General features: G+C 35.9%; 51 protein-coding genes (1 of these 51 only partly in view). 25 read left to right on the top strand and 26 right to left on the bottom strand.

Annotated features, from left to right (window positions below; genetic code table 11):
- The 8 genes from guaA to proC all read left to right on the top strand — a co-directional run.
- Window positions 1-471: the 3' portion of a glutamine-hydrolyzing GMP synthase gene (gene guaA / locus ACS8MM_RS08435; RefSeq protein ID WP_379715228.1), read on the top strand. Its footprint begins 1059 nt before the window's first position; only the last 471 of its 1530 coding nucleotides appear in the window; its start codon lies beyond the left edge, outside the window; it ends in the stop codon at window positions 469-471.
- Between the two features lie 111 nt (window positions 472-582).
- The gene (locus ACS8MM_RS08430; RefSeq protein WP_379715226.1) at window positions 583-2493 is read left to right on the top strand and encodes a LysM peptidoglycan-binding domain-containing protein; all 1911 of its coding nucleotides are present in this window, start codon (window positions 583-585) and stop codon (window positions 2491-2493) included.
- 42 nt (window positions 2494-2535) lie between these two features.
- Window positions 2536-4509 (top strand): LysM peptidoglycan-binding domain-containing protein, encoded by a 1974-nt coding sequence (locus ACS8MM_RS08425; RefSeq protein ID WP_379715224.1) that lies wholly within the window; start codon window positions 2536-2538, stop codon window positions 4507-4509.
- Window positions 4509-4913, top strand: a complete 405-nt coding sequence (locus ACS8MM_RS08420; protein WP_379715222.1) for an OsmC family protein — start codon at window positions 4509-4511, stop codon at window positions 4911-4913. Before ACS8MM_RS08425 ends, ACS8MM_RS08420 begins: the two co-directional genes overlap by 1 nt.
- A 55-nt stretch (window positions 4914-4968) precedes the next feature.
- Window positions 4969-5196, top strand: coding sequence for a DUF3820 family protein (locus tag ACS8MM_RS08415; RefSeq protein ID WP_379715220.1), 228 nt, complete (start codon window positions 4969-4971; stop codon window positions 5194-5196).
- 171 nt (window positions 5197-5367) lie between these two features.
- On the top strand, window positions 5368-6984 hold the full coding sequence (locus ACS8MM_RS08410; protein ID WP_379715218.1) for a CTP synthase: 1617 nt from the start codon (window positions 5368-5370) through the stop codon (window positions 6982-6984).
- 135 nt (window positions 6985-7119) lie between these two features.
- Complete coding sequence (yidC, locus tag ACS8MM_RS08405) at window positions 7120-9000, top strand: membrane protein insertase YidC (protein ID WP_379715216.1); 1881 nt, start codon at window positions 7120-7122, stop codon at window positions 8998-9000.
- A 100-nt stretch (window positions 9001-9100) separates the two neighbouring features.
- Complete coding sequence (gene proC / locus ACS8MM_RS08400; protein WP_379715214.1) at window positions 9101-9904, top strand: pyrroline-5-carboxylate reductase; 804 nt, start codon at window positions 9101-9103, stop codon at window positions 9902-9904.
- Between the two features lie 77 nt (window positions 9905-9981).
- Here proC and ACS8MM_RS08395 read toward each other — a convergent pair whose 3' ends face one another.
- Entirely contained in the window at window positions 9982-10935 is a 954-nt protein-coding gene (locus ACS8MM_RS08395) for a fasciclin domain-containing protein (protein ID WP_379715212.1), read from the bottom strand.
- Between the two features lie 135 nt (window positions 10936-11070).
- Window positions 11071-13401: a TonB-dependent receptor domain-containing protein gene (locus ACS8MM_RS08390; RefSeq protein ID WP_379715210.1), complete on the bottom strand. Its 2331-nt coding sequence runs from the start codon at window positions 13399-13401 to the stop codon at window positions 11071-11073.
- Between the two features lie 217 nt (window positions 13402-13618).
- On the opposite strand from ACS8MM_RS08390, the gene ACS8MM_RS08385 reads away from it, so the two are divergent.
- The 8 genes from ACS8MM_RS08385 to pafA all read left to right on the top strand — a co-directional run bounded on the left by ACS8MM_RS08385 (window position 13619) and on the right by pafA (window position 22338).
- Entirely contained in the window at window positions 13619-14689 is a 1071-nt protein-coding gene (locus ACS8MM_RS08385; protein WP_379715208.1) for a sensor histidine kinase, read from the top strand.
- Window positions 14679-15392 carry a LytR/AlgR family response regulator transcription factor gene (locus tag ACS8MM_RS08380; protein ID WP_379715206.1) on the top strand — a complete coding sequence of 238 codons (714 nt, stop codon included), beginning with the start codon at window positions 14679-14681 and terminating at the stop codon, window positions 15390-15392. The genes ACS8MM_RS08385 and ACS8MM_RS08380 overlap by 11 nt, the downstream gene beginning before the upstream one ends.
- Before the next feature lie 188 nt (window positions 15393-15580).
- Window positions 15581-16294, top strand: a complete 714-nt coding sequence (locus tag ACS8MM_RS08375; RefSeq protein WP_379715204.1) for a toxin-antitoxin system YwqK family antitoxin — start codon at window positions 15581-15583, stop codon at window positions 16292-16294.
- Window positions 16295-16485: 191 nt separating this feature from the next.
- Window positions 16486-17673 carry a tRNA 2-thiouridine(34) synthase MnmA gene (gene mnmA / locus ACS8MM_RS08370; protein WP_379715202.1) on the top strand — a complete coding sequence of 396 codons (1188 nt, stop codon included), beginning with the start codon at window positions 16486-16488 and terminating at the stop codon, window positions 17671-17673.
- A gap of 57 nt (window positions 17674-17730) precedes the next feature.
- On the top strand, window positions 17731-19344 hold the full coding sequence (locus tag ACS8MM_RS08365; protein ID WP_379715200.1) for a S8 family serine peptidase: 1614 nt from the start codon (window positions 17731-17733) through the stop codon (window positions 19342-19344).
- A gap of 3 nt (window positions 19345-19347) precedes the next feature.
- Complete coding sequence (locus ACS8MM_RS08360; RefSeq protein ID WP_379715198.1) at window positions 19348-20286, top strand: NAD(P)H-dependent flavin oxidoreductase; 939 nt, start codon at window positions 19348-19350, stop codon at window positions 20284-20286.
- A gap of 7 nt (window positions 20287-20293) precedes the next feature.
- A complete protein-coding gene (locus tag ACS8MM_RS08355) occupies window positions 20294-20698 on the top strand; it encodes a hypothetical protein (protein WP_379715196.1) in 405 nt (134 codons plus the stop codon).
- Window positions 20698-22338 (top strand): alkaline phosphatase PafA, encoded by a 1641-nt coding sequence (gene pafA / locus ACS8MM_RS08350; protein ID WP_379718966.1) that lies wholly within the window; start codon window positions 20698-20700, stop codon window positions 22336-22338. Before ACS8MM_RS08355 ends, pafA begins: the two co-directional genes overlap by 1 nt.
- Before the next feature lie 44 nt (window positions 22339-22382).
- Here the strand turns inward: pafA and ACS8MM_RS08345 are convergent, their stop codons facing one another.
- The 4 genes from ACS8MM_RS08345 to ACS8MM_RS08330 all read right to left on the bottom strand — a co-directional run bounded on the left by ACS8MM_RS08345 (window position 22383) and on the right by ACS8MM_RS08330 (window position 35852).
- Window positions 22383-26504, bottom strand: coding sequence for a T9SS type A sorting domain-containing protein (locus ACS8MM_RS08345; RefSeq protein WP_379715194.1), 4122 nt, complete (start codon window positions 26502-26504; stop codon window positions 22383-22385).
- A gap of 54 nt (window positions 26505-26558) precedes the next feature.
- The gene (locus ACS8MM_RS08340) at window positions 26559-33911 is read right to left on the bottom strand and encodes a T9SS type B sorting domain-containing protein (protein WP_379715192.1); all 7353 of its coding nucleotides are present in this window, start codon (window positions 33909-33911) and stop codon (window positions 26559-26561) included.
- 232 nt (window positions 33912-34143) lie between these two features.
- Window positions 34144-35349 carry a diaminopimelate decarboxylase gene (lysA, locus tag ACS8MM_RS08335; RefSeq protein ID WP_379715190.1) on the bottom strand — a complete coding sequence of 402 codons (1206 nt, stop codon included), beginning with the start codon at window positions 35347-35349 and terminating at the stop codon, window positions 34144-34146.
- A 98-nt stretch (window positions 35350-35447) separates the two neighbouring features.
- Complete coding sequence (locus tag ACS8MM_RS08330) at window positions 35448-35852, bottom strand: hypothetical protein (RefSeq protein WP_379715188.1); 405 nt, start codon at window positions 35850-35852, stop codon at window positions 35448-35450.
- A gap of 169 nt (window positions 35853-36021) precedes the next feature.
- On the opposite strand from ACS8MM_RS08330, the gene sucC reads away from it, so the two are divergent.
- Together sucC and ACS8MM_RS08320 are read left to right on the top strand one after the other, a co-directional pair.
- Entirely contained in the window at window positions 36022-37215 is a 1194-nt protein-coding gene (gene sucC, locus ACS8MM_RS08325) for an ADP-forming succinate--CoA ligase subunit beta (protein WP_379715186.1), read from the top strand.
- 318 nt (window positions 37216-37533) lie between these two features.
- On the top strand, window positions 37534-37869 hold the full coding sequence (locus tag ACS8MM_RS08320) for a hypothetical protein (protein WP_379715184.1): 336 nt from the start codon (window positions 37534-37536) through the stop codon (window positions 37867-37869).
- Between the two features lie 57 nt (window positions 37870-37926).
- On the opposite strand, the gene nhaA is transcribed toward ACS8MM_RS08320, so the two are convergent.
- Window positions 37927-39069, bottom strand: a complete 1143-nt coding sequence (nhaA, locus tag ACS8MM_RS08315; protein ID WP_379715182.1) for a Na+/H+ antiporter NhaA — start codon at window positions 39067-39069, stop codon at window positions 37927-37929.
- Between the two features lie 57 nt (window positions 39070-39126).
- Here nhaA and ACS8MM_RS08310 point away from each other — a divergent pair, with 57 nt between their 5' ends.
- Window positions 39127-40077 (top strand): ion channel, encoded by a 951-nt coding sequence (locus ACS8MM_RS08310; RefSeq protein ID WP_379715180.1) that lies wholly within the window; start codon window positions 39127-39129, stop codon window positions 40075-40077.
- 2 nt (window positions 40078-40079) lie between these two features.
- On the opposite strand, the gene ACS8MM_RS08305 is transcribed toward ACS8MM_RS08310, so the two are convergent.
- Together ACS8MM_RS08305 and ACS8MM_RS08300 are read right to left on the bottom strand one after the other, a co-directional pair.
- Window positions 40080-40628 carry a YceI family protein gene (locus ACS8MM_RS08305; protein ID WP_379715178.1) on the bottom strand — a complete coding sequence of 183 codons (549 nt, stop codon included), beginning with the start codon at window positions 40626-40628 and terminating at the stop codon, window positions 40080-40082.
- A gap of 25 nt (window positions 40629-40653) precedes the next feature.
- Entirely contained in the window at window positions 40654-40827 is a 174-nt protein-coding gene (locus ACS8MM_RS08300) for a hypothetical protein (protein ID WP_379715176.1), read from the bottom strand.
- A 273-nt stretch (window positions 40828-41100) separates the two neighbouring features.
- Between ACS8MM_RS08300 and ACS8MM_RS08295 the strand changes: the two genes are divergently transcribed.
- The 3 genes from ACS8MM_RS08295 to ACS8MM_RS08285 are packed head-to-tail and all read left to right on the top strand — an operon-like array spanning window position 41101 to window position 43237.
- A complete protein-coding gene (locus ACS8MM_RS08295) occupies window positions 41101-41631 on the top strand; it encodes an ankyrin repeat domain-containing protein (protein ID WP_379715174.1) in 531 nt (176 codons plus the stop codon).
- Window position 41632: 1 nt separating this feature from the next.
- A complete protein-coding gene (locus ACS8MM_RS08290) occupies window positions 41633-42388 on the top strand; it encodes a T9SS type A sorting domain-containing protein (protein WP_379715172.1) in 756 nt (251 codons plus the stop codon).
- Between the two features lie 51 nt (window positions 42389-42439).
- Window positions 42440-43237: a DUF5777 family beta-barrel protein gene (locus ACS8MM_RS08285; protein ID WP_379715170.1), complete on the top strand. Its 798-nt coding sequence runs from the start codon at window positions 42440-42442 to the stop codon at window positions 43235-43237.
- Here ACS8MM_RS08285 and ACS8MM_RS08280 read toward each other — a convergent pair.
- The 5 genes from ACS8MM_RS08280 to ACS8MM_RS08260 all read right to left on the bottom strand — a co-directional run bounded on the left by ACS8MM_RS08280 (window position 43234) and on the right by ACS8MM_RS08260 (window position 46474).
- Window positions 43234-43584, bottom strand: a complete 351-nt coding sequence (locus ACS8MM_RS08280) for a cation transporter (protein ID WP_379715168.1) — start codon at window positions 43582-43584, stop codon at window positions 43234-43236. The two genes, ACS8MM_RS08285 and ACS8MM_RS08280, sit on opposite strands and share 4 nt — an antisense overlap.
- Before the next feature lie 34 nt (window positions 43585-43618).
- Window positions 43619-44167 (bottom strand): acyl-CoA thioesterase, encoded by a 549-nt coding sequence (locus ACS8MM_RS08275; protein WP_379715166.1) that lies wholly within the window; start codon window positions 44165-44167, stop codon window positions 43619-43621.
- 78 nt (window positions 44168-44245) lie between these two features.
- Entirely contained in the window at window positions 44246-44617 is a 372-nt protein-coding gene (locus tag ACS8MM_RS08270) for a 6-phosphogluconate dehydrogenase (protein WP_379715164.1), read from the bottom strand.
- 1 nt (window position 44618) lies between these two features.
- Window positions 44619-45989, bottom strand: a complete 1371-nt coding sequence (gene rmuC, locus ACS8MM_RS08265) for a DNA recombination protein RmuC (RefSeq protein WP_379715162.1) — start codon at window positions 45987-45989, stop codon at window positions 44619-44621.
- 71 nt (window positions 45990-46060) lie between these two features.
- Window positions 46061-46474, bottom strand: coding sequence for a hypothetical protein (locus ACS8MM_RS08260; RefSeq protein WP_379715160.1), 414 nt, complete (start codon window positions 46472-46474; stop codon window positions 46061-46063).
- 68 nt (window positions 46475-46542) lie between these two features.
- Here ACS8MM_RS08260 and ACS8MM_RS08255 point away from each other — a divergent pair, with 68 nt between their 5' ends.
- The 3 genes from ACS8MM_RS08255 to ACS8MM_RS08245 all read left to right on the top strand — a co-directional run bounded on the left by ACS8MM_RS08255 (window position 46543) and on the right by ACS8MM_RS08245 (window position 48128).
- Window positions 46543-47112, top strand: coding sequence for a pseudouridine synthase (locus ACS8MM_RS08255; RefSeq protein WP_379715158.1), 570 nt, complete (start codon window positions 46543-46545; stop codon window positions 47110-47112).
- A gap of 62 nt (window positions 47113-47174) precedes the next feature.
- On the top strand, window positions 47175-47627 hold the full coding sequence (locus ACS8MM_RS08250) for a tRNA (cytidine(34)-2'-O)-methyltransferase (protein ID WP_379715156.1): 453 nt from the start codon (window positions 47175-47177) through the stop codon (window positions 47625-47627).
- Window positions 47628-47663: 36 nt separating this feature from the next.
- Entirely contained in the window at window positions 47664-48128 is a 465-nt protein-coding gene (locus tag ACS8MM_RS08245; RefSeq protein WP_379715154.1) for a hypothetical protein, read from the top strand.
- Window positions 48129-48171: 43 nt separating this feature from the next.
- On the opposite strand, the gene ACS8MM_RS08240 is transcribed toward ACS8MM_RS08245, so the two are convergent.
- The 12 genes from ACS8MM_RS08240 to ACS8MM_RS08185 all read right to left on the bottom strand — a co-directional run bounded on the left by ACS8MM_RS08240 (window position 48172) and on the right by ACS8MM_RS08185 (window position 57660).
- Window positions 48172-48933: a hypothetical protein gene (locus ACS8MM_RS08240; RefSeq protein WP_379715152.1), complete on the bottom strand. Its 762-nt coding sequence runs from the start codon at window positions 48931-48933 to the stop codon at window positions 48172-48174.
- A gap of 65 nt (window positions 48934-48998) precedes the next feature.
- A complete protein-coding gene (locus tag ACS8MM_RS08235; protein WP_379715150.1) occupies window positions 48999-49181 on the bottom strand; it encodes a hypothetical protein in 183 nt (60 codons plus the stop codon).
- Window positions 49182-49309: 128 nt separating this feature from the next.
- Entirely contained in the window at window positions 49310-50059 is a 750-nt protein-coding gene (locus ACS8MM_RS08230) for a hypothetical protein (protein WP_379715148.1), read from the bottom strand.
- Window positions 50060-50068: 9 nt separating this feature from the next.
- A complete protein-coding gene (locus tag ACS8MM_RS08225) occupies window positions 50069-50518 on the bottom strand; it encodes a hypothetical protein (RefSeq protein ID WP_379715147.1) in 450 nt (149 codons plus the stop codon).
- A gap of 97 nt (window positions 50519-50615) precedes the next feature.
- Window positions 50616-51125 (bottom strand): DUF6438 domain-containing protein, encoded by a 510-nt coding sequence (locus tag ACS8MM_RS08220; protein ID WP_379715145.1) that lies wholly within the window; start codon window positions 51123-51125, stop codon window positions 50616-50618.
- A gap of 124 nt (window positions 51126-51249) precedes the next feature.
- Complete coding sequence (locus tag ACS8MM_RS08215) at window positions 51250-52179, bottom strand: alpha/beta hydrolase (RefSeq protein ID WP_379715143.1); 930 nt, start codon at window positions 52177-52179, stop codon at window positions 51250-51252.
- 181 nt (window positions 52180-52360) lie between these two features.
- Window positions 52361-52837, bottom strand: a complete 477-nt coding sequence (locus ACS8MM_RS08210) for a hypothetical protein (RefSeq protein ID WP_379715141.1) — start codon at window positions 52835-52837, stop codon at window positions 52361-52363.
- A 192-nt stretch (window positions 52838-53029) separates the two neighbouring features.
- On the bottom strand, window positions 53030-53611 hold the full coding sequence (locus ACS8MM_RS08205; RefSeq protein WP_379715139.1) for a hypothetical protein: 582 nt from the start codon (window positions 53609-53611) through the stop codon (window positions 53030-53032).
- Window positions 53612-53811: 200 nt separating this feature from the next.
- Entirely contained in the window at window positions 53812-54615 is an 804-nt protein-coding gene (locus ACS8MM_RS08200; protein WP_379715137.1) for a hypothetical protein, read from the bottom strand.
- Between the two features lie 174 nt (window positions 54616-54789).
- Complete coding sequence (locus ACS8MM_RS08195; RefSeq protein WP_379715135.1) at window positions 54790-55674, bottom strand: hypothetical protein; 885 nt, start codon at window positions 55672-55674, stop codon at window positions 54790-54792.
- 203 nt (window positions 55675-55877) lie between these two features.
- Entirely contained in the window at window positions 55878-56930 is a 1053-nt protein-coding gene (locus tag ACS8MM_RS08190) for a restriction endonuclease (protein WP_379715133.1), read from the bottom strand.
- Window positions 56931-57309: 379 nt separating this feature from the next.
- The gene (locus tag ACS8MM_RS08185) at window positions 57310-57660 is read right to left on the bottom strand and encodes a hypothetical protein (RefSeq protein ID WP_379715131.1); all 351 of its coding nucleotides are present in this window, start codon (window positions 57658-57660) and stop codon (window positions 57310-57312) included.
- Window positions 57661-57671 lie beyond the last annotated feature (11 nt).

Raw genomic sequence — 57671 nt, 5'->3', positions numbered from 1 at the left:
CTGAAAATAGTGGAGCCACTACGCATGCTCTTCAAAGATGAGGTACGCCGAGTAGGAAAGACGTTAGGTATCGATGACGAATTACTTGGACGTCACCCGTTCCCAGGACCCGGATTATCGATTCGTATCTTAGGAGATATCACTCCGGAGAAAGTGCAAATCCTTCAAGATGTCGATGCAATCTTCATCAACGGATTGAAAGAGCATGGTTTATACGATAAAGTATGGCAGGCTGGTGCCATCTTATTACCGGTGAACAGTGTGGGTGTAATGGGGGATGAACGTACTTACGAAAAGGTAGTTGCCCTTCGTGCCGTAGAATCTACCGATGGTATGACAGCAGATTGGGTACATCTTCCGTACGATTTCCTTATGAAAATATCGAATGAAATCATCAATAAAGTCAAAGGGGTAAACCGTGTGGTGTATGACATTAGTTCGAAACCACCTGCAACTATTGAGTGGGAATAAATAAAACATAATAAAATGTTAAAAAAGTCGTTACAGTAGATATATTTGTAACGGCTTTTTTGTTGATAATGAGTTCGGGCCAAATTAAAAAAACCAAAAACAAACTAAAACATGAAACACTTTTTACTCTTCTTTTTAGGGATGTCTCAGCTTGTGCTTGCCCAGCAGGAAAAAGCATTCAAGCATAATGTGTCTTCTAACGAAACAATCACAGAGATCGCTAAAAAATACAATGTATCCGAAAAAGAAATCTTAAGACTTAATCCCGGTGCCGAAAACGGACTAAAAGAGAACACGCAGTTGTTAATTCCTAACAACAATTCAATCTCGTATTTGCTAAAGAAAAATGATGTTAAAGCTGAAGCTTATGTTGCGCATCAGGTGCAGCCTAAAGAAACGCTTTATGGTATTTCACGTCAACACAATACTACTATTGAAGCTATTCAATTGGCCAACCCGGAAATTCTAAAAGAAGGATTGAAAGTGGGGCAAACTTTAAATATTCCTAGTGTAAAAGTAGCCACAACTCCAACTCCAAAAGCAGTTCCCATGGTTACAGGTAACGTGCACGAAGTACAACCTAAAGAAACGCTTTTTAGTATCGCTCGTTTATACAATGTGTCTGTGAAGGACTTGGATGCACTCAATACCGAAGTCTTGAAAGAAGGTTTAAAGATTGGAATGAAAATTACAATACCGAATAAAAAGAAAACAATCAGCGGACAGGCTCGTATTATCAATAATGAAACGGTTTTCCATGTCGTACAACCAAAAGAAACAAAATATTCGATTTCTAAAAAGTATGGCATAACTATTGAACAGTTGGAATTACAAAATCCTGAAATCATTAATGGATTGACCGAAGGAAATAAATTGGCAATTAATAAGTCGATGTTGAAAGCCAAGAATGAAAACGAAGAGTTAATGATTGCCTTGGCAGAAAAACAGGCGGTAGTTGAAAAGTCAAAAGCACAAAATGCTAAGATTGAAGATCTGGAAGACCGCTTGACGGTTCAAAAGGAACTGAATAAAAAAATGATAACACTGAATAAGCTGAACATTAATTTGAATGCCATAGATGAAACCAAAACAGGTTCGGTTGAAAAGTTACGACTGGTTTTGGATGCCAACAAGAAAATTCAGGATGTGTTAATCGGAAAGTTGGATTCCTTAGCATCGACTATGGAACGTGATTTGGCCGATTTGAAAAACAGGGATGTGGAGACGTTAGAGGAGTCTAAGAAACTAGAAAAGGAATCGTATCAAAATATCATCGAAACCGATAATTTAATACTAGGACTGAAAAGAGATTTAGCAGAAAACCGTAAAATTTACACAGGTATCATGCAGAAGGTTCACCGCATCACTGTACAGGAAAATCAAGAGTATAAAAAGAAAGTGAAAGCGAATTTGTCGGATAAGGATTTGGCTTCTATCGATGAGATTAATAAGCTAAGTGAAGATCAATTGGCGAATGAGAAAAAGAACGATGCATTATTGGCAAAAGTAGCGTCTATCGATGCAGAGAAAAAAGACGAATTAAAACGCAAAATATCAAAAGCAACGTTTTATAGCTCAGAGGCAAGAGAGTATGATGATAAACTGGCACAAGTAAAATTACAGCGTTATCAGAAAACTGCAGAAGAAAATCAGAAAGATGTAGCGACAACCACAACACTTCCTGAAGCTGCTGAGATTAGAAAACAGTTGAATAAGAATATCGTAGATGAGAAACATCCAACCAAGATGGAAATCATCCGCAATTTGAAAGATTTAGAAGATGGATTTTACATGGTGGCACAGGTAACAGATGATACAGCAAAGCGTGACGCTTATGCAATTCAGCTTACCGATGCAGGAGAAACAAAATCGAGTTTCTTCTACAATGTGAACACGTTATCTTATTATGTGTATACTAAAATCTTCAAAACTGCCGATGAAGCAATCTACGAATACAAAACAAAAATAAATGATCCGTTATTTAGTGGATTATTTATTGTACAAATCGCCAAGGAACAATAAATTTGTTTCCGCGAAAAAGCAGATTTAAAAAAAAGAAGAGCAATGAAGAAATTAGTTTGGTTAGTAGTGTTGGGTATGCAATTTTCCTTTGCACAAAATGTAGTAAAACATAAAGTGACCAAAGGAGAAACTATCATACAGATTGCCAAAAAATACAAGATAACTCCAAGTGAAATCTATAAACTCAATCCAGATGCACAAAAAGGTGTAGATGAAAATACCATGCTGGTAATTGCATTACCGGGTAAATCTGTTGCGGAATCAAAGAAGAAAGAAGAGAAAAAATCGGAGAAAAAGACAGATAAGGAAGCAACTGTAGTTGTAAAACACGAAGTGCAACCGAAAGAAACTTTATATACGCTGTCAAAACAATACGGAACTACTGTAGAAGAAATCGAAAAGAGCAATCCGGAAGTAAAAAACGGATTGGGTATTGGTCAGGTGCTTACTATTACCGCTAAAAAAGGCGTAGCAAAAAAACAGGAGCCTAAAAAACAAGAACCTGTATACCACACAGTGGAAACGAAAGAGACCAAATACGGTATTGCCAAAAAGTATGGTCTAACGGTTGAAGAACTGGAGAAGAAAAACCCTGAAATCGTAAACGGATTGCAAGTGGGGCAAGTGTTATTGATTAAAGGAGAAAGACCTAAACCAGTAGAAATTGTTAAAACTGAAACCCCTAAAGAAGAACCTCCAGTTGCTCCCAAAGCTCCAAATCAAGGAATTGCAGTTGTCGAAAAAACATTATCAACGATAGGTTATACAATTCAACCGAAAGAAACTTTATACAGTTTATCCAGACAATTTAATATTACGCAGGAGGAATTGATTAAAATGAATCCAGAACTGAAAGACGGTGTGAAGGAAGGGATGCTGATTGATGTGCCTGTGAAACCAGAGTTGAAAACAGTGGTGAAAAAGGAACTAACGAATTTAACCGAAAGTATTCAGGTGAACGGCAAAAAGAAACTGGCACTACTTTTACCATTCAATATTGCGAAATTAGATCAGGATACCATCAATTCTACGAAGTCTAGATTGAAAAAAGATAAATTCCTGAATATGACACTTGATTTCTACGCGGGTGCTTTGATTGCGGTTGATTCTGCAAAAGCTATGGGATTGAATGTAGATGTACTGATTTTAGATTCGGATGAAACGAAATCAACGTCGAATGTGGTGAATTTAATTCAGGATAATAACTTGAAAAATATGAATGCCATTATTGGTCCGTTTTATCAAAATAATGCAGAAAAAGCAGCTTCTCTTTTAGGAAATGTACCGGTGATTTCACCACTTTCTAAAGATTATGATAAGAAATTCCCTAATTTGATTCAAGCGACTACAATGCCGGATGATATCAAACAAGCCATGTTTGACTTCATGCGTAACAAAGGAGGAAATATAGTTGCAGTTGTCGATCCTAAAAAAGGTTCGGTGAAACAATATATTGAGTCCAATCATAAAGATGTCCAATTTGCTGCTTTCAATGCAAAAGGTGGATTGGATGTGGCTCAGTTGAAAACGCTTTTGGTAAAGGATAAAATGAATTATGTAATCATGGAAACCGAAAAAACGAACTTGATATTGAGTACTACAAGTGCTCTTACCACTTGGTTGAAAGAATATCAAATCAATCTAGTTATTCTTGGTGAAAATGAAGCGTTGGATTTTGAAGAGATTCCAATGAGTCGTCTTACAAAATTAAAAATGCACTATCCTTCAGTTTCTAGACCGAATAAATCAGAAGAAGCTGAAATTTTTGAAAACAACTTCAAAAAGAAAAATAAAGTGTTCCCTAACCAATTTGCTACTCGTGGATTCGATGTGACATTGGATGTTCTACTACGCTTGAATCAAGAGAAATCGTTCATGGAAACATTTGATGAAATAGCTTCCGAACAAGTAGAAAGCGAATTCAACTATGTACAAAATCCTGACGGTGGTTATATGAATAAGGGAGTTCATATTTTGTATTACGATACCGATTTAACAATTAAAGAAGCAAAATAATGGCTACTTCAAAAGTAACTTATGTGGGCGACTTACGTACGTCTTCTATACATATCAATTCTGGATCGGAAATCATTTCAGATGCACCGCTTGACAATAACGGAAAAGGAGAAGCTTTTTCACCAACAGATACTGTTGCTAACGCTTTGGCTTCTTGTATGTTCACTGTTATGGGAATCAAAGCCAATGAAATGAACCTAGATTTTTCTGGCTCTACGGCTGAGGTAACTAAAGTTATGGCGGCAGAACCTAGAAGAATTTCAGAAATCCACATTGTGTTTCATATGAATTTGGAAACCGATGAGAAAACCAAAACGATTTTAGAACGTACAGCGATGACTTGTCCGGTGCATTACAGCTTGCATCCGGATATTAAAAAGGAAATCGTTTTTTACTGGAAATAAAAACACTGCAAGAAACAGAGAATAGAATTCTTTTCTATTCTCTTTCTTTTTTATCATGACAAATCAGGAACAGTTAGTCAAACTCGCTCATACCAAAATGCCTTTCGGAAAATACGAAGGTCGTTACCTTATTGATCTACCCGAACATTACTTGGTTTGGTACCAAGGGAAAGGCTTTCCTAAAGGGCAGTTGGGAGAACAGCTTAAACTGGTTTATGAACTACAACTTAACGGATTGGAAGAGCTCGTGCGCAACATTCGCAGGAACTTTCCTAAACCATAATTTCTTAACGAATAATTGTCAATCAGGCATTGTTTATTATCAATTAATAATTGTATTTTTGCGCGTTTTTAATTGATATTATAATCAAGACTAAAATATATTCTCCCTGAGCATTGTAAAAGGGGTAATACAAACAAATAACACAACAACACAATACAACAACACAACACAATGAATCAAACAAAGTATATTTTTGTTACCGGAGGTGTAACTTCTTCTTTAGGGAAAGGAATTATCGCAGCTTCGTTAGCAAAATTATTGCAAGCAAGAGGTTACCGAACGACTATTCAAAAATTTGACCCGTACATCAATGTGGATCCGGGTACATTAAACCCCTATGAACATGGGGAATGTTATGTAACAGATGATGGAGCAGAAACTGATTTGGATTTAGGTCACTATGAGCGCTTTTTGAATGTGCCTACTTCTCAAGCGAATAATGTAACTACAGGTAGAGTCTATCTGTCTGTAATCGAGAAGGAGAGAAGAGGTGAGTTTCTTGGGAAAACGGTTCAGGTCGTGCCGCACATCACTAACGAAATCAAGGAACGCATGCAGTTACTTGGACAAAGTGGTGATTATGATATTGTCATTACCGAAATTGGTGGAACTGTTGGTGATATCGAATCACTTCCGTATATCGAGTCTGTACGTCAATTGGTTTGGGAATTGGGTGAAAATAATAGTATTGTAATTCATTTAACATTAGTTCCTTTCTTGGCTGCAGCTGGAGAATTGAAAACAAAACCAACACAACACTCGGTAAAAACCTTGATGGAAAGCGGTATTAAAGCTGATATTTTGGTTTGTCGTACCGAACACGAATTGTCGCAAGACTTACGTCAGAAATTAGCGTTGTTTTGTAATGTGAAAAAAGAAGCAGTAATCCAATCGATTGATGCGTCAACAATATATGATGTTCCTAATTTAATGTTGGAAGAAGGCTTGGATAAAGTAGCTTTGAAGAAGTTGGATTTACCGGAAAAGGCGTCTCCCGATTTAAAGCAATGGAACGAGTTCTTGCACAGATTGAAAAACCCGAAACACGAAGTTAACATCGGTTTGATAGGGAAGTATGTAGAATTGCAGGATTCGTACAAGTCTATTTTGGAAGCATTTATTCATGCAGGTGCTGCCAATGAGACAAAAGTGAATGTGATCTCAATTCATTCGGAACACTTGGATGCCAAAACGGCAGAAAACCAATTGAAAGGTTTGGATGGTATACTTGTTGCACCGGGATTCGGCGAAAGAGGAATCGAGGGGAAAATTGAAACTGTGCGTTATGCTCGTGAAAGCAAAATCCCTTTCTTCGGGATCTGTTTAGGTATGCAGATGGCAGTTATTGAATATTCTCGTAATGTTTTAGGTCATTCAGATGCGAATTCAACCGAAATGAATCAAAATACTCCACATCCGGTGATTAACCTGATGGAGGAACAAAAAAATATTACCGACAAAGGAGGAACCATGCGTTTAGGTGCTTGGAAATGCCACTTGGAGGAAAATACATTGGCGCACAAAATTTATGGGAAATCTGATATTTTGGAACGCCATCGCCACCGTTACGAATTCAACGGTGACTATTTACAAGCGCTGCAAAATGCAGGTTTGAAAGCGTCAGGTGTAAATCCTGATACAGGATTGGTAGAAGTGGTTGAATTGGAAAATCATCCGTTTTTTATCGGTGTACAATACCATCCTGAATACAAAAGTACCGTAGCGAATCCACATCCGATTTTTGTAAAATTTGTGGAAGCTGCTGTGAAGCACAAAATTAATCAATAGCGAAGAGCTCAGGCTTTCAGTAGATATGATTCCTGTAGTCGTTATTGTTTTTTACTGATTAGTAACAAAAACTAAAATAAAAGACTAATATAAGCTTATCGCTTGAAGCCTAATGCTTAGAGCAAAATTTGAAAAATGGAACAGAAAAAATTTGATCTTAATTCAATTATTGGATTTACGTTAATTTTCGGTATTATGATGTACATGATGTACACAAATCAGCCTACAGAAGCTGAAATTAAAGCCGAAAAAGCCAAAAAAGAACAAGCTGCAAAAGCAAACGAACCGACTCAAAAAAACGCTGTGGCAGCAACTGCTGTTTCCACGGATTCTACTAAAGTTTCCGCAGCTTTACAAGCCTCTTTAGGTAATTTTGCCTATTCTGCCGCTTTGCCTTCGGCTAAAAACGATGTGACTACATTAGAAAATGATTTGGTGGTATTGAAAATCGCAAACAAAGGTGGTTATATCACAGAAGCGACTTTAAAAAAATACAAATCAATTGATAAAAATGGTAAACTGGTTCAGTTAATCAAAGACAATAACGCCGGTTTAAATATTGCTTTGCAAACTAAAGACGGTAAAACGATCAATACAAAAGACGTTTTCTTTGAGCCTACCTTGACTAAAGTTGATGGTAATCAAGTGCTTTCAATGAAATTGAAATCGGGAGAAAATCAGTTCCTTGAGTACAAATATGTATTGAAAGCTAACGACTATATGTTGGATTTTGATGTACGTTCTCAAGGATTGGCTGGTGTTTTAAATACTACGAAACCGGCAAGTTTAGACTGGAATCTTAAAACGTACCGCAATGAAAAAAGTGTGGCTTATGAAAATACGCTAACAGAAGCGGTTTACGAATATGAAGAAGGGAAAGACGATTACCTTGGACAGTCAAAAGAAGAGGTATCGGTTGAAGGACTTACTTATATTGCATACAAGCAACATTTCTTTACGTCAATCCTATTAACTGGAGCACCAATTAATGAGGCAAAACTTAGTTCGGATAATTTAATTGCTGATGCTGCAAAAGATACCATCTTCACAAAATCGTTCAAGGCTGAATTACCATTGGCATTCAAAAATGGTGAATTGGATTATAAAATGAACTGGTATTATGGTCCAGCTGATTATAAAACATTAAATGCTTACGAAAAAAACCTAGATGAAATTATTCCTTTCGGTTGGGGAATTTTCGGATGGATTAACAAATTCATCTTCGTGCCTCTATTCGGATTCTTGAGTAATTTCTTGGCCTATGGTATTGCAATTATTTTGTTTACAGTACTTATTAAATTGGCTATGGCGCCAATTACTTACAAATCGTTCTTGTCTCAGGCAAAAATGAAAGTATTACGTCCTGAATTGAATGAAATCAATGACAAATTCAAAGATCCAGTAAAACGTCAGCAGGAAACAATGAAGCTATACAACAAAGCAGGAGTAAATCCGATGGCAGGTTGTATTCCAGCTTTGATTCAAATGCCATTTATGTTTGCATCATTCAAATATTTCCCATCGGCATTCGAATTAAGACAACAAGGTTTCTTATGGGCAAAAGATTTATCGTCGTACGACGCTATTGTTAAGTTACCATTCAATATTCCTTTGTATGGAGATCACATCAGTTTATTTCCAATTTTAGCTTCTATTGCGATCTTCTTTTACATGAAGTATACAACTGGTGATCAACAAATGTCGGCTCCACAACAAGAAGGAATGCCAGACATGAGCAAAATCATGAAAATGATGATTTACATTTCACCGGTAATGATGTTGATTTTCTTCAACAACTACGGATCAGGTTTGAGTTTATACAACTTGTTCTCTAATATCATGACATTAGGTATCATGTTCTACATTAAAAATTATGTAGTGGATGAGAAGAAAATTCATGCGCAAATTCAAGAGAATAAATTAAAAGAGCCTAAGAAACCCAGCAAGTTCCAGCAAAAATTACAAGAAGCTATGGAACAGGCTGAGGCGCAGAAAAACGCCAAAGGAAAAAAATAAGTAAATACAATTCCTAAAAATACAATCCCTGTTTTGATTCTTGTAAAAGAATTGAACAGGGATTTTTCTTTGATACAACTCTAAACAACTCTTTCTTATTATGAAAATTGCAATCATCGGTTTCGGAAATCTTGGTAAAACATTTGCCAGCAGCTTCATCAAATCTCGTTTTATTAAAAATGACGACATTCATGTTATCACTAGAACGTTGCCTAAACAGGAAATGACCTTTGGTATTCCAATGGAAAATTTTCAGGAAACTCCAACGACGAAAATTAAAGAAGTTGATATTGTAATATTGGCTACCAAACCTCAGGACTTTAATCAGGTGGTGTTTTCATTGAACGGATTACTTTCTGAAGACCAAATGATTTTATCGGTAATGGCCGGTGTTTCGATTGAAAAGATCAGAGAGCAATTGAAAGTGAAGAAAGTGGTTCGCTCAATGCCGAATTTAGGGACGCAAATTGGATTAGGTATGACGGTTTTTTCAGCTTCAGCAGAAACAGACCGCAAAGATTTATTCATCATTCAGAATCTTATCAATACCACAGGGAAATCCATTTATGTGGAAGACGAATCGCTAATCAATCCGGCAACAGCGGTTTCGGGTAGCGGACCGGCTTATGTGTTTTATTTTATGAATGCGATGGTAAAAGCTGCCAAAGAATTAGGTTTTTCCTCTTCAGAAGCAGAAGTTTTAGTACATCAAACCTTTTTAGGCGCGGTCAATCTGCAAAGTATGAGTAATTTGTCTAATGAAGAATTAATTGTCAAAGTGGCATCCAAAGGTGGAACCACGGAGCAAGCATTGCATGTTTTTGAGACATATAAACTTGATATTATTTTGTATGAAGCAATTCAAAAAGCAAATAATAGAGCTAAAGAATTAGGCGATACTTAATTAAAAAAACCTCCTTTTGGGAGGTTTTAGTCTTTGGATTAAATGGAGTAAACATGTAAATAAATTTATTATGGAATCTATTCAAAACTTGGTAGTAAAACTTTATCTAATACATGAATTATACCGTTACTACACTGAACATCCACTGCAGTTATGTTACTAACTCTTGCGTTTGCATCGGTAATTCTTGCTGGCGTTAAATTAACCGTGAATGTTTGATTTACATATGTGTTAACGACTTGTCCGTTTGTTAAGGAACTTGAAATAACATTTGCTCCATTCACAACATGATACTTTAATACTTTTGTTAAATTTCCACTTGATACTCCCGCTATCCCACTTGGTGCTAATTCACTGTCTAAACTAGTGAATGCGTCATTCGTTGGAGCAAAAACAGTAAAAGTTTCATTACTAGAAAGTATGTTGACAAAATCAGGCTGCCCTTCAGCGGTTAATGCATTTACAAGTGAACTGAAATTTGGATTGGCTGTAGCATGCGTCACTATAGTTGGTAATCCTATCACTTTGTCAACTATATGTATTATGCCGTTGTTGGCTATGATATTGGCAGTAGTTACAGTAGCAATACCATTAATTTTTACACCAGAACTTGTATTAATAAACATACTTAAAGTGTTAGTGGTTGAAGCGCTTCCTTTGGCTAAAGTTTTTACATAACCTGTTGTTAAAGACGAAGATTGGAAACTTCCAGAGATTACATGATTTAAAAGAATTTCTTTAAGAGCATTAACAGGTACAGCATCTAAATTAGCATAGCCATTTTCAGATAAGAAAGTTGCAAATGCAGCGTTAGTAGGTGCAAAAACGGTAAAGCTTCCTGATTCACTTAGAGTAGTTGTTAATCCAGTTTTGTTTAAAGCTGTAACTAGTGAACTTAGTTCACTGTTATTACTTGCTATTCCCGCAATTGAATTGTCTGAAGCGGAGTTGTCGTTATTGTCACAAGAAAACAATGAAATTGCTGTGACAAATAATAATACCAATCGTTTAATTTTAATTAAATTGTCCATAGTTTTTTTGTTTAAAGATTATGTAAATTTATTAAACAAAAATTTAAATTGTTTTAGAAAAATAAAAAAAAGTTAAACAAAATAATAAGTTTAACTTTTCGATAACATTTGCTCTTTTTTATTCTTAAATATTTGTTAATCAGGCAGTCTGTCTCTGTCGCTTTTTTTGCGATTGAATTTATAAGTGAACGTTATTGATGCTCTCGTGCCCGTAAAACGTCTTTCGGTAGCAATAGTGTAATTGTTACCTTTTATATCATCTTTGCTAATGCGACTATCAAAAATGTTGTCGACTTTAAATGTCACCGTTGCTTTTTCTTTCCAAAATTCTTTAGCAACTGCCATATCGGCCCAAAGTTGTTTCTGGGATTCGATTTGACCACTTTTTCTTGCACCAATGATGTTGAAATTATTCTGAATCGTCCATGTTTTAAGTTTAATACGGGAATTTAATTTGGAAGTCCATGTTTGATCTGATACCGTAAATAATCCTTTTTGGTCGAATCGGTAAAAATTGAAATCACTTGATAAAAACCACCATTTGTAAGGCGTATACGTTGCGTTTACTTCAAAACCATAGCGATTTTCGGTACCCAGATTCACTGGTTTTTCAATTAAGTAATCGTCAGCATTTCTAGTCACTGTAATGTCAAACAGGTTGATTGAATGCTGATGGTAGAACGATGGGTTTATCGTGAATTTTTCCCACTTATATAAAGTTCCCAGTTCATACGAATCGATGTACATCGGATTCAAATCAGGATTACCAATTCGGATATTTCTTCTGTCGGCAATCCCGCCAAACGGATTCAATTGATAGAAGGTCGGACGATCAATTCTTCGGCTGTAACTTAGCTGTACGTTGAAGTTGTTTTTAAATTCATACGTCAAATGCAACGTTGGAAACAATCGGGTGTAATTTTTATCGGTTTTGAATTCATCCTTCAAATCACTGCTTCCTGTATTGAAATGTTCGGCACGCAATCCTATTTGGTACTGAAACTTTTTGTATCCGTTGGAATATTGCGAATACAATCCAAATATACGTTCGTCATAGTGTAATAAATTGGTCAGCGTATCCACTTGTACGGCATCGTCCCAAACCTCATAATCACTGTTGATTCTTCTGATTTCTCCTTTGATACCCACATCAAATTTTGATTTTTCAGATAGCGGGAAGGAGATATCCGACTGGAATACGATGTCTTTACTGCTCTCTATGTCGCGGCTTTTTAATGTTTTTAGTGTTGGACTGGGAATTTCTGTCGTTTCGGTGATGAATTCGTTTTCATCATCGTTCCAAAAATCATATTGAATGTTTGCCGTTAACTTCTTCCCTTTTTTATCAAATGTTTTTACATAATTCAATTCAATCTGATTCGATTTTTGTGGCTCTTTGTATTTTTCACGTGCATTCACTGATTGAGTTAAATTTTTATTGGCATCCAAATAATCAAATTGATAATTCACATCATTTTTAGTGGTGCTATTACGATAATAATAACTTAAAGTTAGTATGTTGTATTGATTGATGTAGTAATCGCTTCCCAAGTACAAGTTGAAACGATTGAAGTTGCGGTTGCGATCTGTGTTTTGATCAATAAATCCGGTTACGGCATCATTTTCATAAGAAGTGCGGAATAATTTATCATCTCCTTCAATAGAAACTCTTCCATAACGGATATCGGTAAATAGATTGAATTTTTCTTTTTTGTAATTCATGTTCACACCTAGCGAATTGTTATTTGGAATTCCAACTGTTGATGTAATAGAACTTCCAAAACCGTTGACTTTGTTCTTTTTGAGAATAATGTTGATAATACCCGAAGCTCCTTGTGCATCGTACTGAGCTGAAGGGTTGGTAATTACTTCCACGCGTTCGATACTTTCTGCGGGAATTTGCTCTAAACCGTTGTTTTGAGTCATTACCGAAGGTTTTCCGTTAATGAGGATTCTAACACTCGAATTGCCTCTTAAACTCACCGCTCCAAGCGCATTCACACTTACCGAAGGTACGTTGTTTAAGATGTCATTTGCCGAACCGCCTTTGGAAACTAAATCTTTTCCAACATTGAATATTTTCTTGTCGAGTCTGGTTTCAATCGATGATTTTTCAGATTGAACCACCACTTCATCCAAAACTTTGGTAGGCTTAGCCACTAAGGCTATTTTGCCGATATGTTTGTCTTCGGAGAATTGAACTTGATTCAAAGTAACCGATTGGAAGTCCAAAAAGCTAAATTGTAAATTGTATTTTCCTGATTTGATTTTAGTTTCGAAATTACCTTTGCTGTCCGAAGTTGTTTCGTAAATAATGGCATTGGTTTCGGTATCCAAAAAAGCAATACTGGCAAGTTCAATAGGATTTTGATTGGTTTTTTCTACTACCGTTCCTTTTACAGTCACATCCTGTCCAAACAGTAATGTAGGTAGTAGCATTGTAATGGCATAAAGTAATTGTTTCATTGTTTCGTTTTTTAATCCCGACAAAATTGAGAAGTTTTGGTTAGCAAATTTTTTCCAGTAGACCAATACACTAAAAATGAAGTCATATGATAGAAAATCCGCTTTTTTTTGAATTCGACGCCTGTAATAGTATATTCGCATTGTTTTTAAACCAATTGGTCGATGTTTGGACGAATAAAGCGGTAGGTTGGTTACATTTGATGCAGATTTATAACTTATGGACTTACAGATTTTCAATCGATACCGATTCGCAAAACATCTTTTATTTTGGTTGGCTTATATAACCGTTGGAGTTTTCAATGACTATTCTAATTTGGATGAAGACTGTTTTCTTGAAATTGCGGTGTATCATTTGAATGACGCTTTTTTTGGCGCCATCATGGCTTATTTAGTTGCATATTGCTTCTTAAAAGAGCGTTTTCTTTCCAAAGGATATATTATAACAGGAATTAGTTTTTTGCTTTCTACCTATTTGCTTGCAGCTTTGTGTAGACTTTCAATGGTGCATTTTATTGAGCCATTGGTTAGGAAACCGCCATTTGAGCAGGAAACTCTGTGGGAGATTTTTACAGATTTACGTTACATCGCGTTCAAATACGGTCCGTCAATTTTAACGGCTGCTTTTATCTTTTTTATCGCTAAGTTTTTCTCTGATCATTCGAAAGAAAGAGAGAAACGATTACTTTTAAGTAAAGAAAAAACAGAAGTCGAATTGAAAATGCTTCGCGCTCAACTTAACCCTCATTTCCTTTTCAACACGCTCAATAATATTTATTCGTTGTCTATTGATAATTCTCCGAAAACATCTTCGGCCATCGGAAAGTTAGCGGAAATTCTTGACTATGTACTGTACAAATGCAATACTGATTTTGTTGGAGTTTCAGCTGAAATGCAACTGATTAACGATTATATTGAACTGGAAAAACTACGTTACGATGATCGTTTGGTCGTGGAGATTCACTCGGATATTTTATCTGAAAATCAAGTACCACCGCTCGTTTTTTTGTCATTGGTTGAAAATGCTTTCAAACACGGAGCAGGAGAGGATAGTGGTTCGCCTAAAATAGAGATTTCGCTCCTGTCTGATACGAATCGTACCGTCTTTAAAGTAACGAATACCTTTGTGAATGTATTGGATAATAGCGATAAAGAATCAATTGGATTGACTAATATTAATAAACAATTGAATTTATTATACGGGAAGAATTACAATCTAAAAACGAGTCAAGACAATAATTTATTTCACGTAACTTTGGTTCTGGAAAATACGATTTCAAATGAAAATTAGATGCCTTATTGTTGATGATGAACCTTTGGCTGTAAGGCTAATTGAAAATCATATTGCCAAAATAGATGCACTAGAAGTTGTGGCTACCGCAAATAGCGCCTTAAAAGCATTTGAACTATTGAATACCCATAAAATAGATTTACTCTTTCTGGATATAAAAATGCCGACAATTACAGGAATTGATTTTTTGAAAAGTTTGAAGCATCCACCTAAAACCATTTTTACTACAGCGTATAGAGATTTTGCTATCGAGAGCTATGAATTGGAAGCAGTCGATTATTTGTTGAAACCGGTCACTTTTGAGCGTTTTTTTAAATCGGTAGATCGGTATTTGAGAGAATCCAATCCGGTTACAATTCCCGTTCAAAATGATAGTAAGAAGGAACAGTATATTTTATTGAAATCGATAGGTAAAAATTTTAAAATTCCATTGGATGATATCCTGTATGTGGAAAGCATCAAAGATTATATCAAAGTGCATAAAACCGATGGGAATTCGGTGACTTCAAAATATAAAATTAGTACACTTGAAGCTGAACTTCCTCTGGAACAATTTATTCGTATCCATCGTTCATTTATCATCAATGCTAACAAAGTGACCGCCTTTTCAAATACAGATATTGAGGTTTCTGGCATTGAAATTCCAATTGGTGTGAGTCATAAAGAACAAGTTGATTCATTTTTCGAAAGATTGAAAAAATAAAACGTTCAATTGGACGTTTTTTTAGTGTAATTGAATGCGAATGAAACGGTCGAAATTTACACTTTTGATTTTTAAAGAAGTAGAAAGGTTACGTCAATAGTTTGTTAATGCACTGTTATTTGTTGTTTTAAATGGTAACTTTGGCAAAAAAATTGAGTGGAATTTAGATAAATAAGTAGAGATATAAAATGAAAGTAAGAAAAGCGATAACAGTATTATCTATTTTAGTATTGCCATTATTCGGAAATGCGCAGGATAAATTGAATCAATTGGATGCCAAAGGGGAAAGACACGGTGCTTGGAAAGGCTATTATGAGGATTCCAAATTACCACGTTACGAAGGGAATTTTATTCATGGAAAAGAAAGCGGACTTTTTACCTATTATGCTAACAGCGATAAAAAAATTGTAATGGCAACCCGAAATTTTGATGGGAAAGGAAATGCGTATACCATCTTTTTTGATGAAAAAAATCTGAAAGTTTCTGAAGGAAATGTGATGAATAAATTACGTCACGGACTTTGGAAGTACTATCATAAAGGACTAACAACGGTGATGACCACCGAAAATTATCTAAATGATAAATTAGAAGGAATTCGTAAAGTCTATTATACTAATGGAGTTTTAGGTGAAGAGATACCGTATAAGAATAATTTGAAAGAAGGTGTTGGAAAAAAATACAATAAAGAAGGTAAGCTTATCGAAGAAACCCACTTTATTGCCGGACAAATGCAAGGAAGTTATAAAGTATATGATGAATTCGGTAATATGGTAATTTCCGGTAACTTTAAAGACGATAAGAAAAAAGGAATATGGAAGTATTATCAAGGCGGTAAATTAGTCCGTCAAATGAATGCGGATACGATTAATGGTTATAAAAAACCCAGTTTGATGAAAAAATAGTTAGAATATATGGATGTTTCTTTTTGAAACTTTTCATTAGTACTTTATCATGAAACCTAAAAAGGAGTTAATGAAAGTATAATTCTTTTAAACTTTTGTTAAAAGCCACCCAAACGAGGTGGCTTTTATAATTGTAGTTAAATTGTAACAATAAATATTTTTAACTTTGCAGTCATTAAAAAATAATTTTCATGAAACGAGTTGTTGTAGGTTTATCGGGAGGGGTTGATTCAAGTGTTGCTGCTTATTTGTTGAAGGAGCAGGGCTATGAAGTTATAGGCCTTTTTATGAAAAACTGGCACGATGATTCTGTTACAATTTCGAATGAATGTCCGTGGTTAGAGGATAGTAACGACGCTTTGTTAGTCGCTCAAAAATTAGGAATTCCTTTTCAAACGATAGATTTGAGTGAACAATACAAAGAAAAAATCGTAGACTACATGTTTAGTGAATACGAAAAAGGACGTACACCTAATCCAGATGTACTGTGTAATCGCGAGATTAAGTTTGATGTATTCATGAAGATAGCACTTTCTCTTGGAGCCGATTATGTTGCTACAGGGCATTACTGCCGTAAAGGAGAAATTGAAGTGGATGGAAAACCAATGTATCAGTTACTTGCTGGGGTTGATGGTAATAAAGATCAATCGTATTTCTTGTGTCAATTATCGCAAGAACAGTTAAGTAAAGCTCTTTTCCCAATAGGGGAATTGACCAAGCCACAAGTTCGTGAAATTGCAGCAAAAATGGAATTGATTACTGCCGAAAAGAAAGATTCTCAAGGACTTTGTTTTATCGGTAAAGTGCGTTTACCTGAATTTTTGCAACAACAATTGCAACCTAAAGATGGTTTAATTTATGAAGTAGCAGCCGATAATCAATTGTACCATCAACAACCCGTTAATTTTGATTCAATTGAAGAAAAATTGAAATATGAGGCTTCCAATATTCAATATACACCGGAATCTGCTAAACAAGTAGGAAAACATCAAGGAGCTCATTATTATACTATTGGACAACGAAAAGGATTGAATGTTGGAGGTACAAAAGAACCTTTATTTATTATAGCAACAGATATTGAAACCAATGCAATATATACAGGGCAAGGCCATCATCATCCCGGATTGTTCAAAAAAGCATTGTTTGTAGCCAAAGACGAAGTGCATTGGATTCGTCCTGACTTAGCTTTGAAATCAGGAGAAACTTTGCAGGTAAAAGCTCGAATCCGTTACCGCCAGGAATTACAGGCTGCAACACTATATCAGTTCGATTATGGAATGTATGTAGAATTTGAACTGCCTCAATCGGCAATTACTGAAGGCCAATTTGTGTCTTGGCATTTGGGAGAAGAACTTATTGGGTCTGGCGTAATTTCTTAAAAACATTATATTTATAAAATCGCATTGTTTATCTTTGGTTTACCAAAGAATTCAATTATGAAACAAACAATACTATTTTTACTGTTAGCCTGTGGTTCGGTTTTCGGACAAACAGAAGATGCATGGATTTATTTTGCTGATAAACCGAATGCTTCCACTTTTTTTAGTAACCCTTTATCGGCATTAACACAAAGATCTCTCGACAGAAGAACTACACAAGGTATAGCCTTAGATGTAAAAGACGCACCGTTGCATCAACCCTATGTTGATCAAATCACCAATACAGCCGGAATAACGGTTTTAGCTAAATCAAAATGGCTGAATATGTTGCATGTTCAAGGGACACAAGCAACAATTGCTTCATTGGGTAACCTTAGTTTTGTGACTCGAATTCAATATGCCAATCATTCATTAAATCCTGGAGGTCGTATGGCTAAAAAAGAGGTTAGGTCGGCAAGAACAAACAAATGGATGGATACCCAAGAGAATTTTACATACGGAAATTCAGCAACACAAGTGCAAATGCTAAATTGTCATATTTTACATCAACAAAGTCATACGGGTGAAGGTAAAATTGTGGCCATTATGGATGCCGGTTTTCCTGCAGTGAATACAGCTTTACCTTTTAAACGACTTCGTGACAACGGATTAATTTTGGGTGGATATGATTTTGTAAATAATTCGACTAACTTTTATACGGGTAATTCACACGGAACCAATGTTTTGTCGACTATGGGTGGTTTTGCTACTAATCTAGTAGGTACAGCGCCAGATGCACAATATTATCTATTCATTACCGAAAATGCGGCTACTGAAACGCCATTGGAAGAAACCAATTGGATTGAAGCAGCTGAAGAAGCGGACCGATTAGGAGTTGATGTAATCAATACTTCTTTGGGGTATTTTGATTATGATAACTCTAATTATAGTTATAGTTATTCGCACATGAACGGAACCGTATCAGTGATGGCTCGTGCTGTTGATGTAGCTTTCAGTAGAGGTATGATTTGTGTAACTTCTGCAGGGAACTCAGGAGGAAGTGCTGAACCACATATCGCGACTCCAGCAGACGCGGCATTAAATGTAACCGTAGGTTCGGTAACATCAGGTGAATTGAAATCAGGGTTTAGTTCTATCGGGCCTTCTGCTGATGGCCGATTTAAACCTGACTTGATGGCTATGGGTACGGCTGCAGTGGTATCCAATACTGCAGGAACTATAACAACTAGTAATGGTACTTCGTTTTCATCGCCTATTTTGGCAGGAGCTATTACTTCATTCTGGTCTGCATTCCCTACCAAAAAGAATACTGAAATTGTTCAGTTGGTTCGAAGCTCTGCCGATCGATATGCCGCTCCTAATAATAATTTCGGTTATGGAATTCCTGATTTTCAAGCAGCATTGAATACTGCATTGTCTTCGGATGAATTTGAATCAAGAAAAATTAAAATATATCCAAATCCAATAAAAGATCTGGTAACAATTGAACTTAATGAGGAATTTTTAGGCACGCAAATTGTAATCTATAATGCGTTCGGACAAAAAGTTAAAGAACAAGAGATTGTTACTAAAGAGCAAAAGATTGCGATGAATACTTTTCAACCCGGAATTTATTTTTACACAATTTTGAAAAACGGATCAAGTATTTCCGGAAAATTAATCAAACAATAATTAATGAATAAAATCACTCGACTTTTTAATATTAAATATCCAATTGTTCAAGGTGGAATGATCTGGAATAGTGGTTATAAATTGGCCAGTGCAGTAAGTAACGCAGGTGGATTAGGTCTTATCGGAGCTGGTTCTATGTATCCTGAAGTACTCCGTGAACACATTCAGAAATGCAAAAAAGCAACCGATAAACCGTTTGGTGTTAATGTTCCAATGCTGTACCCAAATATTGAGGAAATCATGCAGATTTTGGTTGAGGAAGAAGTTAAAATTGTATTCACATCAGCGGGAAATCCAAAGACTTGGACCGCTTTTTTGAAAGAACATGGCATTACCGTTGTTCACGTGGTAAGTAGCTCAAAGTTTGCTTTAAAAGCGCAAGAAGCCGGTGTTGATGCTGTTGTTGCTGAAGGATTTGAAGCCGGCGGACATAACGGTAGGGAGGAAACAACGACACTTACTTTGATACCTATGGTAAAAGAAAAAATTACAATCCCATTAATTGCTGCAGGAGGAATTGCCACAGGTAGAGGAATGTTAGCGGCTATGGTTTTAGGTGCTGATGGTGTGCAAATGGGAAGTCGTTTTGCTGCAACAACCGAAAGTTCTGCACATGACGATTTTAAGAAAACGATTATAGACTTGGAAGAAGGCGGTACACAGTTGACTTTGAAAGAACTAGCTCCTGTTCGATTAATTAAAAATAAATTCTATAACGACGTTCAGGAATTGTATGCTAAATGTCCAACTACCGATGAATTGAAAACACTTTTAGGAAGAGCACGTGCAAAACGAGGGATGTTTGAAGGTGATTTGGTTGAAGGTGAATTGGAAATTGGTCAAATCGCAGGTTTAATTCACGATATAAAGCCTGTCGCTCAAGTAGTAGAGGAAGTAATAGCCGAATTTGAACTGGCTAAAAATGAAGTGTCAACGTTTTAAATTATATATGAAATCCTATCTTAAAATAATTATAGTTTTCCTGTTTTTAGGAACCGTAGCACAAGCGCAAGTTTACCGATTTGAAGTTTCTGCAGTGAGTTTGTCAGTGAAAGAAAAAGGGAAATGGAGTGCATTTACTCCTTTTAAAGAAGCCAAAATAATAGCCAATCTGAATACCAAAAAGAATTATATAGCGGTATATTCGGATATTGAACAATATTTAAAAATTCAAAAATACTACGACAAAAAAGTCGAAAACAATAAAGAAATTGTAGGGTTTGATTGCGTAGATCAATATGGTGAGCCCTGTTATGTGGAAATTCAAACCCGAAAAAAAGAGAATATGAGTCAGTTGTATATCAACTATAGCGATAGAATAATGGTGTATAACATGAAATATGTGAAAAAATGATGAGAAAGTTAACGTTAGTAATGTCGCTGTTAGCCGTAGGTTATGCTTCAGCACAAAAATCGACTAAGAAAGAAACTGCCGAACCACAAAAACCGAAATTGGTCATTGGTATTGTAGTCGATCAAATGAAAATGGAATATCTATATCGTTTTGCAGACGATTTTTCTGAAAATGGATTCAAGCTGTTAATGAAGGATGGGTATACCTTCCATAATATGCATTATAACTATATGCCTACTTACACAGCCCCTGGTCACGCATCGGTATATACAGGAACAACTCCTGCGATTCACGGAATTGTTGGTAACGAATGGTACCATCGTACTTTAGGGAAAGATGTGTATTGTACAGATGATGATGCTGTAAAAACAATTGGAAACGGTGTGGAATCTGAAGGGAAAATGTCTCCTAAAAATCTTCAAGCTAGCACTATTACCGATGAATTGCGTTTAGCTACAAATTTTAAAGGAAAAGTTATTGGTATGAGCCTTAAAGACCGTGGAGCAATTTTACCTGCGGGCCATTTTGCAAATTGGGCGTTTTGGTACAGTAAAACAGGTTCTTTTATTTCTAGTACATTTTACGGCGAAAATCTTCCAAGTTGGGTAAACGAGTTCAACAACGAGAAAAATTATGAAAAATACGCTGCAGAAGGTTGGAATTTATTCAAACCTAAAGAAGTGTATAATGAAAGTTTGCCTGACGATAACCCATACGAAGGGAAATTGTATAAAAAAGCACCTTTTTTTCCGTATAACATGAAGGAAATGATGGATGCTAATGATCCTGGAGTTCTAAGAGCGAGCCCATATGGGAATAATTTATTGGCAGATTTTGCGAAAAGAGCCATCGTTAAAGAAGACTTAGGAAAGGATGATATAACTGATTTCCTTACAGTTAGTTTTTCTTCTACAGATTATATTGGTCATAACTTCGGACCTCGTTCTATCGAATTACAAGATACGTATTTGCGTTTGGATCAAACCATTGCCGAATTTCTACAGTATTTGGATACTACAGTTGGTAAAGGAAATTATTTGATTTTCTTAACCGCTGATCATGCTGGTGCTGAAAATGTTACACATTTGAAAGACAATAAATATCAAGTGGAAAGTATCAGTGAAAAGAATGTGGAACAATCGATTGCTGAATTTTCGAAAACCTATTTTGGTGATGATTTGCTATTGAATTATTCCAATTATAATGTGTTCATCAATAAAACAAAAGTTAAAGAAAAAGGCTTGGAATTGATTCGTGTTAAGCAAGCGTTCAAAGAGTTTTTGATGTCACAAAAGCACATAAAACGTGTGTATACTGAAGAAGAAATTTTAGCGTCTTCAGGTGCCGATTATTATTTGGAATTTATGGCGAAAGGTTTTGATGCTACTCAAAACGGAGATTTGATTGTTTTGGACAAGCCTGGATATATTGAATATTACGGAACTGGAACTTCACACGGAACTCCATATTCGTATGATACACATGTTCCTTGTTTATTCTATGGATGGAATATCAAAAAAGGTGAAAGTCACGATAAAAAAGAAATTACACAAATTGCTCCAACGTTAGCGCAAAAGCTAAAAATTACATTTCCTAACGGTACTGAAGCCAAGGTAATGACAGAAGTATTAGTGAAATAAAAAAAAGGTCTCAATTTGAGACCTTTTTTCTTTTAATACATTGATTAACGTTGATAAATGAGTTTCAACGTTTTTATAAAAGTGGCAGTTTTCAATTGTATTAAGTACAAACCATTGCTTGTTCCTTGCGGCATTTCAAACATGATATTGGCTTGTCCAGGAATACGATTTATGTTTTGACCTCCAACGTGTTTTCCATTGGTGTCAAAGATATTCACTTCTATTGCACGACCATACCAATTAGCAGGAGTGTTGATGCTTCCTGTAGTCGTGTGCAATGGATTTGGAACTAAACGTAATCCATTCAAAAAGGCATCAGGATTATCATTGGAAAGTGCTGCTCTGTTGACTTCGATGACTTTACTGTATTGCTCATTGTCATCCAAGTTGATTAAACGCAATCTATAATACACTACTGTTTCGTTAGTATCGTCCAAATAGTTATAAGTGATAGGATTGAAACTTGTGCCTTGTCCCAGTTGTTCATTAATAGGAAGGAAGTTTATATTGTCTGTACTTTTCTCCAATATGAATTTTTTTGAACGGTATTCTTGGTAAGTATTCCAATGTAAAGTTATTGGTCCAGTCTGTGCAAAAGTTGCATAAAAATCAGTTACTAAAGTTTCCTTCAAAGTCAGATCTTCTTCTACAGTATATTCGGCTTTAGCAGTAAGTGCACCCAAAGTTGCGGTAATAAAACTTTGACCTGGAAGTTCTCCTTTTACACTGGTGAAATCGGTTCTGGAAATACGGTTGTTTTCAAGGGTGTAAACCACACCAGAAAGATCGTTGATTTTTCTTTCCACACCATCGCTATATGTAGCTAAAAGGCGATATTCATGACTACCTTTCTCTAAAACGGTTACTTTAGTTTCGGCAAATCGTATACTTTGTGGTGTTACACCACCCGGTAAGCTTATAGTCGGTAAAACATTGTGTTCTGTTACTAACTTACCTTCATTGAAACCGTAAGCGTTGATTTTTAATTGACCCAACGACTCAGATGGAATTGTAAAAGTAAATTCATTACGTAGCGCCAATCCTGTAGATTTGGTTAGTACAGCTACATTTTCACTATCGTTTGGATATTCTAATGTAATGATCATTTTATCCAAATCTTCTTGATATACTTTAAAAGTTACAGTACTTCCTGATGTTAGCGGCGCGGAAAAAGAATTTGGGTCAATAACAATTTTACCAGGTGTCACAGTTCTTTGTGAAGGTCTGTTTGGAAGTCCAGCAAAACCAGGGAAAAGATTGTATGTCAAAGCTGGAGGAGCAATTCCTCCGGTTGTAAATCGGTTGTTGTTGTGTTTCAGTTTTAAATAACTATATACGGATTCTTTTACGCCAAGGTTAACCGTAACTCCAGAAGAATTGGCAATGCCTCCGGTATCGATATGAGCAATGTTTTCACCTGTAAAAGGACTTACATAAGGCTCATTCAATCCGGTTCTCATACTTGAGTTGGGAACAATGGCATCATTGGTTTCTCCATTGTATAAGTATCTTACAAAGTCGCTCGCTCCTTGAACTCCATCATCCATCAGGAATTTAACCGCTTCATACACGTATAATGGCCAGAACAAACGTTTCGGTAAAATTTTCGGAACACTATTGTCCTCATTTCTACATAGTAAAATATCATCCAACTGACAAGGGTCGAAATTGGTTGCTACGGCATGAATTGGAATTCCAACTAATTTTTGAACATTTTGAGGCTGATTAAGCGTTTCAATGAATCGAGTTTCGCTATTGTAAGATCCAGATAGTACATCGTTTACAACCATTAAATTTTTAGCGCCCCAATTGTTTACTCGATCCAGTTGAGGAACTGCAGCTAAACTCATTAGATTACCAATTGTTTTTGGTGTTGTTGATTGAAACTCGATAGGATTCAAATTGTCGATATTGGTGAAATCGAAATTCGAGTTGAAAGTAGGGTAAAGTATACCAGGAATTACAACACGCTTATCCATAACAGCATTGGCAGCTTGTGATCCTGCATGTGGTGTATTCAGCGTTACAAATGCGTTGATGTTCTTTTTAAACTTGAAACGCGGTGAAATTTCCTCAATATAAGCTCTTGTATAAAGACCGCCTCGGCTATGAACAATAACATTCACTTTACCAGCCGATACTTTTGCACCTAAAGCTTTTCTAATCAAATTGTCGATGTAAGTCGGAATAATATTGGCATCACGCTCAAATGGATTTTCAGCATCAGCTCCATTCAAACGCCAAGCTTTTAATGTTTCATAATCCGTATAGCCTTTAGATTTGAAATGATCTTCAAACCCTTGCATTGATGCTATGTTTGACCAAACTCCATGCCCAAATAATACCGGAGGTAAACAGAATTTAGCTGGATGTCTGAAAATCAAGTCGTCTGTTTCCTGTGGTGTTCTTTTAAAAACGAAAATGTCATATTCAGTATAATGTTTTCCACTCACAAAATCTTGAAAGTCAATGTAAGTTGGATGTTTGTAAATGAAATCAACATATTTCAAATCTTGTAATTGTACATTGTTTCCGTAATCGCTCAATGGTTTCAATGTAAATTGACCATAACGAGCAATATATTCAGGGCTATTTCTATCTCCAGGTAGAGGATCGGAAGTGTTTTTTCTGAATTCAATGCGGTATGCACTGTTAGGTGCGTAGAAACCACCTGGGTCATTGGTTTTTAATCGTAATACTGTAGAAGTAGTGCCATCAACAGCGAAGGAAGGAATGTCTTCACTTAGCGGTACATAAGACAAACTGGTTTTCTTCAAATTGGCAAAAACCTCATAGTTTTCTTTACCTTCATGAGTTTCTTTGTTTGGGAAATCCTTATCGACAACATGATATGCCATGATATCTCCATAAGGTAAATAGGCACGCATGATTCCGGATGTAGTGGCAATCCAAGAAAAATATTGTTTTTGTGGACTTTCAATCGAACCGGCTATAATATCATTGGATACCATATCAGGATCATGTACACTTCTTCCTAGTGGCGAAGTGTAAGGGTCTTTGGTGTATAAAGTATACGAGTACGGACTGTCAACGTATCCTGAGCCATCATATACAATTAATCCTTTGTTGGTTCCCATATACACTCTTCCGAACGAATCACCCCAAATGGCCGCTCTGTTGAAACGTGTCCCGGGAGGAATAATTGATGGATTGGTAATGTTGTACCAAATGCCATTTTTTAATACAGAGAAACCATTTCCGGCTATCGTTGTGGTAGCCCAAACCCCTTTGTTGTTGTTAGCATACACACCATGAAAATTGCCACCCAAACTGAATCGGGCACTTTGAACAGTATGAAATCCAACATATTGTCCTCCAGTTGTATATTGCAATAGGCGGGAAGGAAGGTAATTTTCTACATTGTATTCTTTGTATGGAAAAACACTCACCCAAACATAACCTCTATCTGCGGAAATAGCATTACAGGTTCTGGATTGTGCAGTTTGTGATGGAGTAGGATTGTAAGTATAATCAGGATAAGGTAAACCCATATCCGGATTGGATGAAATAACGTCTTGCCAAGTACCTACCGAGTTGAATTTTCCGGCATAGTCATCAGCAACTCTATAAGAAAAAGTACCTGGAGTCAAAATATACGATGAACTTGGTGGTCCAGTAACTGTAAGATCATGGTAACGATGCGCAATCCAAACTTTGTTGTTTGGGTCAACTGCAATTTGCTGTGCATTCAAAGTACCGATACCATCTCGTTCCATAAAGGTAAAACCTCTGGCATCTCTATCTGGTGATAAATGTTGTACTTCGTTTGTTGTAGCATTGATTCTTTCAACTCCTCCCGATGTGTTGGAAGTATTGGTGCCTCCATGACCAACCCAGATATTTCCGGATTTATCGGCTGCCAAAGTTTGAATACGTAAAGAATTAACAACTGGCGCAGTACCTAAAGAGGTTAATTGGAATGTATTGACAATGGTGTCACTTTGATCCAATTTGAATAATCCCGCTCTGTCAGTCCCTGCCCAAACAGCTTTGTTCTGATCTACTGCAATTGAAGTAAAATTAGTTCCTGACTGATACGTTTTGAACCTAGGAGGATCAGTAGCCTGTGCCAGAGAAACCCCATATCCCAGCAAAGTGATCAGAAACAACAGATACTGCTTCATTTTGATTTGAATAGTTTTCATTTGTTTTGAGTTAAATTAGTAATTGTTTATATAATTGATTTGTGGTATTTTCTTTTAACGTTTCATAGCAAAATGGGCTTTGAATTCCTTTTTCTGGCCGTTTTCAGTATATTCAACTGTAAACCAATAATCGTCGGAAGGCATTGGTTTTCCATTATAGGTTCCATTCCAGCCTTCTCCTTCCGGATACAATTCTTTTAACAGTTTCCCGTATCGGTCAAAAATGTAAATCTTGGCATCAGGTTGTGCAAACACTCCTTTAATATGCCACTGATCATTATGACTGTCACCGTTAGGAGTGAAAAATTTAGCATATTTCAATACGATAACTTCAACGGTAGTGGAATCACAACCATTCATATCCAACACAGTAACAGTATGTGTACCGGCACTTACATTTTCAAAAAACGGATTTTCTTGTGGAGCGAAATTATCCAATTGGTATTGGTAATTACCTATTCCTGATGTACTCACTACGATATTTACGATGTCATTGAAAGAATATTCGGTTCTGGCTTTCGCTATAGCTGGTTCAGATCGAATAACCGTAGCCATTGCCGGTTTAGAGATGCATCCTGTAAGTGTGTTTGTTGCGATAACAAAATAATTCCCAGGCTGTGTTACTTCTAATGTTGCGCTAGTCTGGTTTGCAATTGGATTCGGATTCGTTTCATAAAACCATTCAAAGGTATGATTCGCATTGCTCAAATGAGCATCAAGGGTATACGATTGAAGTAGGGTTCCTGTAATCTGATCGAAACAAATAGTGCCATCATCCGGAGTTGGTTCTGGAAGCCTATTGACTCTAAGATCGAAATTCATAGATGTCCAACATTTATTCACACTTGCTTCATTAACCACTCGAACATAAATGGTCTGTGGGTTGCTGGTATTGACAAATTGAGTATTAGTAGTGATTGGTGTGTTATTATTGAAATCACTTTGAGATGCATAGTAGGTCACTGAATAATTAGGAACAGCTTGATTAGAGCCTAAAATGGCATTAGTATAGCGTGTTAAATCAAATGTTGTAAAGCCATCATTATTTTCATCGATATCGCAAGATACTGTTTCGACAGCTGAAGGTTGGTATGCCATTGTCAAAGGTTCTGCAATTAAATTCAACGGAGCTGTAATGGTACAGCCGGTAGTTAAATTTTTGACACTAGCCCAAATGGTTCTGGTGGTAGTGTGATAAATGAAATACAGCGCATTGGTGCCTGCTTTTGCTTCCTGTTCTGTCAGGTGATAACTCACGGTAAATGAGTTTGGACTCTGACCAGCTAAAGCTTCATTGTCTTTGGTGCTTAAATCAAACGTTGCTACAGTCGAATTCGAATTTATACAACTGTAATAATTACTTAGAGTTCCAATTAATGGTAATGGATTGATGCGTAGCTTTTGTTCCACAACAGCCGCACAGTTTGTTAATGGAGAAGTTGGACCTGCAGTTATACGTATCCAAATACTGTTGTTGCTACTTTCAAAAGCGGTAAAATTGAGAATCGGATTCAAATTATTTTGTGCATCAGTAGCTGAAGTATGATAACTCAAAACATATTGTAAATTACCATTGGTGATGTAGTTTTTATAACGTTCCAAATTAAAAAACTCTTTTCCATCTCCCGGATTGGTGTCATCACACTGAAACAGTACCGGAGGATTATAATTTACTACGGGATAAGGAACAACTTCTAATGCTTGTTCAATGATGATAGCACATTGTGTTAAAGTGGTCGGTGTATTGGTAGTTACACGTATCCAAATACTTGTAGTGGTACTTGAAAAACTGTTGGGATTATTGATTGGATTGGTCCCATTTTGTGCTTCACTATTGGTATGGTGATAAGTTATTACATAGCTGGAATTTCCATTGCGGATATAATTTTCATTTTGAGTCAGATCAAAAATTTCAGTCATATTACTAGCATTGTTACTATCACAAAGTTGTAACAATGGTGGAGTTAGATTCGGTGTAGGCATTGGAATCACCTTCAGTTGCTGTTCGATAATTACACTACATGATGTTAAAGCACTTACCGGACTCGTAACTACTCTTACCCAAACACTAGAATTACCACTATTAAATGCCGTAGTATTGCTAATCGGATTTAAAGCGTTTTGCGCATCGGCTAAACTAGTGTGATACGTAATTACATATGAGGTATTACCATTTCGAATGTAATTTTCGTTGGAGGTAATATTGAAAGATTCTTGTAAATCGCCGGTATTTGTTGTATCACAAAGCTCAATAGCCGGAGGATTAGTATTCGGATCGGGATAAGACACAATAGTAATCGTAACCGAAGTCACCGAGTAGCAGCCTTGTGCATTCTCAAATCGAATCCAATAGGTTTGTGTTGCTACTGTTTGGGTATAATTTGTGGAAGAAATTATTCCTATAGTGCTTCCTGTTTCAGCTTCTTGTTGTGTTAAATACGCTTTTATGGTAAAATTCGTCGCATTTGCATTGAGTTGGCCGAAATAGGAGTTTAAATTGATGATTTCACTGTTATTTCGGTTAAAATCACAAATGTTAGCAACATAGGGAGTCAATACAATCGGAGGTGGAACAATATAGTTCAACTGCTTGATGATGGGACAACCGTTGGCCAAATTGATGATTTTGACAAAAATAGGTGTACTAAAATTGGTGAAGATATAAGCAGTCGGATTCACAATGGCATTAGATCCAGAGTTCGCATCTGCCAATGAAGTGTAAAATTGTAAGCCTAATGTGTTTGATGGATACATCGATAAAATGCTATACACCGTGTCTTCCAGATTTACGGTTTCATTTCCATTCGCATTATTGTCGCAAATAGTAATACTAGGAGGAAAAATGTATTCCTGATAGAAAGGTTTTAAAGTAATTGTACCCCAAGAATCACAATTGGTTGCTGGAGCAGACAAACGAACATAAATCAGATTCGGATTCGGTGATAGATTCTGATAGGTTGTCGGATTTGTTATTGGATTCGTGTTCGATTGTAAATCGCTACTATTTCTATAATAGGTAAAAGTCACTCCAACCTGAGTCGTAAACTGTGAATTCGCTTCTGTTAAATCGAAAATTTCTACGCCATCATTATTTGAATCGCAACGAATGATATCCACATTATTAATTTGAGTCACTACTTCAGGCTTGTGTTCTAATGTTACGCCTTTAACTTTGCTACAATTATTGATGTTGGTTCCTTTTACATAAATGATTTTTGGGAACTGACTGAGTAAAAGGGTATAGTTGGCAATGTTAGTTATTGGATTGATGCCAGCTAAGGCATCGGCTTCCGAATTATAATAACCAAACACAAATGGGGATGGATCTTCTACTACAGTTCCGTTCAAGTTGGTAAGATTGATACTGTAGATTCCGTCAAGATTATCATCACAAACATCGTAAACACTATTTACGAATTTTGGTAAATTATAAATTTGAAGTTCCAATGTTTTAACAGTGAAACATTGTGTAATCGGATCCAAGAAACGAACATAAACATACGATGTTTGACTCGCCGTAACACCATAATTGGTAGTATTGGTAATAGGATTTGTACCTGCTGTTGCCTGTGCAAAAGTGCTGTGGAAACTGATGTTGTAATTGGCCGGATTAACAATCATACCTTGACCACTTACTCTTGGAATCGAATTCTCTAAATTGAATTCTCCTTGTAATTGATTGGTAGTCGAAATGTCACAACTAAACTGAATAGCATCAAATGCTTCTATAATCGGTCTTCTCTCGAATGTAATAGTTGTAATGGAAAAGCATCCCGAAGTATTAGTTACTCTAACATATACCGGTGGGGACTGATTACTTACGTTAAAAGAAGGAACGGTATAATTGAATGTTTTGAAATTCGAGAAAGCATTCAAATTCTGTAAAGCATCGGATTGAGATGCATAGTAGTTAAATGTTATTCCCGGAAGACTAGCCGTGATGGCATTCTGATACGCATTCAAATTGACGACTTCAGTATTGTTTCCCAGATTGTCACAAATGAGCGGTGTAATTGCATTGACTATTGGAGAGGAAATAAAATTGATTTGTACCGGAAGAATTGCAGAACAGCCCGTGTTGCTACCGCTTTGTATTCTGACGAAAACAGTTGTTCCATTAGTGATGGTGTAGTTTGACGGAATCTGTGGTGTTCCAGCAGTTGCATCAGCCAAACTGGCAAAATACTGGAAATTATAAAATAAATGGTTACTTGTAATTTGTGGATTGAAAATCGACATCGAATTTATAATTTCCTGATTGTCATTTTCAAAATCACATAAAGTAAGTGCATTGTTGGTTGTTAATGGTAATGATCGAATGTTAAAGTTGATTGGTACAATTCGTTCGCAACCAGTTACGCTGTTTTGTAGATGCAAATAAATCGTTCCATTGACTCCTAAGATATTGATATCATACACAAAGGTATCCCAATCAGGCAGTATTTCATAAATAGGGTCGTTCGTTTGAGCGGCCGTTAATGTGGTGTACAACCTTTTAATAATTGGCTCTGATGGGATTTCATTTACAATTGAAGCGACTATGGCATTCAGATTTGAAATGGTTTCTTGGCCATTATTGTCTAAATCACATACTTCAATAGTTGCAATTGAATTCGTGTCAACCGAATTAAAAAAACCAAAGTTAATTTGTTGAATTGTGGGACAGGTTAAAGGTAATAGCGTCGGATCTTCTTCGATTCGGATCCAAATGGAAGAAGTTACAGTAATCGGATAGTTCGTAGTAGTATTTGGAATTAAATTGGTTTCGTCAAAGGCACCATTCGAAGTGGAATGAACTGTTACGATAGGATTGATAAATCCACCACTATAGTTACCCAATATCGCACTGATGTCAAAATTTTCTGTACCATCGGCACCAACATCACATACTTGTTCCAATGCTGGGGTCCTTACCGTAAAAGGGGTTAAATTAAAATTCAAAGTATAATCACTATCACAGCCATATGAACTTACTTTTACATACACTGTAGTAGTAGGTGCTACTACATTAATTGATGTAATTGGATTACTATTAGTGAGATAATCGGCCATTGATGCATAAGCTGTAACCGTCTCTCCTGCATTTTCGGCTTGTATTTGCGCCAAGTAAGGAATAGGAAGTAGATTTACATTCTCTGTGCCGTCATTGTATATATCGCAAATTTCAAAATCACGTACTTCATGTGTTTTGAATTTTAAAGGGACGATAATTCGTTTAATTCCCGGAATACCATTGTTGTCAATATAACGAACCCATACTTCAGAATAAGGTGCAACTGGTGTATATGCTGCAATTTGAGCAGGTGTTAGTGCAAATCCCGGATCTTGGGTTTGGGCTGCTAAAAGTGTAGTGTAGTAGCCTTGTGGGTTGGGTATTGGACTCACACCGTTGGCGGTCATCACATTGTTATAAACTGGGGTTAAGTCAAATGATGGGACAATATCTCCATTTTCCAAGCAGGCGCCAAAACCTCCAAAACCTCCGTTGCCGCCACCGCCACCGCCGCCACCGTCACTACCGTCTGCTTCACAGAATGAGATATTGATGGGGGTGTAGTTCGGACAGAATCCAGGTGCGGTTGCTCCCGCATAAAGTGTTATATTGGTTAAATGAGCTGGAATGTTGATGAGGTAATTCGCCGGATTGGAAATCGGATTAGATCCGCTTTGTGCATTGGCTAAGGTTGTATAATACAAAACGGTCAAATCTGATGGATTTGTTGGTCCTGTGGTTGAGGTAACAGTTAATGTTGTTAAGTCAAAAAACTCTTGTAAGTTGAAATCAGGATCGTTGATGCAGAAATCGGCAATAGGAGCTAGTACTAATCTTGGACGAATTCGGATTGTCAATCTGAAAATACTGTGACAGGCAGGATTCGCAGGATTAAAAGCTCTGACATACACATCGTAAAAACCGGGAGGTTGTGTCACATTGACTGTCGTAAATGGGTTTACATTTGCTACAGCATTGGCTAAATTTTGAAAATAGGTAAAGCCCATCCATGACTGATATCCTGTAATTTGGGTGGTAAGACTGGAAAGTAAAACACTTTCTGTGTCATCATTGTTGGTGTCGCACACATATAGCTCTTGATCGCCAATTTGTGGAGTATTGTAAAGTTGTACTGTTATCGTACCAGTTGCATAACAACTTCCCTTGCTTTCTCGATAATAAAAAACTTGCGAAGTAGTTGTCATGTTATAAGCTTGCATCCCCGATAACGGATTGAGATTATTATCCGCTTCCACTTGTGAGGCATGAATGGTTTTTACAATACCCGTCTCTGGGATCAATAAACCTTCTATATCAACTGTTTCATTCGGAAACGATGCCGCAGAATCGCAAAAGGAAGCCGTAATATTTGGAGCAACGGGATAATCCAAATCATAGTTGATTGCAATGGAATTCTGAATTTGTCTAGGTGTACAAGTGTTATAATTGACTATGGCGGTATAAAACGTATTGTTTTGAGGTGGTACTACTTGTATTGGGTTAGCATTACCCAAAAAAGTACCTCCAGCATTATACCAGCTTATCTGTGTGGCACTGGCACCAGAAGGATTAAATCGATACGATTCATCTGTAACGGACCATACTCCGGTGTTTCTTCCCGGAGGAGCAATTCCCATTGTACCATTGCTGTTATTAAGACCGATTAGTGAATTACCGTTTCCATTTGCACTAATATTTCCATTACAAGTAAGGGGTTTTTCTTTTACATTGATTTCTACAACATTAGTCGTTTCATATAAAATGATTTGAAAGGTTGAATTACGATCGTTAAAACCACTACAGTTAAAGTGATTAACTTCATTGAAATTGACGATGAATTTTCGAAATGGAGCTGTTCCAGTGGTTAGGTAACTCACTGAACCACAGAATTCTCCTGTAGCACATCCAAAACCAACTGGTGCTAAAATGTGATCCTGAAAACCTCCAAAAATGGCATTTCGAACCAATGAAGGATTGGGTGTCGTATTGGTGATAGATGAAAATGAACCTTCAGGAATACTACTATTGTAACCGAATCGAACAATTCCGTTGTCACCTACATTTACACTAGTATAGGTGTTACCATAAAAACAGAATGGAAAGCCTATTTGTATTGAATTGCTCCAAACGTCATCATTATTGAATGGGATTGCTGTTCCATCCGTGTAAAGTCCGTAAGGATTGTAAGGTATAGTTTCAACAGTATAATCAGTGGTCGTTTTTAAATCAGGATATGTAGCGGTAAGTTCAATTCTTTTGGGTGGAATAAAATTATAGTTGCAATCTATAGTGATAGTTCCAGTGTTACCGTTGTGATCGGATAGAATGACAGAGGGATCATTTTGACCCATAAGTGTAGTGCTTAGCAACAAAAAAAATGTTGCCAAATGGAAGAGTTTTTTAGTTTTTTTCATTTGTTACTTTATTCAAGTAGCGCGAAATTAACTATTTTCAAACATAAGATTTTTCTTAACGAATTAAGTTTATATAAAAATCGATGAAAAGTATATTTTTACCGATGTATTACAGTTGATAAGTAAAAATGTAAGACTAATTATCTGATTTAAAATGAGATTTGAAAAAGAAATGGCTCTGAACTTTTAGTTGAAGTTAGAGCCATATCTTTATCTAATGATTATTGTGGTTTTAGAATTCAATCTCGACTTGATTTTTTAGCAAATCTTCGAAAGTTTCTCGTTGACGGATTAATTGTGCTTTACCATCTTTCCATAGAATTTCGGCAGGTTTATAGCGTGAATTATAATTGGATGACATACTGAAGCAGTAGGCACCAGCATTTCTGAAACTTAAAATATCTCCTTCTTTGATTTCTGAAATTCTGCGGTTGGTTGCGAAGGTGTCTGTTTCACAAATATAACCTACAACCGAATAGAAGCGTTCTTTTCCTTTGGGATGTGAAATGTTTTCAATAAAGTGTTCCGAACCATAAAACATTGGACGGATTAGGTGGTTGAATCCAGTGTCAATTCCAGCAAATACTGTTGAAGTAGTTTGTTTTACCACATTAACTTTTGCCAAAAAGTAACCAGCCTCGCTTACCAAAAATTTACCGGGTTCAAAAGCTAATGTCAATTCACGACCGTATTCTTTTTCGAAAGCCAAAAAACGACGGGTTAATTTTTTGCCTAATTCTTCCACATTGGTTTCAATGTCTCCTTTTTTATATGGTACTTTGAATCCGCTTCCGAAATCAATGAAATCCAGTTCTTTGAAATGTTTAGCTGTATCAAATAAAATTTCGGCAGCATATAAAAAGACTTCAATATCCAAAATGTCAGAACCGGTATGCATGTGGATTCCGTTAATATGCATTCCTGTGTTGTCTACAATTCTCAAAATATGAGGCAATTGATGTATAGAAATTCCAAATTTGCTATCAATGTGACCCACCGAAATGTTCGAATTTCCTCCAGCCATTACATGCGGGTTGATGCGAATACAAACAGGCGTTTTTGGGTGTTTTGCGCCAAATTGTTCTAATATGGATAAGTTGTCAATATTGATTTGAACTCCTAAAGCGGCCACTTCTTCGATTTCATCCATAGATACGCCATTGGGAGTGTAAATGATGTTGTGAGGTTCAAAACCTGCGTGCAAACCTAGTTGTACTTCTTGAATGGATACGGTGTCTAATCCCGATCCTAATTGTTTAAAAAGTTTTAAAATGGATACATTCGATAAGGCTTTTACGGCATAGTTAATGCGTACTTTTTCTACCTTAGAAAATGCATTGGTTAATCGGTGATACTGTGAAGCAATTTTTTCGGCATCGTAAACGTAAATTGGTGAGCCGAATTCCTGTGCGATTTGTAATAACTGATTTGATTCCATTTCTTAATTTTTTTGCAAAATTAAAGGTACAAATTCTGAAACACAAATAAATACACAAAAAGTATAAAAATACAACAGTTTGTTATATTTATAACAATTTATAGTTTTGCTAGTTCTAATACTACGCCATCGGTAGTGAGTTGATTGATATAGAGCTTGTTGTTATAGGTGTAGTAACATCCCAAATCCATCGCATCAATAGTTACTGTTTCGGTGCAATCGGCGGCTACCTCGGCCTGATGTAATGTATAGGTGTACTCTCCACTTTCCAAAACGTCATAGTTATATTCGGTGTCTGTATTGATCACCTTTACATTGGAATTAGTAAACGTCCATTTGATTTTTCCTATAGGGTAATTGTTTTCTATGCCGGCAATTGTTCCCGATACTTTTACTAAGGCCCAGGTTCCTTTTAAAGAGTTATTGCTTTCATCATCGATGTCATCACACGAGGAAAAGGACAATGCTGAAAATAGTAATAGGTAAAACGGAAGTGTTTTCATAAGGAATGTTTTTTAGTTGTTTTAAACTATGGATGTTATAAATTGGTATTGGTTGCGCTTTTTGCATCGAATTATAGAAGATTGATGAAATAAATGTGTGGACTACTGCATTTATTGTTAAGGAATTTATTATTTTTGTGGCACTTTTAAATAAGTCAAAATCTTTATTATGAATTTACACGAGTATCAAGGAAAACAAATATTAGCTAGCTACGGAGTGCGCGTGCAACGTGGTTATGTAGCAAATAACGCTGAAGAAGCGGTTGCAAAAGCGAAACAACTTACAGCTGAAACAGGTACAGGTTGGCATGTAATTAAAGCTCAGATTCACGCTGGTGGACGTGGAAAAGGTGGAGGAGTTAAATTGGCTAAAAATTTAGACCAGGTTAAGGAAATCGCTGAACAAATCATCGGAATGGATTTGATTACACCTCAAACACCTCCAACAGGTAAAAGAGTACACAAAGTTTTGGTTGCTGAAGATGTATACTATCCTGGAGAAAGTGAAACTAAAGAATTTTACATGTCGGTTTTATTAAACCGTGGTAAAGGTCGTAATATGATTATGTATTCTACTGAAGGTGGAATGGATATCGAAGAAGTAGCGGAACACACACCACATTTAATCTTCACTGAAGAAATTGATCCTGCGGTAGGTTTACAAGGTTTTCAGGCAAGAAGAATTGCTTTCAACCTAGGTTTATCTGGGGAAGCTTTCAAAGAAATGGTGAAATTCGTTGCTGCTTTATACAATGCTTACATCGGTTCTGATTCTTCTATGTTTGAAATCAATCCAGTATTGAAAACTTCAGACAATAAAATCATGGCAGTTGATGCTAAAGTTTCTTTAGATGATAACGCTTTATTCCGTCATACAGATTTGGCTGAAATGCGTGATATCACTGAAGAGCGCCCAATTGAAGTGGAAGCTAAAGAAGCAGGATTAAACTATGTTGATCTTGACGGAACTGTAGGTTGTATGGTTAATGGTGCTGGTTTAGCAATGGCTACGATGGACTTAATTAAATATGCGGGTTACGAGCCGGCTAACTTCCTAGACGTTGGAGGAACTGCTGATGCTAAACGTGTTGAGACAGCTTTCCGTATTATCTTGAAAGATCCAAACGTGAAAGCAATCTTAATCAACATTTTTGGTGGTATCGTTCGTTGTGACCGTGTTGCTCAAGGTGTTGTTGATGCTTACAAAAACATGGGTGATGCAATTAAAGTGCCTATCATCGTTCGTTTACAGGGAACCAATGCTGAAATCGCAAAAGAATTAATCGATAATTCAGGTATGCCAATTTTATCTGCTGTTCAATTCCAAGAAGCAGCGGATCAAGTTAAAGCAGCGTTGTCGTAAATAAAAGAATATTTATTGAACAAAACCCAAGCGTAAGCTTGGGTTTTTTTGTTTTGTTTGAATTATCTGATTTGAATTATTCGCAATGTTATGCTAATGTTATGATTTGATTTTTGATATTTTATTGTGTTTTAACAAAATTAGTAAGAATAATTGACTTGTTTCTCTTTTGGTTTTGAAGTAGTGTCAATGTTTTACGTTCTGTCTTTTTTGATGTGTTTTGTAAGGTTATCTTTACTTTAAGTAATTGATTAGCAGTAGTTTTTTTTAGTTCTTCAAAGTAATTTTGCCTCGTAATCAAATAAAAAAAGACACACAATGAAAAAAGCAGTGAAATTTTCAATTTTAGTATTCTTAATGAGTACAAGTATGGTATTTGCTAATGGATTTTCTCCTGTAGAGGATTTTCCAAAAGCGATAAAGGAAATTACAGCCTATTTATATGAAGCAATTGGTGAAGATGGAATTGAAGGACAAAAATCAGTGAATGTGATTTTTACGGTGAATTCAGATAACGAAATAATTGTATTGGATGTGAGAACCTCCGATAAAGATTTTAAAGGGTATGTAAAAGCTATCTTGAACAATAAAGAATTGAGTACAGCAGATTTGATTCCGGGTAAGCAATATACGTTCAAAGTGGTTGTGAGATAATTGCAATCAATTCTATAAAAAAACTCCCGGTAAATAACCGGGAGTTTTTTTATAGAATTATATATTTTCACTTTTCTTTAGTACTGCTTTTAAAGCGAGTAATCCAAAAACACCCGCTATTAGAGACGCGACAATGATATATAATTTTGCATTGTTAATGACTGCTGTATCAGTAAAAGCTAAAAGCGTAACAAAAATTGACATGGTAAAACCAATACCACCCAAAATTCCTACACCAAAAATGGAAGGCCATCTAAGTCCTTGGGTCAATCGCGCTAATTTTAATTGTACTGCAGTAAAAGAAAATAAAGTGATGCCCAACGGTTTTCCAATCACTAATCCAGCAATTATACCGTATGCATATAAGGGAAGTGTGTCTTGGTCGTTCAAATTAATGGCTATAGCGGTATTGGCTAAAGCAAAAATGGGAAGAATTAGAAAAGCTACAGGTTTGGTTAGTTTGTGCTCCAATTGATAGGAAATGGAGTTTTCTTCTCCATTCTGAAACGGAATGGCAAAGGCTAATAATACTCCTGTAATTGTAGCGTGAACACCAGAATTCAACATAAAATACCACATGGCGGCACCTAAAACAAGATAAAGCCATAATTGGTATACTTTTAGTCTGTTGAGAATTAGTAAAATACCAAAAATACCTAAAGCAATCGAAAGTGATAGGGCGTTTAGGTCTTTGGAATAAAATAAGGCAATAACAATGATTGCTCCCAAATCATCAATAACAGCTAATGCGGTTAAGAAAACTTTTAAAACAATAGGGACTTTGTCTCCTAAAAGCGACAAAATACCTATGGCAAAAGCAATATCAGTAGCCATGGGTATTCCTATACCATTTTGATAGGGTGTATCATGACAGAATAGATAGTAGATGAATGCGGGTACCAACATTCCTCCCAAAGCGCCCATAACGGGTAACATGGCATTGCGTATATTGGATAACTCTCCGATATAGACTTCTCGTTCAAGTTCAAGTCCGATCAATAAAAAGAAAATGGTCATTAAACCATCGTTGATGATGTGTTCAACCGACATACTGCCTATTTTGGTATGCCAAAAATGAATGTAATTTTCACCAATTGAGGAATTGGCTAGAGTTATAGAAATAAGAGTAGAGATAAGGAGGATAACTCCTCCGGTTTTTTCGCTTTCAAAAAAAGAGGCAAATAATTTCGTGGCTTTCATTTTAATTTTTTAAGGAGAAAATATTGCCTAAATTTACAATAATATTGGCAAACAGTTATGGCGGTTTTAAAAAAAACGAAAAAACAAAAGGCAAATAAGCATACCGGTTTCGGTACTAATGCAGCGAATTACGGTGGACGTTTCATCAATAAGGATGGAAGTGCAAATATCCAAAAAGTAGGAATTGGATTCATGGAACGAACCAGTTGGTACCATACAATGCTGAATATTCCACGTTGGAAATTTATGATTACTATATTTATTTTTTATTTGATTGTCAATTTTTTATTCGCTGGTATTTATTATTTTATCGGGGTAGAACACTTGAATGGAATTGTAGCGGACACCGCATTGGAAAAGTTTGGGCAAGCGTACTTCTTTAGTGTGCAAACTTTTACTACTGTAGGTTATGGTCACATCAGTCCAAGTGGCTTTTGGGCGAGTTTTGTAGCTTCTGTCGAAGCGCTATCTGGATTGTTAAGTTTTGCAATTGCAACGGGTTTGTTTTACGGTAGATTTAGTAAGCCACAAGCACATATTCTTTTTTCAGATAATGCGATTATCGCACCATTTCAGGAAGGAAAAGCTTTAATGATGCGTATTACTCCTTACAAAAATACAAATCTAACCGATGCAGAAGCCAAAGTGACACTCGGAATGAGAGTCAATGAAAATGGTCAGGAGTTCAATCGGTTTTTTACTTTGGATTTGGAATACGATAAAATTAACGCTTTGACACTTAGTTGGACCTTAGTGCATCCTATAACCGAGGAAAGCCCATTGTACGGTTTTACAGAAGAAGATTTTAAAAAGACCAAAGGGGAACTTTTGTTGTTTGTGAAAGCTTTTGATGAAATGTTTAGCAATACGGTGGCAATACGAACTTCCTATGTGTTCGATGAAATTATTTATGGGGCAAAATTTGTTCAGATGTTCGAAAATAGCCACAACAACAAAACCATACTAAATGTTGATAAGCTGAATTCGTTCGAAAAAGTGTTGCTTTAAAATTATTCTAATTTATAATCAAGCGTAACATTAACCTTTTTAGCAACCTTGCTTCGGATTAATGCTGGGAGTTCAATACCAAAATCATCAGTGATTAAATTGAAGTTGGAACTTAAAAGGACAACGTTGTTGTTCTTGGCAATTTTTGCAGTGATACTTATTTCCTTTGATTTGCCATGGAGTTCCATGATTCCAGTAATTGTATATTCTTGCTTTTGAGAAGTGAGTTGACTAAAATCGAAATTGGAGATTTTTCCCTTAAAAAACCCTTTCGGGTATTTGTCGCTTTCCATGTAATTTTCGTTGAAATGCTCTTGCATCAAAGCCAAACGAAATTGAAATCCTTTCATAAAAACTAGCCCAACGATTTCACCGGTTTTCGTGTTTAAAACACATCCCGAATTTTTATTGGTAGCTTTAACTTCTTCAAAAGAAGGTACGGATGCTTCAAAGGTGGTTGTGCCGGTTTTGGTAATCACTTTTTCCTGGGCACTTATGGTGAGTGTGGTAAACGTAATCAGTGAAAAGAGTAGTAAGTGTTGCAATTTCATAATTACTAGTTTAAGGTTGTAGTACTTAATCGGAAAAACCGTCATCTCTCCATTTAATAATTATATCAATTGAAGTTTGAGGTAATCTAGTGCCTCCGTTAGGCATCATGCCATCTGAGCCTTGAGGTCTTGAGATGCGATCTAATAATCCTCTATTTTCTATCGCATTTCTTACGTCTAGTAAGGTAACTAAAGACATAGGGGCGCCGTTTTGGGGTGGATTGGTATGGCAAAATAAACAGTTGTTTTCTATGATGGGTTTAATGTCTTGGACGTAAGAAATCTTCTCAGGTACTGGATTCGTTAAATCAGACTCGCTATCGTTAACACAAGCTACTAAAGGTGTTAAAAGAAGTAAACTGAGTATTTTCTTCATAAACTTCCAATTAGATTTAAATTTCATTAAAATTAATTCAAAATAGTAATAAAATAATAAAAATAGTGTTAAATTTGAGTAAGATTTCTAATGGAAATGAAGAGCAAATATATTTGTATAGTAGTACTGATTTTGTTATTGAGCTCAATCGAAACGTTTTCTCAATCGGATATTTTTGCCCTTGCCCGAACCGGAACTGTTGACAAAATGAAAGCTCTGGTGAACCAAAGCCCTGATGCAGTCAACCAGATAAATGAAGATGGAAATTCCCCACTAATTATTGCATGCTATAAAGGAAATTATGATGTTGCTGTTTTTCTGATGAATAAAGTGGAAAACATTAATTATACAAGTGCTATGGGAACAGCACTTATGGCTGCAACCGTAAAAAATGATGTGGCAATCGTTAAAATGCTTCTTGAAAATCGTGCTGACCCTAATCTAACCGATAAAAACGGAACAACAGCCTTACATTATGCGGTTAATTTTAAGTTGTATGAAATTGCTGCACTTTTAATGGCGCATCACGCCAATACCGAATTGACAGATAGTAGAAAGAAAACACCTTTTGATTATGCTGTCATTGCAGATGATGACAAACTAATACAAATACTAAAATCCAAGTAATATGAAAAAACTAGTACTTTCGTTGTTAATGGTATTGCTTTCGATAGGTGGGCTTTTTGCGCAAACCTATTCTACAGGCAATATGACTTTCTTTGGGGATTATTCCGGCAAAATAGATGTGACTTCTTCTACGGTTACAGTTACATTAGTTGGACCTGACACAAGTTGGCTAGGTATAGGATTTGATGCGACTTCAATGAATAATACCGGCAAAGATGTGATTATTTTTGATGGAACAAGTATCACCGATAGAAGTTTTAACGGGATTGGAGTAACACCACCAACAGATACTCAAAATTGGACACTTTCTTCGAATACAGTTGTTGCAGGGGAAAGAACTGTAGTGATGACCAGGGCTAGAGTGGCTACTCAAGGAACTGATTATACTTTTCCGGCTGCAGCTCAACCATTGAATGTGATATTTGCCAGAAGCATAGACTCACCAGTGATTACCTATCATGGAGGAGGGAATTGTGGTACAATTACAGCCAATTTAACACTAGGAGCTAATGAGTTTGCATTGGAATCAGTAAAAGTGTACCCAAACCCTTCTAAAGAGTTTTTTACTATAGAACTTCCTGAAACCATAGGTAAAGCGGAAGTTAAAGTCTATGATGCTGTTGGTAAATTGATTAAGCAACAACAAATTTCAACCATAGAAAATAAAATCTATACCGCGGATTTGACCTCTGGATCTTATTTTATGATTCTTAGATCAGACTACGGTAACACTACAAGAACAATTGTGATCGATTAATTGTATATGAGGTATTTGTTGATACTATACATCTTCTTTTTTACGCAAACTGTGTTTTCACAAGATGATTTGCTTTCCCAAATCGATTCTGTAGACACAGGAGGTAAAGCAAATGCTGCTTTTAAAGCGGTGAAAATTGTAAATCTCGAATCAACGAAACTGTTAGGAAAAAAGGAACTGTATCTTGTAATAGCTCATCGTTTTGCCTCAGTTAAAGAAGGAGTGGAGGGTTTCTTCGGTTTGGATAATGCCGTAACTCAAATCAAATTTATTTACGGATGGACCGATGGTTTTTCTGTAGCCGCAGCAAGAAGTGAACAAGCCTATGATTTTAGTGCCAAATATCGAATAGCCTCTCAACAGGAAAATCGATTTCCCTTTACCATTGTGGGGTTTCATAGTATCGGTTTCAACAATCAACTGAAAGAGTCGAATTATCCTAAAATGTCTTTCAATAATCGATTGATTTTTGTCAACCAACTATTGATCTCAAGGAAATGTAATGAAAATCTATCTCTAGAAATCGCACCAACTTATTTTCACGAAAATTTTGTGGTAGATGATGCTCAATCCAACAGCCAGTTGGCACTAGGAATGGGAGGAAGGTATAAAATTTCGAAAAGGGTTTCCATAAATGCAGACTATGTTCCTCATTTGAACCGCTCTTCTTCTTCTCCTTTCCGAAATCCTTTATCTATTGGGGTTGATGTTGAAACCGGCGGACATGTCTTTCAGATGCATTTTACCAATTCGCAAGGCATTCATGAATCTGGATTTTTGGGTAATACCACTGGAAACTGGGGGAAAGGCGATATCTTTTTCGGATTTAACCTAGTAAGGGTGTTCTAAGATTTTTTACAACAACCATCCAATCTTTCATAAGCTGCCTGATCTGCTTTCACGTCATCAGCATCATAACCTAACTTCGATATTGCGGTTCTGATAGCTTGAAGATTTGTTTTCTGCTCATTGTAGTAAACGGTAATCGTCATTTTTGTTGCGTCCAGTTCGTACATTTTCAATCCCTTTATCTTAAGCATATTGGCCTGAAAGTTTTTACCACAGGTTTCGCACTCTTTGCAATGATCACAGTAAATGGCAGTAGTAATGACCGCTTTTTTGTTTTTGTTCGGCGCTTGTCCAAAAGTGAATGAAAATGTGAAGAAGGCGAATAAAAGTAAAAGAGAATTTTTCATGTAATGTGTTTTTGTATCTATTGTAGTTTGATTTTTAAAAAATGTCCATCTGAACGTTGTGTTTGCTTAATTCGGATAAAGCTTCATCCGATTTATAATCAAAGGTTTCTTCGTGATTTTTTTTGTCTTTTTTGTTGGCAATCATTTTGATACAATTCCAAAAACGACGAATATCATCATCTGTAGATAAAATCAATCCGGGTACAGGAACATTGTTGCCGGTTTTATCTTTGGCTACCATTGTAAAGTAAGAGGAGTTGCAGTGCTTAATGGTACCGGTTTGAATGTTTTCTGCTTCAACCCGAATGCCGACAATCATCGATGTTTTTCCAACATAGTTCACAGAGGCACGCATAGTCACCAATTCACCTACCTCAATAGGACTCAGAAAATCGACAGTATCAACAGAGGCAGTAACGCAATAATGCCCCGAAAATTTAGAAGCACAGGCAAACGCTATCTGGTCAAGCAATGACAAAATATACCCTCCATGAATTTTTCCACTGAAGTTGGTATGTGACGGTAGCATCAGTTCCGAGATAACTACTTTCGATGATTTTACGGTTTTGAATGGATAGGCCATAATAGGATGTTTTTGCGTTAGAAATTAACCCGAGTTACCATAAAGAACGGAAATCCCGACTCTTGTGGTAACGCCCAATTAATTGTTGAAATGTTGCGGCTGTTTTTCCTCTTGGACTTTGATGATGAAATGCTTCGTGTCACCCCACCAAGGAAATGTCTTGTAGCGCTCAATATAAGTGGCTTTTACATAATGCCCTTGTAACGCTCTCAATTGACGGATAACATCGGCATCTTTATCCATTACCGAGAATTTGAATACCTGTGTGCCGTAAATTCCTTTTGAAATTTCTCCTTCCCAGGTTTTGAAAATATAGCCTTTGTGACTGAATTTTACCAACTGTCCTGTTTGATCGCCTTCGCTATAGGTCGCATAATAAAATACAGTAAAATAGCCTGTTACTCCTAGGATAAGTGTCAGAATCCCGATAATGATGATTTTACGTAGCATATTATTGTGATAATTCGTTAGTTTCTGCACGGTTGATGATACTTTCCGGAAGCGATTTTTTGGCTTTCGCACCCATTTTCTTCAGTTTTTCTACACTGGTAACTAGATTTCCTTTTCCTTCCACTAGTTTGTTCATGGCATTGCCGTATTCGGCTTTGGCTTCATCCATCCTTTTGCCAATTTTAATCAAATCGGAAACAAAACCTTCAAATTTATCATACAATGCACCAGCTTGTCGTGCAATCTCATAAGCGTTTTCTTGTTGTTTCTGATTGGTCCACATACTGTCAATGGTTCGTAATGTAGCCAATAAAGTAGAAGGCGTTACAATAACGATGTTCTTCTCGAAAGCTCTGTTGTATAACGTCGCATCTTCATTGAGTGCCAATGCAAACGCAGGCTCAATTGGAATGAATAACAATACGAAATCCGGACTTTCAATTTTATACAAATCCTGGTAGTTTTTTTCACTCAATTGCTCTACATGGCGTTTCAATGCAGTAACATGTTCTTTCAGATATTGTGCTTTGTTGTCTTCGTCTTCTTCATTGGTATAACGCTCATAAGCGGTTAAAGTAACTTTAGAATCGACAATCATTTTTTTGCCATCAGGTAAGTTAATAACGACATCGGGTTGCACGCGGTTGCCTTCTTCGGTAACAAAACTTTGCTGCACTTCGTACTCTCTTCCTTTCTCTAATCCTGATTTTTCCAATACGCGTTCCAATACCAATTCGCCCCAATTTCCTTGCATTTTGCTGTCGCCTTTTAATGCTTTCGTCAGGTTTAAAGTTTCCTTGCTCATCTGTGCATTCATTTCTTTCAATCCTAAGATTTGCTGACGTAAAGCGGCATGATAATCAATACTTTCCTTATGTGTGTCTTCCACTTTCTTCTCAAACAATTGGATTTTGTCTTGTAAAGGTGAAAGTATGTTTTTTAAGTTTTCTTTGTTCTGTTCCGTAAATTTGGTAGTCTTCTCTTCAAGTATTTTATTCGCTAAGTTTTCGAACTCTTTGGTGAACTTCTCCTGTAGCTGCTCTACTTCTTGTTTTTGCTCTCTATTTCGTTCCAGTAAATTGTCAAAATCGATTTCTTTTTTTGCCAATTGAATCGCTATGGCGTCCTTTTCGGTTCGGATACTCTCTTTTTCAGTGGTGTTTTGATGGAACTGATTTTCCCATTGGGTTCTTTCGGTTTGGAATTGTTGTTTCAATTGCTCGATTTGCCCCAACAATCCATTGATTTTTTCTTCCAATGAGGCTTTTTCCGACTTAGAATTGGCCGAAGAAAGCGCTTTCCCAATGAAAATTCCTATGGTTAATGCAATAACAAAAGTGATAAAGGCTAATAGGAGTAAGGTTACTGACATGGATTTTATTTTTGTACTGTAAAAGTAAACAATAAATGTTATTGGAAAAAATGGAAATGGAGGAAGAAACTTTATTCAAACGGATCCAAATCCGGCTTCAGAAATGTTTTTTTTGCTTCCTCCGATTGAAAGATATCTGTCGAATAATGGGTGGCCAACAAGGATTTGAAATGGGTTTTTAACGACTGGTTTTGAGTAACAAGTTCTAAAAATGTAGTACTCTGCGTTTTTTGGATAAAAAAGGCTACCGCTTTTACACTAGCCACAGTAATGGTTTCATGGTATTTGTCTTTGGCTCCGAGTGAGGCTGCATAGTTTTGAATCTGCACTCTGATGATGTCAATCGCTTGTTCTACGTGATTGTGTTGGAGCTGAATCCAAGCCAAACGCAAATGAGCTTCATGACTGAATAGTGCAGCAGGTAAGGTGCAATCCGAAAGTTGTTGTATAAATTCAGCGTCAGTAAATTCAAAATGCTTTTCCATAGCCATTCATTTAGCAGCAATAAAAGTACTGATGTTTTCTACAGAATGCCTTATTTTTGCAAAAGATTATGAAACACCACCACTTTATTTTGCACAAACCCCACGGGTATTTGAGTCAGTTTATTTACGAAAAGAAGCGCCCCAAGAAAAAATTGGGTGAATTGTTCGATTTTCCCGAAGGGACCATGGCTATTGGTCGTTTGGATGAAGATTCGGAGGGTTTGTTATTGTTGACCACTGATGGAATGATGAGTGAGATGGTGCGCAGTAAAACAATCGAAAAAGAATACTATGCTCAAGTTGATGGCGTAATTACACAAGAAGCCATAGAAAAATTGAAAGTTGGGGTAGAAATTGGCTTCAAAGGGATTCGATATACCACCCAACCGTGTGAATCCCATGCAATAAGTGTTTTGCCGGAATACATTGGGGCAGGCAGAAGAATTCGCGATGAACGTCATGGTCCTACCAGCTGGGTATCCATAACGCTTACCGAAGGGAAATTCCGCCAAGTGCGTAAAATGACCGCAGCTGTTGGTTTTCCAACCTTACGCTTAGTGCGTGTTCGTGTAGGGACTGTTACTTTACATGATTTGAAAGCGGGCGAAGTCCTGGAAGTAGAAAATTTTAATAGCTAACAATCTAAGAAGTCTAAGAAATCTAAGAAGTCTAATAATCTAACCATCTAAGAAGTCCAAATATGTTGAATATCGTTTTAGTAGAACCTGAAATTCCAAATAATACCGGTAATATTGGCCGACTGTGCGTAGGTACCGGAAACCGCCTGCATCTAATTAAACCGTACGGATTTGAAATTACCGACAAGAACCTAAAACGATCCGGATTGGATTATTGGGTGCATTTAGACTGGAAAGAATACGATACAGTATCCGAATGGATAAGCCAGATTCCGGATGCTTCAAGAGTGTTTTTGTTTAGTTCGAAAGCGGATAAATCCTACTATGAAGCAGCATTTCAAGAAGGGGATTGGTTGGTGTTTGGAAAAGAAAGCGTTGGTTTAAGCCCGGAAGTTTTAGCACAGTTCGAGAATCATCTCACAATTCCAATGACCGATAAAATCAGAAGCTACAATATTGCCAATTCTGTTGCGTTTGTAGTAGGAGAGGCAAGAAGACAATTGCTTTTTAAATAGAACGATTTCCAAAGTATAACCTAGAGCAACTTTGTAATGGTTAGTCAAGATAACAATTCCGATGCTGTGCCTTCCGAAGTGAAAATTTTTTACTCTAAGTGGAAATTGGTAGGGCAGATTTTGATAGGTGCTGCTGTAACGGCTACAGGAATTATAACGGTATATACCGACTTGCATTTCTATATTGGTTACGCCATCATTATAGCTGGTATTTATAGGCTGTACCAGTATTGTAGTAAACTACCGCTAACGCTTCCCGTTATTGTACTCAACGAGAAAGGAATCATAGCCAGCGAATACGGTTATTTCGACTGGAATGCCGTAGGTCGAATATATGTCGTTCGAAGAAGGGAATGGAGAAGTTTCAGTGATTACCTCGTTGTAATGACCAATTCTATTCATGAAATCCTTCTCGATGATTTGGACGTGTCGTTTGAAGATTTGGAAAATTACGTGGAGCGCTTCCAAAAGCGTCATAAATATGGAGTGTCTTCTAAGTAACCAAAGTAGTTGAAATTTACTTTCTACAAGAATAGAAACGATTTTAAGGCATCAAATAAATGGAAATCAATAATTCATTCTTTTGTCGCCAACGCAACCAACCGGTTAACGGATTTTTACATTGGTCAATGTACTGTGAACAGGGTTCTCCTTCATAAGGATTGTCACTATTATTATAAAAACAATCATATTTTACTTTGATCCAATCGCCTTTGATTTCCATAGGACAAAATAATTCGTTTCCTTTTGGAAGGGAAAGGGTATCAGAAGTGACTTCAGGATTCGTTCGCAATGGCTGATAGTCAACTCCTTCAACAACGCTTCTTCGACCTATTCCAAAAGAGGATGATATGTAGTCATTCCAGGTTGTAAACTCGAATTCTTTGGTTTTAGGTAGGTATTTCACATCGGAGTAGTTAATCAATACTTTATAGGCTTTGTTGGTCATCCCAAGACATACAAAGTGCATGATGCCATAATCGGGCTTGAAAAATTTGGTACAGAATCCCATGGCATCATAGTCTTCCTCCATATTTCGCTTAGTATAAAGCTTCGTTAACAATGGATCATCATAAATGACCAATTTTGAAGGAGCTTTGACTAATCCAATGCCCAAATCGGAAACAGGATTGTTGTATTCGCATTGTGTTGTAGAAACGTCTGGGGAAACCTTAGCCTCTGTGGATGTTACAACATGTTCAGTTGCTGTAGTATCACTCTCTATGTTTTTGCTCTTGGAAGTATCGCTTTTTTGCCCGCAGGAACAAAGGAGTGTGGCAATGAAAATAGAAAAAAGTAGTCTCATGATGGTTTGGATGTCTTTTGATAGTTAACTATAGAGCTATCGGCAATAGAAAATGTGTGATGAATTTACTTTGATTTGTTAGTGTGTTGTTTCCGATTCATTCCAAAAGACAATAAAAGCATACCCAATGCTATACCATACAGGAAACCTTTGGTAGAATCTGAAATCGAATAGTGCTGTGAAACGAATAGTGCAACACTCAACATGAAAAGCCCGAGAAGTATAAGAATGGAATGTTTAGGTTGCATAGTGTTTGAATTTGTTGATGTAAAGTGTAAATTAATGTTTTTTTGATTCAATCCAGTGAAGTAACCAAAGTAACTAAGTTATGAATTTCTTTGTTTTCTTATCCGTTTGCTTTACCAAAAATGTCATTTCATTCTTCAGGATATTCCTCCAACGGGTTAAAGTTTTTAAAACGAACATAGGCACCTTTACTTTTGATTTTTTTTATGGTTTTGATTTCCTTGTTTTTGTCCACTAGGGAAACAGTGTGAAAGTTTTCATCATTGTAGACATAGGCAAAAGGTTGCAAGCTGTCTTTGTTTATTTTAGCAAAAACACAAGTGGATGTACCATGAACCAAAAAGGCATCAATGCAGTTAAGTTGCTTGTTGAATTTCATATTTGGGAAGTCTTGGGAGTTGACAATGGATACCAATTCCTTTTTGGTATCGTCATATACAAAAAGTCGTCTCACTTCATTCGCACCGCGGGCTGCCGTAGCCGAAATAAAAGTAATGTCGTTCAATCCATCATTAGTATAGTCAGAAAATTTAGGTTCCAAACTACTTAATGCTGTGCATTCATAGAAATAGGTGTTTTGAATAAACCAATACTTCGGCCCCTTAGTGTAAAATTTGACAATAACATAACAGTCATCCAGTACCCGATGCTTGATCAATTCAATTTTCGATTGCCCTTTTCGGCCAATATGCACACTGTCTACAAAATGCTCAATAATTTCTGCACTAGCATCGAGGGTATCCATTGCAGTAACCGAATCTGTAGGCAGTGTATCGGTAGGTTTGGTTACTGTAGGAGAAACGGTCTCGGATGAATTATCGGTCGACTTGGTGGTACACGAATACAGTAGAAGAATAAAAAGGGTGAAATAGACTTTCATCGTCGTTTTTTAGATAAAATCATAATCAATCATCATGGTCCAACCTTCTCCAAGCCCCCAAACTTCAATCATTTGGTTTTTAGAATGGTACCCTTTTTTAGTTTCGATGGAAGGACACTTACTTTTAATAAAGGTAACCGTAGCATGGGTAGTCCATTTAACACTCAACTCAGTTTGAGTTATGCCATGACAATCAGTAGTGGAAAGCTGAAGAGTAGCAATTTCTAAATCTTCGATGTCCTCTTGGATGCCAGAATGTACTTTGGATTCATTGATAGAATGGCCAATTGTAGAAAGTGCATATTGGTCTTCATTGACTTTTTGTACTAACCGTTCAAAACCGATCTTATTTTCATAAAATCGTGCGATATAACTTTCAGTATCAGACTCAGTAACGCTACAACTGGATACTAAAAAAACAATGAGAACGGTATAAATGAGTACTAGGTGTTTTTTCATTTTGAAGTGGTCCTGCAACGATGCTATTGTGTTTTGTTTTTTAGGACTAAAAATACGATAAACTGAAGTATTTCCAAATCCATTGCTTCATTTTCTCTTAATTTAATGATTCAATTTCTAATTTTTCACTAACCTTTATTAGGCTTTTATCTTCGCTTATTTTGTAGAGAAATGCCATTAAATTCTGCCAGTGCCCGGATGGATAAATATATTTTATTGGCTTTCTTTTATTATCTATGTATAATATCAAAGTTAACTGAGATCCTTCGCTTAGAGTAATTGTATTTGGTGCAACAGGGGGTGCTTCCATTCCAGATTTTTCCCAATCAATTTTTTTTAATAAACTTTGAAATTCCTTATAAGTTTCCTTATCAAGTTTCCCACGATAAAAACCAATTCTTGCTGTGTCGATTTTACGCTTTTCATAAGCTTTTTCGATATAAAGCCTAATTTCTTTATTATGATTAAGTTCTAAGTGATATTCTGGACAAGTTCCAAAACACTTAGATGTGTGAAAAATTATTTTTTCAAATCCAGGATTGATTTTTCTACTAGAGCAACCTATTAAAAACTGTGTAATTATAATAAGTAAAATTGCTTTTCTCATATTTTTTATGTGCGATTTTGGAAAACTTACAGCAAACGTTCCGACACTCGGCGTGGTTTGGGATTAAAGGGGGAGTTTTTCCATAAAGCCCAAATTTAGTAAAACCACTGTTCGCGCTGGTTTTTTATTTCATCCATTTTTCAATTGCGTCAAGAAATTCCTTTTGTTGATCAACGAATAAGTAATGCGAACAATTGTCAATAATTTTAAAGTTTCGCTTCTTAACTATTTTCTTAATGTCATTTAATTGTTTATCTGAAAATATCTTGTCTTGTTGACCGTAGATTGCAAATAATTTTACGTTATCTTTTTTTAAGGATTTTAAAATCGATTTCGTGTCGATATTATTTTTGGCTTCATTTTTAAAGAACAAAATGGGTGCTTGTTGATTTCTTATGTTCTTTTTATAAAATTCACTTTCCTCATAATGTTCACGTAATTTCTTAGCTTCAATTGTCGGGAAAGGCATTTTGAAATAGTTATTTCGACTTGCTATCTCATAACATTGCGCTCTGTATTCAGCAGAATTTTTATTTAATTTTTCTATTTCGTAAACCTTTGAAAGCATCAAAGTATCCTTTCTCTCTTTATAATTTTTTTTGGTTTCCTCGAGAATGTGGTCATACGTTTCTTGTTGTGAAAACAATGCTCCAGCGAGTATCAATGAATTTACTTTTTCGGGATTTAGTTCTGTAAAAAGTGTTCCGACTAAACCTCCAAAACTATGTGCAATTAGATTTGCTTTTTCAATTTTATACTTTTGGTAAATTTGGTTTAAGTCATTTATCGCTTCTTGATAAGTAAAAGTTGCAGTTGTGTCAATTGAACGACCTTCTCCACGTCTGTCATAAATAATAACATAAAATCCTTTTTCTGCTAATTTTTTCGCAGTTGTTTCTTCAAAAAGCGTCGAATTCCCACTCGGTCCACCGTGGATGAAAATAACCGGTGGGTTTTTACTTTGTCCATATGACTTTGAGTAAATGGTATTTGTATGAGCGCTTATCTCAAATGCTGTTAAGATTGAAAAGAGAAGTAAATATATTTTTGTCATTCCTTGTTTAATGTTCTGATGGACTTCTGAAGCCAATTGCCACCAACGTCCCGGCAGTTGGCGACAGTGGCGATTTAAGCGTAAGTTTTATTTTTCGGTTAAAGTTAAAGTTTTTCGTGTTGAAATTGTTCCGGTAAAGAAAAACCAGACATGAAATAGGACCGATGTTATTCGCTGTATACTAATCCGGTAGTAAACCAAAAGATTCTGGTTTTCCATTTTTTACACACTTTTCAAAAAGAGTAGAAAAATAGAGTGTAATTAATTCTTTGGATTTTGTTGAAGGTGCTAATAAGTCGTTTTCGTTTATATCCTTGGCGAAGATAAAAACATGATAGCTTTGGCTTTTGTCAAGATCAATTCCGATGGAAACATTTAACCGAACAGTAATTTCGTTCTCGCTCCAATCTCGATCATATATTTTATATTCATATTGATTGTTGTCAACCTTCGGAGTTTTAAAATTCTGTTCCAACTCCTTGAAAAAAGTGTCAATTTTATTAGGCGTTATAAAAGATAGAAAATTTGTTCTCGAACCATTATCTGGATTAGTTGAATATCCATCATTAAAAAAATCATTTATACTTTGTGCATAAGTCATCTGTGGTAGTACAAATAATATAATACTCGTAATAATTATTCTAATAGGCTTGGTCATTTTATTCTCATTTTGAAGATAAGTCATTATTCATTTAGCGCATAGCGTACTTGTACTATTGCAGGTTTGGGATTAAATTAAGCTCTATTTTCGGATTTGCCACTCGAGCGATAGCGACAGGCGAAGCAAATCATCCCAAATACAAAATCATTTTTCCATTAAGCCTATTGCCCAAATCCGTTGTAGTGGCTTTTATGTGACGTTTTTATGCATATTTATTATTTGTATTAAATCTTTTGCTGTGATTTCTGATTCTGTAATATTAACTTCGAAAATTTCATTTATTGTTCCAATTATTACAATAGTTTCCATTTGATGTACCACAGGGATTTTAAAAATTCCTGTTATTAGAATATCGGTCCAAAGCACTTTTTTTTTGGAATTTATTATTAAAAATTCATTAGTCGTTTTTATACAAACACTTTTTCTTTTAAAAAAGAAAGCATAAGTAAAAACTATTAGGATTATTAAAAGTACAATTATAGACCAAAAAGCAATTGATTTTGTAGTGTTTTCATATATTTCTTTGTAAAAATCGTTTATAACAAATACCAATATTAATGGTATTAATATTATGAGTTTTATAAAAGCAATCTTGTGATTATAGAAAAAGGTCTTATTTGAAACTTCGGAAAAAGTTTTAAACCTTGAATTATGCACTTCAAAAATTTCTTCATAACTACTTGAGTGCAGTGGACTTTTTGGAAATTTTTTGCTGATTTTTTTCCTAATAAATTCGGTTTGCAATTCTAAACTTAAATCGATTTCAACCATAATTTCAGTTGTTGTTTTTCAATAAAATATCGCATAACGTCCTGGCGCTTGGCGTCAGTTGCGAACTTCGGAACGGATTTTTTTATTTCATCCGTTCGGCTTTCATCCTCGGGTCAGTTAAAGATAAAATTTCTTGCGAAACGGAAACGTGAGTTTACCTCAAAATTCGCATTCTCGCTAACCGCCTGTTGTGCGTAGTTTTAATTATATTCAGTTTTTACATTCAAATTACTCGGATGATATCCAATTATTTTGACTGGATATCTTTCATCAACAAGTAATTTTACTCGCTTTGCAACTTTTTCGTGGCTAGGGTTTACAATTATTATTTCTTCAATGTTTGGTGATGACCAACCAGCAGCAAGAGTTTGATTTAATTCAGCATCTAAAGGATCAAGTGAAATACCATAAAGAACTGTTCTATTACCTTTTTCTAATAAATCAATTAATGAGCCATGATTTTGCCCCATTTTTATTTCTTCTTCTTCATTTCTATAGTTTTCTTGAGTTATTTCAGATGGTAAGTAAAGTTCATCTGGACTACTAATACTACCATGAATATGAAAACTTTCAATATTACTATTTGGTTTTGGATGATTTGAGCAATATAGTTTATTAATTTCTATATCAATCACTTCATCCCAATTTGTAGAAACCAAGAATGCTTTGTCTGTGCTTGAAGAAACAAATTTTTGGACAATTTCTTTAAAATTTTCTCTAGGTTTTATTTCACCGCTATTTTGGGCAATTTTTAATTCAGAGCAGATATTTTGCTTTAGTAATGAAATGTTTGATTTCATTTCCACAATATATTCGGGATAATTTCCCTTTGATGCAACCTTGGCGTAAAACTTTAAAAGGTAAATATATCTTGCAAAAAGAAAATTTGCTCCATCTCCATCAGTTTCAACTTCTAATGTTTTATTAATAGCTCTAATTACGGGATTCCATGCATTTTCAACTGCACCAGCTCCAACGACAAATGTTATATTTTTACTTTGCAAATTCTATTCTTAAAGGTGGTTTCAAAATTGCGCACAACGTTCCGCTAGTAGGCGCAGGTTGGGATTAAAAATGCGATTTATTTCCATTAAACACAAAGTTTGCAAATACAAAACCGACTTTCAATAGTCACCAAAACCCAACTTACGCTTACTAGCTGTTACCTGCAGGTTTTTTTAGTCTATTCCAAGTCTTTTATGCATTTCATGCCATTCTTTTCCAAATTGAATGCTTTCTAATGCGGCTTTTCGTTTGTCTTCGGGTAAGCACTCGATACAGGTCGGATACTGAATTCCTTTGTAATGCTGTTTACAATTAGGACATAATTCCATTTTTTTTATATCAAAATTATATGCGCATTTTCTACAAGCAGTTATTGCGTCTTCAAATGAAAGATACTTAATGCAATCATCGAGATGGAGCAAGAATGCTTCTTTCTCAATTGTTTCAGAATCTTTATTTTTTGCATGTTCTCTTTGCATCCAATATTTTACACCTGACAAATTGTTTTTATTTCTCCATTTATCCTTTGATATGAAGCATTTATCTACAACTTCGTAGGCGTCTTTATTTTCATAAAATATTGAGATAAGCTCATTTAAAGATCTATAAATTGCTTCATCAAATTCATGCTTACAATCAGCACAACGATATTTTGGAGTTTTTCTTACCCTTTCGCTTGGATTTTTGCTCTTACAAATTGGACACAAAAGAACAGGAACATAATCATGATTTTTTATTACGTAATTTGTAAACTCAGATTTATCTATTTCTGGATTAGTGTTTATTTGGTCTTGGGCATACTTCCGTGTTATTTCTCGTAGATATTCCGAGTATTTTTTTGGGTGAGAAAGATGCTGTATAGTTAATGTTTCAGTGTCGGAGCATATTTCACATTTGTCTTTGAGAAATTCGAGTCTTCTTTCTTGCCAGTCTTTTGTGTGCCAAGATCGTTGTCCTTCTTTTACATCACCCCAAAATTGAGCCTTTGCGACTTCTAATTGAATTTCGCCATTGATCAATTTGTTTCTTAATTCTATATGTTCGTTATATGTCAACATTTTCTTCTTGCAAATAGTTTGTACGCGCGTTTTTAAACTTGCTGGTAACGTTTTGCCGGCTTTATGTCAGTGGCGGATTTTTTATTACTGACGTTTACAAATATACCGAAAAGTCTGAATGAAAAAGTTGAAAAATAGGGGAGATGTGCAAACACTGACCATTACTGATAAATCCCTAAAACCCCACTTGCTCAAAACCGCTGTTATGTGACGAATTTCTCTTTATATTTTTTATAATTTTCAACAATATCATCAGGTAGATTTATAGATATATCAGGAATCTTTTCGGGATTAAATTCTTTTATTACTCTTATTTCCGTTTCCTTGTCTTTGAATATTTCAAACGCTGAATCTTCAAATATTACAAAAGCATATTTACCGACATTCCAAAATTCTTGATCTTTTTTGTGATTTAGATGTAAATCATAATATTGGAAATCGTAATTTTTCATTTCTTCTCCATATTCTTCATCATCAAGCCAATACATTTCATCTAAAAATCCTGCTCCACCAAGCTCGTCATAATTTTCTTTGTACTCTTCAAATGATGTGAGTTTATCATTTGTTGTAATCTTTTTTAAATGTTCTAAAACTCGAATTATAATTTGACCATCAAAATCACCATAATAATCATTTCTACCCTCAAAAGCTTTATATTGATCATAAAAATTAAAGATTATAAAACCTAAATCTTCTTTGTCTAATTTATCCAAATCAATATTTTCTATTATTTCCTTTAAGACTTCATAGCTTGGATTTATATTAAATTTTACTTTATAATCTTTAATGTCCTTAAATAATTTTTCGTAATGATTTTCCGAAAAATAGCGTTCGACTAAATCTGAATATTGAACAATTCTATTTTTCAGTTCAGGACCTTCTATCAGTATTATTTTGTAATTTTTTTGAGATGATATTTTTTCTAACCAAGTTCTTGCAGCTGTTGTTATGTAAGAGCTTACGAAAAAAACCAGGAAATTAGGTTGCTCAGCATCAGCCCAAGCAATTTTTGAATTTAAATCTGCGGGCGGAACGCCAGCTGAATAGTGTTTACATTCAAAAAACCATTTTTGCTCAATGATGCTAAAAGGGTTTGAATAATTTGAATTTGCTTCAATATCTCGTCCATTATCACCGCCACCATCACGCCAAATAAGATTATGGAAATTATAATTCACAAGTAAATCATAGCATAGATTTTCAAATGCTTTTGGAGAGATTTTTTCAAAATTTATATCTTCAATTTTATATTTCATGCTTTATAAACGTGGTGTTTTGATAATTTGTCACATAACTCGTATATACCCGCTACAAAGTAGCGTTTTTAAAATATAATTGATATTTTATTACAAATCGTCAAACTTCTTTTTTATCTAAATGTTTTAGTCTGCGTAATATCCCAAAATTCATCCAATCCCACAATACGTAGTTCTACTCGTTTTTCACCCCAGTTGCTGAGGTTAGGTTACTGAGCCTGTCGAAGCATCATCGGTGGCTGAGGTTCTCGAAGCCACACTAAAGTCAAAAATCTTTCAATCCAACAATCCAATAATCGAACAATCCAAATTTCAATTTTCCGCTCTGTTGCAAGGTTTTTTTATCCCTTTCTTTGAATAGTTGTTACTGTACGGTACATTATGGCTTCCGCAATTTGCTTTCTCGCTCCTGCAATTTGCTTTCTTGCTCCTGCACTTTGCTTTCTCGCTCCTGCATTTTGCTTTTTCGCTCCTGCACTTTGCTTTCTTGCTCCTGCACTTTGCTTTCTTGTAGCTGCACTTTGCTTTTTCGCTTCCGCAATTTGCTTTCTCGCTCCTGCAATTTGCTTTCTTGCAGCTGCACTTTGCTTTCTCGCTCCTGCACTTTGCTTTCTTGCTCCTGCATTTTGTTTTCTCGCTCCTGCACTTTGCTTTTTCGCTTCCGCATTTTGCTTTCTTGCTTCCGCACTTTGCTTTTTCGCTTCCGCATTTTGCTTTCTTGCTTCCGCATTTTGCTTTTTC

Source organism: Flavobacterium sp. MAHUQ-57, from assembly GCF_051908335.1.
Classification (GTDB): domain Bacteria; phylum Bacteroidota; class Bacteroidia; order Flavobacteriales; family Flavobacteriaceae; genus Flavobacterium.
The sequence above is the reverse complement of the archived record's forward strand: the minus strand, read 5'-3'. Positions and strand labels throughout refer to the sequence as shown.

Bases quoted from the DNA above. Each gene is read 5' to 3' on its own strand.
- ACS8MM_RS08430 (WP_379715226.1), top strand. From the start codon at position 583: ATGAAACACTTTTTACTCTTCTTTTTAGGGATGTCTCAGCTTGTGCTT.
- ACS8MM_RS08425 (WP_379715224.1), top strand. From the start codon at position 2,536: ATGAAGAAATTAGTTTGGTTAGTAGTGTTGGGTATGCAATTTTCCTTT.
- ACS8MM_RS08420 (WP_379715222.1), top strand. From the start codon at position 4,509: ATGGCTACTTCAAAAGTAACTTATGTGGGCGACTTACGTACGTCTTCT.
- ACS8MM_RS08415 (WP_379715220.1), top strand. From the start codon at position 4,969: ATGACAAATCAGGAACAGTTAGTCAAACTCGCTCATACCAAAATGCCT.
- ACS8MM_RS08410 (WP_379715218.1), top strand. From the start codon at position 5,368: ATGAATCAAACAAAGTATATTTTTGTTACCGGAGGTGTAACTTCTTCT.
- yidC (WP_379715216.1), top strand. From the start codon at position 7,120: ATGGAACAGAAAAAATTTGATCTTAATTCAATTATTGGATTTACGTTA.
- proC (WP_379715214.1), top strand. From the start codon at position 9,101: ATGAAAATTGCAATCATCGGTTTCGGAAATCTTGGTAAAACATTTGCC.
- ACS8MM_RS08395 (WP_379715212.1), bottom strand. From the start codon at position 10,935: ATGGACAATTTAATTAAAATTAAACGATTGGTATTATTATTTGTCACA.
- ACS8MM_RS08390 (WP_379715210.1), bottom strand. From the start codon at position 13,401: ATGAAACAATTACTTTATGCCATTACAATGCTACTACCTACATTACTG.
- ACS8MM_RS08385 (WP_379715208.1), top strand. From the start codon at position 13,619: ATGGACTTACAGATTTTCAATCGATACCGATTCGCAAAACATCTTTTA.
- ACS8MM_RS08380 (WP_379715206.1), top strand. From the start codon at position 14,679: ATGAAAATTAGATGCCTTATTGTTGATGATGAACCTTTGGCTGTAAGG.
- ACS8MM_RS08375 (WP_379715204.1), top strand. From the start codon at position 15,581: ATGAAAGTAAGAAAAGCGATAACAGTATTATCTATTTTAGTATTGCCA.
- mnmA (WP_379715202.1), top strand. From the start codon at position 16,486: ATGAAACGAGTTGTTGTAGGTTTATCGGGAGGGGTTGATTCAAGTGTT.
- ACS8MM_RS08365 (WP_379715200.1), top strand. From the start codon at position 17,731: ATGAAACAAACAATACTATTTTTACTGTTAGCCTGTGGTTCGGTTTTC.
- ACS8MM_RS08360 (WP_379715198.1), top strand. From the start codon at position 19,348: ATGAATAAAATCACTCGACTTTTTAATATTAAATATCCAATTGTTCAA.
- ACS8MM_RS08355 (WP_379715196.1), top strand. From the start codon at position 20,294: ATGAAATCCTATCTTAAAATAATTATAGTTTTCCTGTTTTTAGGAACC.
- pafA (WP_379718966.1), top strand. From the start codon at position 20,698: ATGAGAAAGTTAACGTTAGTAATGTCGCTGTTAGCCGTAGGTTATGCT.
- ACS8MM_RS08345 (WP_379715194.1), bottom strand. From the start codon at position 26,504: ATGAAAACTATTCAAATCAAAATGAAGCAGTATCTGTTGTTTCTGATC.
- ACS8MM_RS08340 (WP_379715192.1), bottom strand. From the start codon at position 33,911: ATGAAAAAAACTAAAAAACTCTTCCATTTGGCAACATTTTTTTTGTTG.
- lysA (WP_379715190.1), bottom strand. From the start codon at position 35,349: ATGGAATCAAATCAGTTATTACAAATCGCACAGGAATTCGGCTCACCA.
- ACS8MM_RS08330 (WP_379715188.1), bottom strand. From the start codon at position 35,852: ATGAAAACACTTCCGTTTTACCTATTACTATTTTCAGCATTGTCCTTT.
- sucC (WP_379715186.1), top strand. From the start codon at position 36,022: ATGAATTTACACGAGTATCAAGGAAAACAAATATTAGCTAGCTACGGA.
- ACS8MM_RS08320 (WP_379715184.1), top strand. From the start codon at position 37,534: ATGAAAAAAGCAGTGAAATTTTCAATTTTAGTATTCTTAATGAGTACA.
- nhaA (WP_379715182.1), bottom strand. From the start codon at position 39,069: ATGAAAGCCACGAAATTATTTGCCTCTTTTTTTGAAAGCGAAAAAACC.
- ACS8MM_RS08310 (WP_379715180.1), top strand. From the start codon at position 39,127: ATGGCGGTTTTAAAAAAAACGAAAAAACAAAAGGCAAATAAGCATACC.
- ACS8MM_RS08305 (WP_379715178.1), bottom strand. From the start codon at position 40,628: ATGAAATTGCAACACTTACTACTCTTTTCACTGATTACGTTTACCACA.
- ACS8MM_RS08300 (WP_379715176.1), bottom strand. From the start codon at position 40,827: ATGTCTTTAGTTACCTTACTAGACGTAAGAAATGCGATAGAAAATAGA.
- ACS8MM_RS08295 (WP_379715174.1), top strand. From the start codon at position 41,101: ATGAAGAGCAAATATATTTGTATAGTAGTACTGATTTTGTTATTGAGC.
- ACS8MM_RS08290 (WP_379715172.1), top strand. From the start codon at position 41,633: ATGAAAAAACTAGTACTTTCGTTGTTAATGGTATTGCTTTCGATAGGT.
- ACS8MM_RS08280 (WP_379715168.1), bottom strand. From the start codon at position 43,584: ATGAAAAATTCTCTTTTACTTTTATTCGCCTTCTTCACATTTTCATTC.
- ACS8MM_RS08275 (WP_379715166.1), bottom strand. From the start codon at position 44,167: ATGGCCTATCCATTCAAAACCGTAAAATCATCGAAAGTAGTTATCTCG.
- ACS8MM_RS08270 (WP_379715164.1), bottom strand. From the start codon at position 44,617: ATGCTACGTAAAATCATCATTATCGGGATTCTGACACTTATCCTAGGA.
- rmuC (WP_379715162.1), bottom strand. From the start codon at position 45,989: ATGTCAGTAACCTTACTCCTATTAGCCTTTATCACTTTTGTTATTGCA.
- ACS8MM_RS08260 (WP_379715160.1), bottom strand. From the start codon at position 46,474: ATGGAAAAGCATTTTGAATTTACTGACGCTGAATTTATACAACAACTT.
- ACS8MM_RS08255 (WP_379715158.1), top strand. From the start codon at position 46,543: ATGAAACACCACCACTTTATTTTGCACAAACCCCACGGGTATTTGAGT.
- ACS8MM_RS08250 (WP_379715156.1), top strand. From the start codon at position 47,175: ATGTTGAATATCGTTTTAGTAGAACCTGAAATTCCAAATAATACCGGT.
- ACS8MM_RS08245 (WP_379715154.1), top strand. From the start codon at position 47,664: ATGGTTAGTCAAGATAACAATTCCGATGCTGTGCCTTCCGAAGTGAAA.
- ACS8MM_RS08240 (WP_379715152.1), bottom strand. From the start codon at position 48,933: ATGAGACTACTTTTTTCTATTTTCATTGCCACACTCCTTTGTTCCTGC.
- ACS8MM_RS08235 (WP_379715150.1), bottom strand. From the start codon at position 49,181: ATGCAACCTAAACATTCCATTCTTATACTTCTCGGGCTTTTCATGTTG.
- ACS8MM_RS08230 (WP_379715148.1), bottom strand. From the start codon at position 50,059: ATGAAAGTCTATTTCACCCTTTTTATTCTTCTACTGTATTCGTGTACC.
- ACS8MM_RS08225 (WP_379715147.1), bottom strand. From the start codon at position 50,518: ATGAAAAAACACCTAGTACTCATTTATACCGTTCTCATTGTTTTTTTA.
- ACS8MM_RS08220 (WP_379715145.1), bottom strand. From the start codon at position 51,125: ATGAGAAAAGCAATTTTACTTATTATAATTACACAGTTTTTAATAGGT.
- ACS8MM_RS08215 (WP_379715143.1), bottom strand. From the start codon at position 52,179: ATGACAAAAATATATTTACTTCTCTTTTCAATCTTAACAGCATTTGAG.
- ACS8MM_RS08210 (WP_379715141.1), bottom strand. From the start codon at position 52,837: ATGACCAAGCCTATTAGAATAATTATTACGAGTATTATATTATTTGTA.
- ACS8MM_RS08205 (WP_379715139.1), bottom strand. From the start codon at position 53,611: ATGGTTGAAATCGATTTAAGTTTAGAATTGCAAACCGAATTTATTAGG.
- ACS8MM_RS08195 (WP_379715135.1), bottom strand. From the start codon at position 55,674: ATGTTGACATATAACGAACATATAGAATTAAGAAACAAATTGATCAAT.
- ACS8MM_RS08190 (WP_379715133.1), bottom strand. From the start codon at position 56,930: ATGAAATATAAAATTGAAGATATAAATTTTGAAAAAATCTCTCCAAAA.
- ACS8MM_RS08185 (WP_379715131.1), bottom strand. From the start codon at position 57,660: ATGCGGAAGCAAGAAAGCAAAATGCGGAAGCGAAAAAGCAAAGTGCGG.